This window comes from Paraburkholderia sp. GAS38 (assembly GCF_050434965.1).
Taxonomy (GTDB): Bacteria; Pseudomonadota; Gammaproteobacteria; order Burkholderiales; family Burkholderiaceae; genus Paraburkholderia; species Paraburkholderia phenazinium_A.
Genome location: NZ_JBNDJO010000012.1, coordinates 112,993 through 169,805, shown reverse-complemented (window position 1 = coordinate 169,805; position 56,813 = coordinate 112,993). Strand labels below are relative to the sequence as shown.

Annotated in this window: 55 protein-coding genes (2 of these 55 only partly in view); 42 read left to right on the top strand and 13 right to left on the bottom strand. The window is 63.9% G+C overall.

Features of this window, described 5'->3' with window-relative positions; all coding sequences use genetic code 11:
* The 4 genes from P3T42_RS25915 to P3T42_RS25900 all read left to right on the top strand — a co-directional run.
* Nucleotides 1-947 carry the 3' portion of an alpha-ketoacid dehydrogenase subunit beta gene (locus P3T42_RS25915; protein WP_429307596.1) on the top strand. 106 nt of this gene lie to the left of the window's left edge, so the window shows 947 of its 1,053 coding nt (coding positions 107-1,053); the start codon falls outside the window, past its left edge; it ends in the stop codon at nucleotides 945-947.
* A 1-nt stretch (nucleotide 948) separates the two neighbouring features.
* Nucleotides 949-2,304: a dihydrolipoamide acetyltransferase family protein gene (locus P3T42_RS25910; RefSeq protein ID WP_429307595.1), complete on the top strand. Its 1,356-nt coding sequence runs from the start codon at nucleotides 949-951 to the stop codon at nucleotides 2,302-2,304.
* Between the two features lie 2 nt (nucleotides 2,305-2,306).
* Nucleotides 2,307-3,722: a dihydrolipoyl dehydrogenase gene (gene lpdA, locus P3T42_RS25905; RefSeq protein ID WP_429307594.1), complete on the top strand. Its 1,416-nt coding sequence runs from the start codon at nucleotides 2,307-2,309 to the stop codon at nucleotides 3,720-3,722.
* Between the two features lie 140 nt (nucleotides 3,723-3,862).
* A complete protein-coding gene (locus P3T42_RS25900; RefSeq protein ID WP_429307593.1) occupies nucleotides 3,863-4,255 on the top strand; it encodes a carboxymuconolactone decarboxylase family protein in 393 nt (130 codons plus the stop codon).
* Between the two features lie 66 nt (nucleotides 4,256-4,321).
* Here the strand turns inward: P3T42_RS25900 and P3T42_RS25895 are convergent, their stop codons facing one another.
* Nucleotides 4,322-5,257 carry an HAD family hydrolase gene (locus P3T42_RS25895; RefSeq protein WP_429307592.1) on the bottom strand — a complete coding sequence of 312 codons (936 nt, stop codon included), beginning with the start codon at nucleotides 5,255-5,257 and terminating at the stop codon, nucleotides 4,322-4,324.
* Here P3T42_RS25895 and P3T42_RS25890 point away from each other — a divergent pair.
* From P3T42_RS25890 to P3T42_RS25850, 9 genes are all read left to right on the top strand, one after another.
* Nucleotides 5,238-5,480: a hypothetical protein gene (locus tag P3T42_RS25890; protein WP_429307591.1), complete on the top strand. Its 243-nt coding sequence runs from the start codon at nucleotides 5,238-5,240 to the stop codon at nucleotides 5,478-5,480. The two genes, P3T42_RS25895 and P3T42_RS25890, sit on opposite strands and share 20 nt — an antisense overlap.
* A 22-nt stretch (nucleotides 5,481-5,502) precedes the next feature.
* Nucleotides 5,503-5,718 (top strand): hypothetical protein, encoded by a 216-nt coding sequence (locus tag P3T42_RS25885; protein ID WP_429307590.1) that lies wholly within the window; start codon nucleotides 5,503-5,505, stop codon nucleotides 5,716-5,718.
* A gap of 399 nt (nucleotides 5,719-6,117) precedes the next feature.
* Nucleotides 6,118-6,906, top strand: a complete 789-nt coding sequence (locus P3T42_RS25880; protein ID WP_429307589.1) for a hypothetical protein — start codon at nucleotides 6,118-6,120, stop codon at nucleotides 6,904-6,906.
* 25 nt (nucleotides 6,907-6,931) lie between these two features.
* Nucleotides 6,932-8,347: a DUF1254 domain-containing protein gene (locus P3T42_RS25875; protein WP_429307588.1), complete on the top strand. Its 1,416-nt coding sequence runs from the start codon at nucleotides 6,932-6,934 to the stop codon at nucleotides 8,345-8,347.
* Between the two features lie 27 nt (nucleotides 8,348-8,374).
* On the top strand, nucleotides 8,375-9,847 hold the full coding sequence (locus tag P3T42_RS25870) for a DUF1254 domain-containing protein (RefSeq protein WP_429307587.1): 1,473 nt from the start codon (nucleotides 8,375-8,377) through the stop codon (nucleotides 9,845-9,847).
* Between the two features lie 64 nt (nucleotides 9,848-9,911).
* Entirely contained in the window at nucleotides 9,912-10,886 is a 975-nt protein-coding gene (locus P3T42_RS25865) for a SphA family protein (protein WP_083640695.1), read from the top strand.
* 437 nt (nucleotides 10,887-11,323) lie between these two features.
* The gene (locus tag P3T42_RS25860) at nucleotides 11,324-12,010 is read left to right on the top strand and encodes a glycosyltransferase (RefSeq protein WP_074301276.1); all 687 of its coding nucleotides are present in this window, start codon (nucleotides 11,324-11,326) and stop codon (nucleotides 12,008-12,010) included.
* A gap of 58 nt (nucleotides 12,011-12,068) precedes the next feature.
* Nucleotides 12,069-12,755, top strand: a complete 687-nt coding sequence (locus P3T42_RS25855; RefSeq protein ID WP_074301277.1) for a class I SAM-dependent methyltransferase — start codon at nucleotides 12,069-12,071, stop codon at nucleotides 12,753-12,755.
* Nucleotides 12,756-12,844: 89 nt separating this feature from the next.
* On the top strand, nucleotides 12,845-13,495 hold the full coding sequence (locus P3T42_RS25850; protein ID WP_216352740.1) for a class I SAM-dependent methyltransferase: 651 nt from the start codon (nucleotides 12,845-12,847) through the stop codon (nucleotides 13,493-13,495).
* 185 nt (nucleotides 13,496-13,680) lie between these two features.
* Here the strand turns inward: P3T42_RS25850 and P3T42_RS25845 are convergent, their stop codons facing one another.
* The 4 genes from P3T42_RS25845 to P3T42_RS25830 all read right to left on the bottom strand — a co-directional run bounded on the left by P3T42_RS25845 (nucleotide 13,681) and on the right by P3T42_RS25830 (nucleotide 20,541).
* Entirely contained in the window at nucleotides 13,681-16,920 is a 3,240-nt protein-coding gene (locus tag P3T42_RS25845) for a tetratricopeptide repeat protein (protein ID WP_083640696.1), read from the bottom strand.
* An 86-nt stretch (nucleotides 16,921-17,006) separates the two neighbouring features.
* Nucleotides 17,007-17,327, bottom strand: coding sequence for a flagellar protein FliT (fliT, locus tag P3T42_RS25840; RefSeq protein WP_074301278.1), 321 nt, complete (start codon nucleotides 17,325-17,327; stop codon nucleotides 17,007-17,009).
* A 14-nt stretch (nucleotides 17,328-17,341) separates the two neighbouring features.
* On the bottom strand, nucleotides 17,342-18,925 hold the full coding sequence (gene fliD, locus P3T42_RS25835; RefSeq protein WP_074301279.1) for a flagellar filament capping protein FliD: 1,584 nt from the start codon (nucleotides 18,923-18,925) through the stop codon (nucleotides 17,342-17,344).
* 164 nt (nucleotides 18,926-19,089) lie between these two features.
* A complete protein-coding gene (locus tag P3T42_RS25830) occupies nucleotides 19,090-20,541 on the bottom strand; it encodes a flagellin (RefSeq protein WP_429307586.1) in 1,452 nt (483 codons plus the stop codon).
* Nucleotides 20,542-20,821: 280 nt separating this feature from the next.
* Here P3T42_RS25830 and P3T42_RS25825 point away from each other — a divergent pair, with 280 nt between their 5' ends.
* Complete coding sequence (locus tag P3T42_RS25825; RefSeq protein ID WP_074301281.1) at nucleotides 20,822-21,775, top strand: aldo/keto reductase; 954 nt, start codon at nucleotides 20,822-20,824, stop codon at nucleotides 21,773-21,775.
* Between the two features lie 303 nt (nucleotides 21,776-22,078).
* Nucleotides 22,079-22,291 carry a 30S ribosomal protein S21 gene (gene rpsU / locus P3T42_RS25820; protein ID WP_074262890.1) on the top strand — a complete coding sequence of 71 codons (213 nt, stop codon included), beginning with the start codon at nucleotides 22,079-22,081 and terminating at the stop codon, nucleotides 22,289-22,291.
* 126 nt (nucleotides 22,292-22,417) lie between these two features.
* Here the strand turns inward: rpsU and P3T42_RS25815 are convergent, their stop codons facing one another.
* Both P3T42_RS25815 and P3T42_RS25810 read right to left on the bottom strand, forming a co-directional pair.
* Nucleotides 22,418-22,843, bottom strand: coding sequence for a hypothetical protein (locus P3T42_RS25815; RefSeq protein ID WP_074301814.1), 426 nt, complete (start codon nucleotides 22,841-22,843; stop codon nucleotides 22,418-22,420).
* Nucleotides 22,844-23,250: 407 nt separating this feature from the next.
* Nucleotides 23,251-23,847, bottom strand: coding sequence for a DNA-3-methyladenine glycosylase I (locus tag P3T42_RS25810; RefSeq protein ID WP_074301282.1), 597 nt, complete (start codon nucleotides 23,845-23,847; stop codon nucleotides 23,251-23,253).
* 158 nt (nucleotides 23,848-24,005) lie between these two features.
* On the opposite strand from P3T42_RS25810, the gene P3T42_RS25805 reads away from it, so the two are divergent.
* Complete coding sequence (locus P3T42_RS25805) at nucleotides 24,006-24,902, top strand: BadF/BadG/BcrA/BcrD ATPase family protein (protein ID WP_074301815.1); 897 nt, start codon at nucleotides 24,006-24,008, stop codon at nucleotides 24,900-24,902.
* A gap of 29 nt (nucleotides 24,903-24,931) precedes the next feature.
* A complete protein-coding gene (locus P3T42_RS25800; protein ID WP_074301283.1) occupies nucleotides 24,932-25,753 on the top strand; it encodes a Cof-type HAD-IIB family hydrolase in 822 nt (273 codons plus the stop codon).
* 13 nt (nucleotides 25,754-25,766) lie between these two features.
* On the opposite strand, the gene P3T42_RS25795 is transcribed toward P3T42_RS25800, so the two are convergent.
* Nucleotides 25,767-26,471, bottom strand: a complete 705-nt coding sequence (locus P3T42_RS25795) for a histidine phosphatase family protein (protein WP_074301284.1) — start codon at nucleotides 26,469-26,471, stop codon at nucleotides 25,767-25,769.
* A 177-nt stretch (nucleotides 26,472-26,648) separates the two neighbouring features.
* Nucleotides 26,649-27,392 (bottom strand): aquaporin Z, encoded by a 744-nt coding sequence (gene aqpZ / locus P3T42_RS25790; protein WP_074301285.1) that lies wholly within the window; start codon nucleotides 27,390-27,392, stop codon nucleotides 26,649-26,651.
* Nucleotides 27,393-27,687: 295 nt separating this feature from the next.
* On the opposite strand from aqpZ, the gene P3T42_RS25785 reads away from it, so the two are divergent.
* Nucleotides 27,688-27,990 (top strand): H-NS family nucleoid-associated regulatory protein, encoded by a 303-nt coding sequence (locus P3T42_RS25785; RefSeq protein ID WP_074301286.1) that lies wholly within the window; start codon nucleotides 27,688-27,690, stop codon nucleotides 27,988-27,990.
* A 221-nt stretch (nucleotides 27,991-28,211) separates the two neighbouring features.
* Here P3T42_RS25785 and P3T42_RS25780 read toward each other — a convergent pair whose 3' ends face one another.
* Entirely contained in the window at nucleotides 28,212-29,276 is a 1,065-nt protein-coding gene (locus tag P3T42_RS25780) for a glycosyltransferase family 4 protein (RefSeq protein ID WP_074301287.1), read from the bottom strand.
* Between the two features lie 731 nt (nucleotides 29,277-30,007).
* Between P3T42_RS25780 and flhD the strand changes: the two genes are divergently transcribed.
* The 20 genes from flhD to P3T42_RS25680 all read left to right on the top strand — a co-directional run bounded on the left by flhD (nucleotide 30,008) and on the right by P3T42_RS25680 (nucleotide 51,906).
* On the top strand, nucleotides 30,008-30,328 hold the full coding sequence (gene flhD, locus P3T42_RS25775) for a flagellar transcriptional regulator FlhD (RefSeq protein ID WP_074301288.1): 321 nt from the start codon (nucleotides 30,008-30,010) through the stop codon (nucleotides 30,326-30,328).
* A gap of 60 nt (nucleotides 30,329-30,388) precedes the next feature.
* Entirely contained in the window at nucleotides 30,389-30,952 is a 564-nt protein-coding gene (gene flhC / locus P3T42_RS25770; protein ID WP_074301289.1) for a flagellar transcriptional regulator FlhC, read from the top strand.
* A gap of 179 nt (nucleotides 30,953-31,131) precedes the next feature.
* The gene (gene motA, locus P3T42_RS25765) at nucleotides 31,132-31,992 is read left to right on the top strand and encodes a flagellar motor stator protein MotA (RefSeq protein WP_074301290.1); all 861 of its coding nucleotides are present in this window, start codon (nucleotides 31,132-31,134) and stop codon (nucleotides 31,990-31,992) included.
* 24 nt (nucleotides 31,993-32,016) lie between these two features.
* Nucleotides 32,017-33,024: a flagellar motor protein MotB gene (gene motB / locus P3T42_RS25760; RefSeq protein ID WP_074301291.1), complete on the top strand. Its 1,008-nt coding sequence runs from the start codon at nucleotides 32,017-32,019 to the stop codon at nucleotides 33,022-33,024.
* 79 nt (nucleotides 33,025-33,103) lie between these two features.
* Nucleotides 33,104-33,481: a response regulator gene (locus P3T42_RS25755; RefSeq protein WP_074301292.1), complete on the top strand. Its 378-nt coding sequence runs from the start codon at nucleotides 33,104-33,106 to the stop codon at nucleotides 33,479-33,481.
* A gap of 78 nt (nucleotides 33,482-33,559) precedes the next feature.
* Nucleotides 33,560-35,830: a chemotaxis protein CheA gene (cheA, locus tag P3T42_RS25750; protein WP_429307585.1), complete on the top strand. Its 2,271-nt coding sequence runs from the start codon at nucleotides 33,560-33,562 to the stop codon at nucleotides 35,828-35,830.
* A gap of 64 nt (nucleotides 35,831-35,894) precedes the next feature.
* Nucleotides 35,895-36,410: a chemotaxis protein CheW gene (gene cheW / locus P3T42_RS25745; protein WP_074301294.1), complete on the top strand. Its 516-nt coding sequence runs from the start codon at nucleotides 35,895-35,897 to the stop codon at nucleotides 36,408-36,410.
* Nucleotides 36,411-36,452: 42 nt separating this feature from the next.
* A complete protein-coding gene (locus P3T42_RS25740; protein WP_429307584.1) occupies nucleotides 36,453-38,330 on the top strand; it encodes a methyl-accepting chemotaxis protein in 1,878 nt (625 codons plus the stop codon).
* Nucleotides 38,331-38,519: 189 nt separating this feature from the next.
* Nucleotides 38,520-39,470 carry a CheR family methyltransferase gene (locus tag P3T42_RS25735; RefSeq protein ID WP_074301296.1) on the top strand — a complete coding sequence of 317 codons (951 nt, stop codon included), beginning with the start codon at nucleotides 38,520-38,522 and terminating at the stop codon, nucleotides 39,468-39,470.
* Nucleotides 39,467-40,258, top strand: coding sequence for a chemoreceptor glutamine deamidase CheD (gene cheD, locus P3T42_RS25730; RefSeq protein ID WP_074301297.1), 792 nt, complete (start codon nucleotides 39,467-39,469; stop codon nucleotides 40,256-40,258). The genes P3T42_RS25735 and cheD overlap by 4 nt, the downstream gene beginning before the upstream one ends.
* 5 nt (nucleotides 40,259-40,263) lie before the next feature.
* Nucleotides 40,264-41,358 carry a protein-glutamate methylesterase/protein-glutamine glutaminase gene (locus P3T42_RS25725; protein WP_074301298.1) on the top strand — a complete coding sequence of 365 codons (1,095 nt, stop codon included), beginning with the start codon at nucleotides 40,264-40,266 and terminating at the stop codon, nucleotides 41,356-41,358.
* Between the two features lie 112 nt (nucleotides 41,359-41,470).
* Entirely contained in the window at nucleotides 41,471-41,866 is a 396-nt protein-coding gene (gene cheY, locus P3T42_RS25720) for a chemotaxis response regulator CheY (protein WP_074301299.1), read from the top strand.
* A gap of 1 nt (nucleotide 41,867) precedes the next feature.
* Nucleotides 41,868-42,575: a protein phosphatase CheZ gene (cheZ, locus tag P3T42_RS25715; RefSeq protein WP_074301300.1), complete on the top strand. Its 708-nt coding sequence runs from the start codon at nucleotides 41,868-41,870 to the stop codon at nucleotides 42,573-42,575.
* Nucleotides 42,576-42,869: 294 nt separating this feature from the next.
* On the top strand, nucleotides 42,870-43,388 hold the full coding sequence (locus P3T42_RS25710) for a DUF2844 domain-containing protein (RefSeq protein WP_429307583.1): 519 nt from the start codon (nucleotides 42,870-42,872) through the stop codon (nucleotides 43,386-43,388).
* Between the two features lie 23 nt (nucleotides 43,389-43,411).
* Complete coding sequence (locus P3T42_RS25705; RefSeq protein ID WP_429307582.1) at nucleotides 43,412-44,683, top strand: DUF3443 domain-containing protein; 1,272 nt, start codon at nucleotides 43,412-43,414, stop codon at nucleotides 44,681-44,683.
* 140 nt (nucleotides 44,684-44,823) lie between these two features.
* Nucleotides 44,824-46,038: a flagellar biosynthesis protein FlhB gene (gene flhB / locus P3T42_RS25700; protein WP_074301303.1), complete on the top strand. Its 1,215-nt coding sequence runs from the start codon at nucleotides 44,824-44,826 to the stop codon at nucleotides 46,036-46,038.
* Complete coding sequence (gene flhA, locus P3T42_RS25695; RefSeq protein ID WP_429307581.1) at nucleotides 46,035-48,131, top strand: flagellar biosynthesis protein FlhA; 2,097 nt, start codon at nucleotides 46,035-46,037, stop codon at nucleotides 48,129-48,131. The genes flhB and flhA overlap by 4 nt, the downstream gene beginning before the upstream one ends.
* 267 nt (nucleotides 48,132-48,398) lie before the next feature.
* Nucleotides 48,399-50,282: a flagellar biosynthesis protein FlhF gene (flhF, locus tag P3T42_RS25690; protein WP_429307580.1), complete on the top strand. Its 1,884-nt coding sequence runs from the start codon at nucleotides 48,399-48,401 to the stop codon at nucleotides 50,280-50,282.
* Nucleotides 50,275-51,144, top strand: coding sequence for a MinD/ParA family ATP-binding protein (locus tag P3T42_RS25685; RefSeq protein WP_074301306.1), 870 nt, complete (start codon nucleotides 50,275-50,277; stop codon nucleotides 51,142-51,144). Before flhF ends, P3T42_RS25685 begins: the two co-directional genes overlap by 8 nt.
* Nucleotides 51,145-51,171: 27 nt before the next feature.
* A complete protein-coding gene (locus tag P3T42_RS25680) occupies nucleotides 51,172-51,906 on the top strand; it encodes an RNA polymerase sigma factor FliA (protein WP_074301307.1) in 735 nt (244 codons plus the stop codon).
* 241 nt (nucleotides 51,907-52,147) lie between these two features.
* Here the strand turns inward: P3T42_RS25680 and P3T42_RS25675 are convergent, their stop codons facing one another.
* The 3 genes from P3T42_RS25675 to flgA form a co-directional block, all read right to left on the bottom strand.
* Nucleotides 52,148-52,591 (bottom strand): flagella synthesis protein FlgN, encoded by a 444-nt coding sequence (locus P3T42_RS25675; protein ID WP_429307579.1) that lies wholly within the window; start codon nucleotides 52,589-52,591, stop codon nucleotides 52,148-52,150.
* A 76-nt stretch (nucleotides 52,592-52,667) separates the two neighbouring features.
* On the bottom strand, nucleotides 52,668-53,021 hold the full coding sequence (gene flgM / locus P3T42_RS25670) for a flagellar biosynthesis anti-sigma factor FlgM (protein ID WP_074301309.1): 354 nt from the start codon (nucleotides 53,019-53,021) through the stop codon (nucleotides 52,668-52,670).
* 143 nt (nucleotides 53,022-53,164) lie between these two features.
* On the bottom strand, nucleotides 53,165-54,676 hold the full coding sequence (gene flgA, locus P3T42_RS25665) for a flagellar basal body P-ring formation chaperone FlgA (RefSeq protein WP_429307578.1): 1,512 nt from the start codon (nucleotides 54,674-54,676) through the stop codon (nucleotides 53,165-53,167).
* A 220-nt stretch (nucleotides 54,677-54,896) separates the two neighbouring features.
* On the opposite strand from flgA, the gene flgB reads away from it, so the two are divergent.
* The 4 genes from flgB to P3T42_RS25645 form a co-directional block, all read left to right on the top strand.
* Entirely contained in the window at nucleotides 54,897-55,394 is a 498-nt protein-coding gene (gene flgB, locus P3T42_RS25660; protein ID WP_074301311.1) for a flagellar basal body rod protein FlgB, read from the top strand.
* Nucleotides 55,395-55,501: 107 nt separating this feature from the next.
* On the top strand, nucleotides 55,502-55,927 hold the full coding sequence (gene flgC, locus P3T42_RS25655; RefSeq protein ID WP_074301312.1) for a flagellar basal body rod protein FlgC: 426 nt from the start codon (nucleotides 55,502-55,504) through the stop codon (nucleotides 55,925-55,927).
* Nucleotides 55,928-55,995: 68 nt separating this feature from the next.
* Nucleotides 55,996-56,655 carry a flagellar hook assembly protein FlgD gene (locus tag P3T42_RS25650; protein WP_083640766.1) on the top strand — a complete coding sequence of 220 codons (660 nt, stop codon included), beginning with the start codon at nucleotides 55,996-55,998 and terminating at the stop codon, nucleotides 56,653-56,655.
* Between the two features lie 47 nt (nucleotides 56,656-56,702).
* Nucleotides 56,703-56,813 carry the 5' portion of a flagellar hook-basal body complex protein gene (locus tag P3T42_RS25645; protein ID WP_429307577.1) on the top strand. Its footprint extends 1,377 nt past the window's final position, so only the first 111 of its 1,488 coding nucleotides appear in the window; it begins with the start codon at nucleotides 56,703-56,705; the stop codon falls past the right edge of the window.

The following is a 56,813-nucleotide window of genomic DNA, read 5'->3' as shown; positions in this document are numbered from 1 at the left end:
ACGTCGTGGTGTTCGGTCAGGACGTGGGCTATTTCGGCGGCGTGTTTCGCTGCACCGAGGGCCTGCAGGCGAAATACGGCACCTCGCGCGTGTTCGACGCGCCGATCTCCGAAGGCGGTATTGTCGGCGCCGCAGTCGGGATGGGCGCGTACGGTCTGCGTCCGGTGTGCGAGATCCAGTTTGCCGACTACTTCTACCCGGCGTCGGACCAGATCGTGTCGGAAGGCGCGCGCTTGCGCTATCGCTCAGCGGGACAATTCATCGCACCCCTGACGATTCGCATGCCATGCGGCGGCGGCATCTACGGCGGCCAGACTCACAGTCAGAGCCCCGAGGCGATGTTCACGCAGGTCTGCGGACTGCGCACGGTGATGCCGTCGAATCCGTACGACGCCAAAGGACTCCTGATCGCCAGCATCGAGAACGACGATCCGGTGATCTTCCTCGAACCGAAGCGCCTCTATAACGGCCCGTTCGACGGCCATCACGAACGGCCGGTGACGTCATGGGCGAAGCATCCGTCGAACGCCGTGCCTGAGGGTTACTACACCGTACCGCTCGATTCGGCGGCGGTCGTGCGTCCGGGCAATGCGGTGACGGTGCTCACCTACGGGACCACCGTCCACGTGTCGCTCGCGGCGGCGGAAGAAACCGGCATCGATGCCGAAGTGATCGACCTGCGCACCCTCTGGCCGCTCGATCTCGAGACCATCGTCAAGTCGGTGCGCAAGACCCGGCGCTGCGTGGTCGTGCACGAGGCGACCCGCACCTGCGGTTACGGCGCGGAGTTGGTGTCGCTCGTGCAGGAGCATTGTTTCTATCACCTGGAAGCGCCGATCGAGCGGGTCACCGGCTGGGACACGCCGTATCCGCATGCGCAGGAATGGGCCTATTTCCCCGGCCCGCGCCGGGTTGGGGAAGCACTACGACGCGTGATGGAGGCCTGAAATGGGTGTGCATGTAATCAAAATGCCGGATATCGGTGAAGGCATTGCAGAAGTGGAACTCGGCGCCTGGCACGTGGAAGTGGGCCAGATCGTCAAGGAAGACGGGCCGCTCGCGGACGTGATGACGGACAAGGCCGCAGTCGAGATTCCGTCGCCGGTCGCGGGCAAGGTGATTGCGCTCGGCGGCAAGGTCGGGGAAGTGCTGGCGGTGGGCAGCGAGTTGATCCGGCTGGAGGTGGAGGGCGAGGGGAATCTCAAGCCAGGTGTTGGCGGACACGCGCCGGCAGTCGCAAACGAAGGGCGCGGTACGAACGGCGTTAGTGGCGGCACGAACGGCCACAACGGAACGCATGCCGCAGCGCCGGCGAATGAAGCGGCAGCAGGTGTCGCGCCGCAAGCGTCTTCAGCAGCCCATACGTCGCGCAGCTCACCCACACCCGCTGCACGTCCGCCCTCGGCAGTGCGTCAGCCCGACGAACGCCCGCTCGCCTCACCCGCCGTCCGCCAGCGCGCCTGGGACATGGGCGTCGAGCTGCGCTTCGTCCATGGCTCCGGCGAGGCCGGCCGCATCACCCATGCAGACCTCGACGCGTACGCGCAGACTCGCGGCAATGCATCCTCCCCGACGACGCAGGCCCGCTCGGGTTACGTCGAACGTCTCGACGAAACAGCGGTGCCGGTGATCGGCATGCGCCGCGCTATCGCCCGCAAGATGCAGGAGGCGAAGCGCCGCATTCCGCATTTCAGCTACGTCGAAGAGATCGACGTCACCGAACTCGAAGACCTGCGCACGCAACTGAACAAGCGCTGGGCCGAAACGCGTGGCCGCCTCACCATGCTGCCGCTGCTGATCCGCGCCATGGTGATCGCGCTGCGCGATTTCCCGCAGATCAACGCGCGCTTCGACGACGAAGCCGGCGTGGTCACGCGCTATGGCGCGGTGCACGTGGGCGTCGCGACGCAGACCGACGCGGGTCTCACTGTGCCGGTGCTGCGCCATGCCGAAGCACGCGACGTCTGGTCGATGGCGGCCGAGATCGTGCGTCTCGCCGAAGCCGTGCGCAGCGGCAAGGCGAGCCGCGATGAACTGACGGGCTCGACCATCACGATTTCCAGCCTGGGCGCGCTCGGCGGGATCGTCTCGACGCCGGTCATCAATCATCCTGAAGTGGGCATTGTGGGCGTCAACCGGATGGTCGAACGTCCCATGATCCGTCAAGGCGCCGTGGTGGCGCGGAAGATGATGAACCTGTCGTCGTCGTTCGATCATCGGGTGGTCGACGGCATGGATGCCGCCGAATTCATCCAGGCGGTTCGAGTGCTGCTGGAGCAGCCCGCCCTGCTTTTCGTGGAGTGAGCATGAGCCAGATCGAACATACCAGCCTGCTGGTCATCGGCGGCGGGCCGGGCGGCTATGTCGCCGCGATTCGCGCGGGGCAGTTGGGCATTCCCACCGTGCTGGTCGAACGCGAGCAACTGGGCGGTACGTGCCTGAACATTGGCTGCATTCCGTCCAAGGCGCTGATTCACGTCGCCGAGGAATTCGACAAAACTCTCCAGTACGCCGAAGCATCGCCGCTCGGCATTCGGGTCGGCGCGCCGGAGATCGACATCGCGCGCACGGTGGCCTGGAAAGACGGCATCGTGCAGAAGCTGACCCGCGGCGTGGGGGCGCTTCTCAAGAAGCACGGCGTCAAGGTCGTGAAGGGCGACGCGCGCGTGATCGACGGCAAGACTGTCGAAGTCACCGCAAGCGGCCAAGGGCAGGACGAGGGCGAGCGTGTGCGCATCCACTGCGAACACCTGCTGCTGGCCGCCGGCTCCGAACCCACGGCCTTACCGTCGATGCCGTTCGGCGGCAAGGTGGTGTCGTCCACCGAGGCCTTGTCGCCGAAGACGCTGCCGAAGCGGCTCGTCGTGGTGGGGGCCGGCTATATCGGGCTGGAGCTGGGCACGGTGTATCGCAAGCTCGGTGCGGAGGTGACGGTCGTCGAGGCGCAGGACCGCATCCTGCCCGCCTACGATGCCGAACTCGTCAAACCGGTGGCGGATGCGCTGGCGAAAAAGGGCGTAGGGGTGCTGCTGGGGCACAAGGTGCTGGGTCTCAGCGCGGACGGTGAGGCCGTGCGTGTACAGGACCGCGACGGCAGCGAGAAAGCGCTACCGGCCGATCAGGTGCTGGTGGCGGTTGGCCGCCGTCCTCGCACTCAGGGATGGGGGCTTGAGACTCTCCAGCTCGACCGCAACGGTGCCGCGTTGCGTGTCGACGATCAATGCCGCACGTCGATGCGCGACGTGTGGGCGATCGGCGATCTGGCCGGCGAACCGATGCTTGCCCACCGGGCGATGGCGCAAGGCGAGATGGTCGCGGAAATCATTGCGGGCAAAGAGCGCCGCTTTGTGCCCGCGGCGATCCCGGCGGTGTGCTTCACCGATCCCGAGATCGTGACGGCTGGGATGTCGCCAATCGAAGCCGAAGTCGCGGACCTCGACTGCGTGAGCGCGTCGTTCCCGTTCGCCGCAAACGGCCGCGCGATGACGCTCGAGGCAACCGACGGCTTCGTTCGCGTCGTGGCGCGTCGCGACAATCATCTGATCGTCGGTTGGCAGGCGGTGGGTCGCGGAGTGTCGGAACTGGCCGCGGCGTTTTCGCAGTCCATGGAGATGGGCGCGCGTCTGGAGGACATCGCCGGGACCATTCACGCGCATCCGACCTTGGGCGAAGCGGTCCAGGAAGCGGCGCTGCGTGCACTGGGTCACGCGCTGCACATCTGAGCGGGTTTGCGACCCCAGGTGGCTAGAGGCATCCGGGCTGGGCGTGGCAAACTCCCGGCCCGGCCCCGCTCCATCGTCCATGTCGGGCAGGGAATCCTGTAGTCTGAAGGCCTGCCAACCTGATAGCGGACCACGAACCCATGAGCAGCCTGAAGCCCATCGAATACACGGACGCCGCACCGGAAGTCAAAGCGGTGTACGACGACATCAAGAGCACGCGCGGCGTCCCCGACGTCAACAACTTCTGGAAGTTCATCGCCCAACACCCGCCGACCCTGGCGCGCACATGGGACAGTCTCAAGGACGTGATGTCGCCCGGCGCGCTCGACCCGCTCGTCAAGGAACTGCTGTATGTGGCGGTGAGCGTGACCAACAACTGCGGCTACTGTGTCGCGAGCCATACGGCCGCTGCCCGGCGCGCGGGCATGACCGATGAGATGTTCGGCGAACTGATGGCGGTGGTCGGGATGGCTAACGAGACCAACCGCCTGGCAGTGGGATACCGCGTGCCGATCGATCCGGCATTCGAGTAAGGCACGCTCGCCGAGACGAGACGAGACGAGACGCGCGGCCGCTTCCATGCCGCTGCGCCGCGCGGTTTATTTCCCCGCCGCCGCAGCGCCGTCCGTTTCGCCCTTGAACACCGTGCGCCAATCGTCCTTCATGTCGACGATCAGCCAGCCCTTCACGTTCGCCTCTTCCAGTCCCTTATCCAGCTTGCCGCTGCGGGCGGTGCGGTCGTACGCATACTCGCGCTGCGCGTCGGTGTGATGCACGAGGGCGGCAAAGCGCGGGCCGTCACCGGAGGTGGTCCATTCGAGCATCGGCAGGTCGTCGTCCGAACTGCCGAACGCCATCAGCGGCCGCCGGCCGATCACCGCCTGGATGGTTTGCGGCTTTAGCGTGCCTTCGTTGATCGTATCGATCTGCGCGGTCCGGGTAAGCGAGGCCGCGCCGTTCACCAGCCCATACTGATACCGGACCGTGCTGCCGATCACTTCATCAGGCGGCACGCCGTACATGCGCTGCGAAATCGTGCGCATGAATTCGACGCTCTCGGGCGCCACGATGTAGGTCTTGAAACCATTGGCGCGCAGATAGGCGAGCAGGTCGACCATCGGCTGATACGCGAGACTCGTGTACGGCCGGTTGAAGCGCGGGTCGCTCGCCGTGTCGAACCAGTCGTGCACGATCGACGCGAAGCTGTCCGTCGTCAGGCCGGCATGGGTCGCGGCGAGCAGTTTCATGGCGCCCGCATCGCCGCTGCTGGCGACGCCCTTCAGATTGCCGCGCAGGATGGAGCGGAACGGCTCCTGGCGTTTCCATTCCGGATGATGCGGCGCCAGCGTCTTCACCCGTTGCAGCGTGAAGACGAGTTGCACGGAGGCGGGCTGCTCGACCCACAGCGTGCCGTCCAGATTGAATACCGCAATCCGTTCGGCGCGCGGCACGAAGTCTTTCGATTCCGGCGTCGTGACGCGGGTGACGAAGTCGATAATCGAGCGCTCCGCCGGCGTGTCGTTCCACGACGCCATGGTTGAATTGCCGGACGGCGCGCGGGCCGGGCGGGCGGCCTGCGCCGAGCCCGCATGGGGTGTGCTTGTGCAGGCGCAGAGAACGACTACGGTCAACCCGGTCCAGCATCTGCGCATCCAGCCAATCATGAAAGCCTCGTTAGTGTGTGATGTGGTGCGGCCCGTCGTGCGCCGCCATTTCGATTCGCGCTTACTAGATATCACATTCGGCGCATTTGTTTAACGGTTTGCGATGCGGATGGGAGATGACGGGCATCCGCCGCGGCGTCCGGTTCGCATGTGGTTCGCATTGTGGTTCGTATTGCGGCGCCGGGATGCGCTGCGGGACCATCGCGCATCCACTCTGCGCCACGCAGCTCCGCGCTAACCACTCGCAATTGTTTATTTATCTGCATCAATTCGATAAAAAAACCATCGGCATTTCAAAAACAGATTTATCCGACAGAATGTCCGTTCAATAAGCATCGAAAAATCGGCTTTTCTGTCGTGTTACAAATTTATCTCTGTGATTTCAGAAAACGTTTGCTAGTATTTTGCAAGGATGACAGTGATTCACCGCGACCTTTAACTGCCGTACAGACATAGTCCTGTGCGGCGTCCTGTCCTATACGAGGAGCGTCCATGCCAGCCCCGGGGTTCTGCCGTCGAACTCCATAACAGCGCACTTCATACCCGGCGCCAATTGAGCCATCAATATTCGCGTTTCAGGATTTCCCCGCCACATTCGGTGATGGCGGGCAGTATGAATTCGCACCAGTATTAATCAACTGACCGCGTTATTAAACGATCTTCTGTTTGCGCTGTGCAAAGGAATGCGCTCGCCTATTAATAACGCCAGAACCTGGGAAATCTACATGGCCATGAAGCGATCCCTTGGAGCGAGTGTGGTGGTGTGCGCGGCGGTGTTCTCGTCAGCCGCTTATGCGCAGGCTTCGGCAGACGATGCCAACAAGAGCAATAACCCGCTGAATCTGGCGCCGTCGTTCAACCTCCAGGATTACTACACTCCGAGCCTGTTCGGCGTCAGCGGTCATACGAACGACCTGCTGCTGCGGCCGACCGTTCCGGTGGGGCCCATCGGCCCGATCGGCGTGCCGCAGATTTTCCGCGCCACCGTGCCGATCAGCACCCGCCCGGACCCGAGCGGCGGCTACAACACGGGGCTCGGCGACATCAACCTGTTCGACATCTTCCTGCTCTCGCAGTCGGAGGTGCAGATCGGCGTCGGCCCGTTGATCACCATGCCCACTGCCACCGACCCAAGTCTCGGCACCGGCAAATGGCAGGGCGGTCTGGCGGCGGTGGCTGTCAACGCTACCCCGGCGCATCTGCTCGGCGCGCTGGTGCAGTGGCAGCACTCGTTTGCCGGCCAAAGCGAGCGGCCGACCACCCAGTCGCTCACGGCCCAGCCGTTCGCCATCTTCAATCTGCCCGGCGGCTGGTACATCCGCTCCACCGGTATCTGGACCTTTGACCTGCAGCACGGCACCTACTACATCCCCGTCGGGCTCGGCGGGGGCAAGGCGTGGAAGAGCGGCTCGACCATCTACAACGCGTTCATCGAACCGCAGTATTCGGTCGCCCACTCGGGCGCCGGCGTACCGCAAGTCACCATTTTTGCCGGTCTGAACATGACGTTCGGCAAGTGACGAATCTAACCCGAGAGACCACCCTATGAATCTTTCTACGCTCCTGCGCCTTGGCGGGATATCACTAGGACTCACGCTCGCGGTGCTGCCGCAACAGTACGCCGGCGCCCAGGCGAGTACGCCGGCGGCCACGGTAAGCGCCGCGCCGGACGAGGCCCGCGTCATCGCCAAAGACGCGTACATCTACGCCTATCCGATGCTGTTCAACTACAAGACGCTGTATGAGCAGGCGGAGGATCCCGGCTCGAAGTCGTACGTAGGCGGCTTCGGCAAATTCCGCAACTACTCGCATCCCTACGGTCCCGAGAACAAGGATATCGTCACGCCCAACAACGACACGCCGTACTCGTGGGCCTGGCTCGATCTGCGTCGCGAGCCGTGGGTGCTGACCGTGCCGGCGGTGAAGAACGACCGCTACTACGTGTTCCAGTGGATCGATCTGTTCACGTACAACTTCGCCTACGTCGGCTCGCGGACTACCGGCAACGGCGCGGGCCACTACCTGTTTGCCGGTCCCAACTGGCACGGCGATACGCCGAAGGGCATCGACAAGGTATTCCGCTCCGAGACCGACATCATCCTCACGCTGGGGCGCACCGCGCTCAGCGGCCCGTCCGATGTGAAGGACGTAGAGGCAATCCAGAAGCAGTACCGGCTCACGCCGCTGTCCGCGTTTGAACACAGCAGCGCGCCGCCGCCGGTCGCCAAGGTCGCGTTCCCGAAGTGGGACGAAGCGAAGGCCACCTCGATCGATTTCATCGCGTACCTGAACTTTCTGCTGCAGTTCACGCAGCCCACGGCGCCCTCCGAAACGGAGCTGATGCAGCGCTTCGCGAAGATCGGCATTGCGCCGGGTGCGGTCTTCGATCCCGCCGCGCTGCCGGCGGCGACGCGCGAGGCCATCGAACAGGGCGTCGCGGACGGCAAAGCGGCGCTTGCCGACGCGGAGAAGCACACCACCAGTTCTTACGACCTGTTCGGCAGCCGCCAGGATCTGAACGGCGATTACATGAAACGGGCAGTCGCCGCCGCGATGGGGATCTACGGCAACACCAAGGAAGAAGCGGTGTACGTCGGCACGCGAATCAACGCGGACCACGAGCAACTGGTGGGCTCGCAACCCTACGTCATCCACTTCGACAAGAAAGACCTGCCGCCCGCGAAGTTCTTCTGGTCGATGACGATGTACGACCTGCCGGCCCGTCATCTGGTGGCGAATCCGATCCATCGCTACTCGATCGGCGACCGCACCAAGGGTATCAAGTACGGCGCCGACGGCTCGCTCGATATCTACGTTCAGCACAACTCACCTGGCGCCGACAAGGAATCCAACTGGCTGCCCGCTCCGGAAGGCGCCTACGACGTGATTGCGCGCATTTACGGCCCGGACGCTTCGGTCTTCAACGGCAGTTGGACCTTCCCGGCGCCGCAAAAGCGATGACCTCCAATGGACGAGTCGGAGCCCGACATGAATAAGAAAACCGCAACGTGGGTCACGGCCGCTGTGCTCGCATCCCTCGCGAGCCCGATTCTGGCGAGGGCGCCCACGGCCCAGGTGGGCACAGCGACAGCGCAATCGATACCCGGCCCGGTGCCTGGCTACGCCGTCTCCGAAGCGTACGCCCGGCTGGTGGCGCGCCAGACCTATTTCTGGGCGTGGCCGATGGTCAACGTCTACAACCGCTTGCTGGCGATGAGGCAGGTGCCGCAGCCGGGCCTGAACGGCGGCATCGTGCCGGTGGCGCCGCCCAATCATCTCTCGATGCTGCACGACTATATCGAGCCGCAGGAGCGTTTCGTGGCGTGCCCGAACCAGGACGTGGTGTACGGCTCGGCCATCTTCGATCTGAACCAGACGCCAGTGGTCGTGCAGGTGCCGGATTTCGGCAGCCGCTTCTGGGTCTACCAGGCCGTCGATCTGCGCACCGACGGGTTCGCCAGTCTCGGCAAGCTCTACGGAACCAGGCCGGGCTTCTATCTGTTCGTCGGGCCGGACTGGCATGGCCAGGTGCCGAAGGGCATTCGCCAGGTGTTCCGCTCGGCCACGGCGGTGGGCAGTTTCATTCCGCGCGTGTTCATGGACGACACGCCGGAAGACCGGGCGGCCGTGCAAACGGTCATTGGCAAGATTGGCCTGTATCCGTTGTCCGAGTTCGACGGCAAGGTGAAGGTGACCGACTGGTCGAAGCTGCCGAGTTTCGGCTCGGGTGAAACCAGCGCCGCCGAAATCAAATGGGTGGACCCCGACAAGTTCTGGGACGAGCTGCCTGCGGTGCTCGATCAGACGCCACCGCAGCCCGGCGAAGAGGCGCTGTACGCCCAGGCTCGCGCGCTGCTGGCCGCCGCGCAGAAAGATACTGCGATCAAGGCCGCCATCGTGGACGAGGCGGCGCAAACCGATGCCCATCTGGTCACGCCGCTGTTCGACTTCAACACGTTCGGCAAACCGTTGCCGGCTCACTGGAACACCATCAGCAACGGCGCGGAATTCGGCACCGACTACTTCACGCGTACGGCGGTGGCGAAGTCCAACATTTTCGTCAACAAGCCGAACGAGACGAAGTACTTCTATGCCGACGCCGACGCTTCGGGCCAGCGTCTCAACGGCGCGCAGCGCTATACGGTGACCTTTCCGAAGGGACAGTTGCCGCCGGTCAAGGGTTTCTGGTCCTTGACCCTGTACAACGCGCATCACTTCTTTTCGCCGAACGAGCAGAAGCGCTATTCGCTCGGCACCAAGAACAAGACGCTGAAGTACAACGACGACGGCTCGCTGACGCTCTATGTGCAGAGCGCGGCGCCCGACGCCGACAAGGCCGACAACTGGTTGCCGGCGCCGGCCAACGAAGATTTTTCGCTCTACGTGCGGGCTTACTGGCCGGAACAACCTGCGCTGGACGGCACGTGGACACCGCCGCCGGTCGTGCGGGACACACGGTAGTGGATAGCAAGGCGTATAACCTTCCTCGCCGCAACGGGCGAGGAATCAATTGGTGAGGATCGCTATGAATGAACTTCGCAGCTTGTTCCGAGGCCATTCCGTCGCGGCCCGGCTTTCCGCCGGCGCGTTCGTCGCGGCCACCGGCATGGCGCTCTCGCCGCATGCGCTGGCGACGGAAGGTGGCGTGGGGCGCCCGATTACCGGCATGCAGATCGCCCCGTATGCGGGCATTGTGCCGCCCACCGACGACTGGATCGTGTCGATCACCTCGATTTACTACGAGGGCTCGCTCGGCGCGAGCAAGACGCTGCCGATTGCCGGGAAAGTCACGGCGGGTCTCGATTACCACATCTCGTACAACATCGTGAACGCAATCAAGACATGGGGTATCACAGCGGGCGGCTGGAATTTTGCGTCGTCGTTTGGCGTGCCGCTGCAGTACACCGACGTGTCTTCGTTTCATGGCCGCCTGCCGGACGACCACGCCACGCAGTTCGCCGATATCTTCTTCACGCCGGTGGTGGCCGGCTACCACCTGACCAAGACCGACCATATCGCGTTGAGCGTGCAGATCTACGCGCCGACCGGCGCCTACAACACGGACCGCCTCGCCAATGCCGGACAGAACACGTGGACCTTCACGCCGACCTTCGCCTACACGAAGCTGCTGCCGAAGCAGAACATCGAACTGTCGCTGAACTACGGCGTCGAGTTCTACACCGCCAACAACCAGACGCAGTATCACAACGCGCCGCTCAGCGTGCTCGATCTGCTGGCGCTCAAACGCTTTGGCGAGGGTTGGGGCGCGGGTGTGGTGGGCGGCTATATCCAGCAACTCGGCCATGACAGCGGCGGTCTCGCGGACATTGTGGGCGGTGCTCAAGGGCACGCGGTGGGGATTGGTCCGATCGTCACGTGGAACGGCAAGATCAGCAAGACGCCGGTAGGCGCGACGTTGCGTTGGGTGAATGAATTCAACGTCAGCAACCGGCCGAAGGGGAATGCGGTCGAGTTGTCGGTCAATGCGACGTTCCAGTAATGGGACCTGGGGCATTGTTACGTCATCTGAAGGGAGCGCGGCGATGGACTGGACCGCAAGCGGCACGCGTGACGATGGGAATTGACGTCGCGCACGGGCCAGGGCAGAACGCGTTCTATGTGCAGGTGGGGAGTGCCTGGCGGTGACGGAGTCGGCACGATAAGGGACGCCCGGAGGGGTAAGCAGGGCAATGTGTCGCCCAGTGGGCGATCGCTGCGACCGGCGAATGCGAACCGAATAACGGTCATTTATCGAGCTTGATCGGCAAATTGAATACCGGCCACGCCGGTAGCATGACGCAATCACGATGTTCGTCCGTGGCTGCTCGAGTCTGAGCTTAAGAGCCCGAGGGAACTTCGTTGACTGCCATTTGGACCTCAGGCCAGCGCGGACTCCTCAGCAGACGAGGAATTTGTGCATCTAGTACTTATGTCGTCATGAAGCCAATTCGAATCGTTTGCGGCACACGCGCTTCACGCGACGAGTTTCTGCAAAAGACCGCCTTGGGGCGGTCGCTTTCCCTGGTCCGGTTCCAGCCCCAACCCCAGATTCTTCTGTTTCCAGAGAACAAGGCGGGCCTTTCGACCATCTACAACATCGCCATCGAACGATCAAAGGCGGATCCCGCCATCCTCATTTTCGTTCACGACGACGTCCACTTTTGCGATTTCTTCTGGCCTGGCACCATCCGCGAAGCGGTTCAGAGCTTCGATGTGGTTGGCCTCGCGGGCAACCGGCGACGTGTACCCGCTCAGCCTGGCTGGGCGTTCGTCGATCCGCAGTTCACTTGGGACAAGCCGGAGCATCTCAGCGGGGTGGTGGGGCACGGCAAGGGTTTTCCATGCGACACGATCTCGGTCTTCGGCGCGTCCGGCCAGGAGTGCAAGCTGCTTGACGGCCTGTTGCTTGCCGGTGATAGCGCCCGCCTAAACGAGGCAGGCATCAAGTTTGACGAACAATTCGCATTCCATTTCTACGATATGGACTTCTGCCGCCAGGCTGAACAAAAGGGATTGAAGATGGGGACGTGGCCGCTCAGCGTCGTCCACGAAAGTGGCGGGGCGTTCGGCTCGCCCGCCTGGCAGGAGGCTTATCAGCGGTACTTGCGAAAGTACACAAGCTAATCCCTGTGCGCGGCTCGCACTCTGAGCGGACCGTCTCACGATCAACGGTAGGACAGATATGGAACAGACCCCGATTCATCAGGCGCATAACCCTGATCTGCTGAAGCTTATGCCGACCAACGCGCGCAGAGTGGTCGAGGTAGGTTGCAGTTCCGGCGCACTCGCGCGCGAGTACAAGAGGCTCAACCCCAACGTTCACTATATCGGCATCGAACTGGTTCCGGCATACGCCGAGGCCGCACGTGCCCACTGCGATGAGGTCATGGCGTTCGACATTGAGGCGGTCGACGAGTATGTGCTGCGCTCCGAACTTGCAGCTGATTGCTGGGTATTTGGTGACGTTCTCGAGCACCTGAAAGACCCGTGGCTGCTCCTTCGGAAAATTCGGGCGGCGATGGGCGATACGGGTCACATTGTGACGTGCATTCCGAACATGCAGCATTGGAGCGTTCAGGCGCGCCTGAGTTGCGGCGATGTCCGCTATGAAGATTCGGGCCTGTTCGACCGAACCCACTTACGCTGGTTTTCGCGCGTGACCATGCTCGAAATGTTCACTCAGTCCGGTTTCCGCGTCGAGGATGGCATGGCGCGCATCTTTGACGAGCCACAACGCGAGACCTTTTTGCCGATTATCAAGGCGATGGCGACCGCGGCCCAGGCGGACGTCAACGCGGCGGTGCAGGACGCGCTCCCGTTGCAGTATGTGCTGCGTGCGGTACCCGACGTTGCGGCGCGAGCGGCCTGAGGCGAACTGCGACAACGAGCGGAGCCTGCTGAATCACGGAATCATCAATCACCTCAATTTTGCAGTCCAAAACAGATCAAGGAGAAGGCGTGAATCTTTACGCGGATTTTTTGCAAAACCAGATGAAGGTCGTGCATAAGTGGAAGCACTACTTCCCGGTTTATGAGCGGCACTTTCAGAACTGGGTCAACAAGACGGTGACCGTGCTGGAAATCGGCTGCGGCCGCGGTGGTTCGCTGCAAATGTGGAAGCGATACTTCGGCCCGCACGCGACGATCGTCGGGATCGATATCGAGCCGCGCTGCAAGAACTACGAAGAAGACCAGATCTCGGTCCGTATCGGCGGCCAGCAGGATCCGGCGTTTCTTCAGAGCGTACTGGACGAGTTCGGGCCACCGGATATCGTGATCGACGACGGCAGCCACGTGATGAGCCATATCGCTGCGACGTTCCGTTACCTATATCTGAAGCTGCCCAAGAACGGCGTGTATCTGGTCGAGGACCTGCATACGGCGTATTGGCCGGAGTATGAAGGTGGCTTCGCGCGCGAGGGCTCCTTCATTGAGATGGCCAAATGCCTTATCGATGAACTGAACGCCGACCATACGCTGGGTGTTGTGCCGGTCAGCGAGTTCTCGAAGACAACGACGTCGATGCACTTCTACGACAGCATGGTCGTTTTCGAACGCGGCGTGCACACCCGTAAATTTGCCCCGATGACCGGGACCGATCCGGTCTAGCCTACGCGTTCCTCAGGGCTACGGCGCCGCTTCGTTCGCGGCAACACCTATGCAAATGGCCGGCCCTAGGGCCGGCCATTTGCATTCAGGTTCATTCAATCAGCGGCGTTCGTGCATCTGCACATCAGCTTAAATCGCCTGTTGCCGCGGTTTAAGCCGATGGGTTTTTCACTCTGGCAGCGCGCTTACGCCGATACTTCTTCGGCTACCTCGGGCACCTCGAACGATTCTGCCGGCAGGCCTTCGCACCAGCGGCGCCACATTGTCCGCAGCGCCCGTGTGACGCTGTCGGCGACGACATCGGCACGGAACATCGGCGAGCGTTCGCAGCGCGCGCGCATGTTTGCACGCAGCGCAGCGAGAGATTGCAGGTCGGTTGCGAGATGCGCTGCCCTGCGCACGTAATCGTCTGGGTCGTGAGCTACAAACGCTTCGAGCCCGACATGGGACATGGCCGTCAGGCCGCTTCGGCCCGGCACCGTTTGCCCAGGCAGCGTCAGCGTCGGCACACCCATCCAGAGCGAATGGAGCGCGGTTGTGAGCCCGGAAAAGGGGAAGCTGTCGAGGCAAAAGTCGACGTGGTGATGTGTCTGAAGATAAACCGGCACGCTGGAGCGGGCGTGGAAGTCGAGTCGTTCGCGGACGATGCCTTCCTCGGCAAACCATTCCACCAGTTCGCCGAGGCTGCCGTCGCGCGGCATCGCACCGATCACCATGCGTGAATTGGGGACTTCGCGCAGCACGCGAGCCCACAGGGCAATCACATCGCGGCGCAGCTTGTCCATCCGGTTGAAGCTGCCGAAAGTGATGTAACCGTTACGCAACGCGGGCAGCCCATTGACCGGCGGGCACAGTTTGTCCGCTTCGAAGGGAGCGACGGCCGGAAGATAGGCGATCTTCTCGGTGAACTGGCTGCTGAACTGTCCGGACGGCACCCAATGGCGATCAGCGAGAAAGTAGTCGACGGCATCAAGGCCGGTTGTGCCCGGGTAGCCGATCCAGGTTGCCTGCACGGGGGCCGGTTTGCGAGCCAGGGTGAGCAACCGGTTGTGGGCCGTGTGGCCGGCCAGATCGACCAGGATATCTATGCCGTCGGCACGAACCATCTCGGCGATCTGCTCGTCAGGCACGCCCACCACGGTGCGCCATTGGCCGAACAGTTCACGCAATCGCTCGCTCGTCGAATCGTAGAGGTAGGTGTTTGAGTAGGCGTGAAGTGAGAGATTCGGGTCGACCGAGAGGTGCGTCAGAACGGGCTCGAGAAAGCTTGCGACCGCGTGCCGGCAGAAGTCTCCGGAAATGAAGCCGATCCGCAGTTTTCGGTCCGGATCGCGGCTGTTGGTGTGCGGCGGCCAGTTCGGCTTGAGTGGAGTTTCGAAGCGCTCGGCGAAACGCCGGGATTCCGCAAATACCTCTGCAGGCGGGCTTTCCTCGCTGTGCGTCATGCAGAACACGAGGTTGTTGTAGGCCATTTCGAAATTTTCGTCGATTTCCAAGGCGCGGCGGAACATTGCGATGCCTTCCAGCAGGCGGCCTTGCTGCATCAGTGTGACACCCAGCGTGCAAGGAGCATACGAGGAATTGGGGTCAAGTTCCATCGCGCGACGGCCGGTCTGTTCGGCTTCGTCTAGCCGGCCCGTTGCCTGCAGGATGATACTTAGAATCCGGAAACCTTCTGCGCGGTTGGGGCTTAGTTCGAGCAGGCGACGGCATGCAACCTCCGCTTCGGCATGGCGCCCCTTCGACTCGAGGACGCTCGCCATGATCTGCAACACGTCGATGTCGTTCGGCCAGATGCGCTGGGCGCTCGGCAGATGCTCGAGCGCTTCGTCGTACCGCCCGAGGCGGTGAAGTGCAACGACCAGGACTTTCCAGCCGAAGCCCTGATCCGGGAAGTCTTGCGTCATTTCGCGAGCACTGACTATCGCTTCTTCGACGCGCCCGTTGTTGAACAGTGCGCCGAGGGCGTTGATCTGCGCCTGGTCGAGCTTGGCGGTAACAGCGCCGCGCCGCGCTGCTTTGGGGGCTGAATCCGTGGACTTTTCCGGTTGCGTCGGGTTCGGACTGGGCGCTTGAGGCAGTTCCGTGCGTGCGACCTTGTTGGTCGGTTGGGTGGACACTACCGTCATGATACCGATCAGCTTCTCGATGGCGGGGCCGGCCAGGCCGCGCTGTTGCGCCATTTCCAGCGCGATCCACGCCGCTTTTAACTGACCCGATTGAAGCAGGGCGTCGATGTAATTGGCCCAGTACTGAAGCTGGTTCGGATCGCTGCCCAAGGCACGCTCAAGATAGGGAATGGCTGCGTCAGGCTGGAGGATACGGATGCCGATTACGCCCAGCTTGTGGTTGGCGTCCGGATGTTCCGGGTAGACACCGAGCACCGCCTGATAGAGCTTGCCGGCTTCGCGAAAATCGCCGCGTTCGTCCAGTGCCAGCGCGTCGCGCATCGCCTCGGCCGCGCCCAGATGCCGCCGTAATTCAGCGTCTTGGGGCAGCAAGTTCGTGGCCTGCTCTAGCGGTACGAGTGCGCCCGCCAGATCGCCGCGTCGCAGATAAGCATGAACGAGGATCACCCAGCCGTAGGCGTGGTCCGGAAACGTCTCCGTCATCTGGCGCGCCAGGGCCTCTGCGCTATCGTGCAGACCTTTCGCAGACAGCGTTTCCACGGTTGCGACGAATTCGTCTGCGAGGGCCGAAAGCTCCCCGGCGCCTGGCTCGTCCTGGGGCGTGACGGCCGGAATTGAGTCGGCCGGAATCGAGTCGGGTGCCGTAAGCGGGCTGACTGGTGCAAGCGACAAGCCCTGCTGGAGGCCCTGCTCATGGACACGTTGGGCTTCGTCGAGTTGCCCGGCCAGCACCAGTGCTTCGATGTAGACCGCCCAATACTCGGCCCGTTCGGGTGACGACGCCACGGCTGCCTTAAGAAACGGCAGTCCTTCCGAGATCTCTCGCGTCTGCAGCGTGAGAATCCCGAGGTTGTGATTGGCGTCGGGGTGCTCCGGCTCGCTCAACAGAATGGCGCGATAGAGCTGTTCCGCTTCTGGAAACCGTTGCGCCTGATGATGGCTCACAGCATGGTGCAGATCGGCATCGGTAGTCATGTATTCCCTTGTGTGCTTGGACGAAGAGCGTAGAGGCGAACCGCTCGTCATCAACGACAGCACCTTGCGTCGTCGGCGAGGCCAAGTTCCAGGCGCAGTGCGGCACGAGCGCCGCGCACGTGGCCTGCACGCGCCCAACCTTGGGGACGCACTGCCAGGCCGTGCGGCCGGGCTGAACACGGACGCACTACGCTGCAAATAGTCTAGCGACTCGCGCTTCAGGCGATTCGGGGAGTAAAGGCCGGATTCCCATGCTGTTCGGCCGTCGGCGGGGCGTGCGGGGGCCGCGCGGGCAAAAAAAAGCCCGCGGGAAGCGGGCATGAGTCGAACGAGCACGCCTCTATTTCAGCGTGTTGTTTTTGTATGAAGCGGTACGCGGCGGCTTGCGTGCGGCAAGCCGGAGAAGCCTAGAACCGCGCGACGCGGTGGTATTGGCTGGCTGCCTTGGTGCGTTCCATCGCGGCGCGATATTCCGTTTCCAGTTCGTCCCGCGATTGCCGCGCGTCGGCCAAAGTCGTGTGGTCGACAGTCTGAATACGGCGGATCAACTCGAGTGCGGCGGGTTCCTGCTTCGCGGTAATCGACATCAGGAGCGGCGAGCGCTCCTCTGCGATGTCCGCAGCGCGTTGCCAGTCGGCGAGGCGGGCGGCCTGTTCGATCGCTTTCGTCAACTCGTACACCTGCTCGACGAGCTGGGTCTGATTGATTGCGCCACGTTCTTGAGTCATGTCCGCCTTCCTTGTCAGGATGAAGATCCGCCGTTGGCCAGCGCGCCTGCGCTATTGGCACCACCGAACAGTTGCGTCAGATATTGCGAGTTGCTGTTGGTCGTTGCCATCAGCGAATTCAGCGCGGTGAACTCGTTGTTGTACTGCGAGGTCAACTGTGCCGTATACGCGGTCAGCGCAGTCGACTGCGTCGTCACGCTCTGCAGGTCCGACGTGAGCTGGTTGGTGCGGATGTCAATGATGCCGCCGGTTTGCGTGAACGCGTTGATAGCCGTGTTCATTTGCTGCGCAACGCCGTTGGTCGAATTGAACAGCGCGCCGACTTCCGACGGGTTGCTCTGTACCGCGGTGGTGAGCGTGGTCGTGTCGACCGACAACTGGCCGTTCGATTGCAGCGTAATGCCGAGCGAGGAGAGCGTTGCCGTGATCCCGTCGCTGGTAACGCTGCCGCTTACCAGGTTGCCGAGTGTGGTCTGGATCTGGTTGAGCATCGAGTCGCCCAGCAACGGACCGCCTTGCGAGCCGGCCGACGCGCTCGAATTGAACGACGACAGGCTGCTCATCGTGCTCACGACGGCGTTGTAGTCCGACACGAAGGTCTCGATGTCGTTGACCTGAGTCGTGGTGTCCGGTGCGATCGTCAGTTGCTGGGTCGCGCTCGTGGTGGAGCCGGCGGCCGGGATCGCCGCGGCGGTCAGATTCAACGTTACGCCGGGCAGCACGGTCGTGACCGTGTTGCTGCCGGTGTCTGCGGGGGTGCCGTTCAGCGTGAACTGGGCATCCTGGGCCGCCGTGCTCTGAGTCCATGCAATGGTGCCGCTCGACGCGATGCTCGAAGCGGCGCCCGCGGGGCTGCCTGCCGTCGAGGTGACGCCGAGGCTCGAGAGCCCATTGTCGCCCGCGAGGTTGCTGACGTTCACGCTGATCGTATTGGCCGCGCCCGTGGTGGTCGAGCTGAGTACCAAATGCTGCCCGTCGGAGCCGCTGACGACAGTGGCCGAGACGCCGGGGTTGCTGCTCGAACTGTTGATCGCCGCGGCGATGCCGCTCAGCGAGTTGTTCGACGAAGTCACGGCAAGCTGCATCGACTTGCCGCCCACCGAGATGGTCAGGTTGCCGGTGCCGAGTCCTGCGGCCTGCGTCGTGCTGAAGGCACCTGAGGAAATGCTCTGCGCCTGCGCGATCTGAGTCACTTTGATCGAATACGAGCCCGCCACCGCGCCGGTTCCGGCGCTGGCGGTGATGCCCGTGCCGCTCAGGGTCGCGCTGAAAGTGGACTGCAGCTGGCCGTTAAAGAGCGGCGCGAGTCCGACCTGCAGCGACGACAGCGCGGCCGACAGCGAGCCGATCGCGGAAATCTGGGTGTTGTCGTTGGTTGCTTCGGCGGTCAGTGCAGCGGTTTGACCGGCGACCTTCGCATTGACGAGCGCGGTCACGATGGACTGAACGTCCAGCGTCGAGTTGCCGGTCGAGCCGGCGATCAGCGACTGTCCCGCTTCCTGCAGCGCGGATTGGGCTGCGGCTTCCGCGGCGGCTGCCGCTGCGGACGAGGAGATAGTGGACGTGGTGCCCGACGTCGTACCGGAAATCGTTGACATGAAAAAAGCTCCATACGTGGTCGCGACCACGCGACGGGTGTCTTCTTAAGGGGCTGGTCTTGCAATGCACTACGGGAGGACGAGCCTCCCGGTAATTCTTTAATGCGCGGATGAGCTGTTCGCGCTGCCTGTGGGCTCATCCGCGCATGACGCCGAACTCTAGCTTATTGCAGCAGCTTCAGAACTTGCTGCGGGTTCGAGTTAGCTTGTGCCAGCACCGAGATACCAGCTTGTTGCAGCACCTGCGCCTTGCTCAGGTTAGCGGTTTCCTGTGCGAAGTCCGCGTCCGTGATTTGCGACTGTGCGCTCGACAGGTCGGTCGACTCATCTTGCTGCGACGTTGCAATACCCGTCATCCGGTTTTGCGCTGCGCCGAGCGTTGCCTGGATGTTGCTGATCGTTGCGAGTGCGTTGGTGATCGTTTCGATCGCCAGGTTTGCACCAGCCGTCGTGCTGACGTTCACGTTCGCCACCGAAGTCGGAACGTTGTTCGTGTTGACGGTTGCCAGAACCGAACCTGCCGGTTGACCTGCAGCCGTCGAACCGATCGTCGTTTGCGCGCCGGCAAACGTGACGCCGGTCGTCGAGTTGCTCGTGAACAGGTTGCTTGCAGCCGTCGTCGACAACTGGTTGCCGTTCTGGTCGACGTATTCGAAGCCGCCCGTGCCGTTCGATTCAACCGTGATCGACGTGATCGCGTTCGGCGTACCTGCCGTTGCTGCTGAACCGTTGGTCGAGTTCAGGTCGAGACCCGAGTACACGCCCAGCACCGTGCCGGCTGCTGCTGCCGAACCGCCACCCGTTGTGAAGTCGGCGTTGATGGCCGTCGTTTCGTTCGCCGTCAGCAGACCGTTATTGGCGCCCGTTGCCAGCGAGATCGTCGAGATGCCGCTTGCGGAGCCGGCAACCGAGAACAGGTTGCTGACAGCCGTCGTCGACAGAGCCTGGTTGTTCTGGTCGGTGAAGGTGAAGCCGCCCGTGCCGTTCGACAGGATGTTGATCTGGGTGATCGCGCCCGTGCCGCCCGACGAGTTAGCCGTACCGGTCGCGGTCAGGTCGAGGCCCGTCAGCGTGCCGATCGTGTTGCCTGCTGCCACCGGGCCGCTGCCCAGCGATGCTGCCGACACGCCTTGGCTCAGGTTCAGGTTGATCGTCTGACCGACGTTCGCGCCAACTTGAACCGTGACGTTGCCAGCCGAGCCGTCCAGCAGGTTGATACCGTTGTAGCTGGTTTGCGATGCGAGACGGTTCACTTCAGCAACTTGCTGGGCAACTTCCTGTTGCAGCGCTTGCTGGTTGCTTGCGGACAGCGTACCGCCGGCGGCTTCGTCAGCCAGCGAACGGATGGTTTGCAGCGATTGCGTGATTTGCGACAGACCCGTGCTGGCCGTTTGGACCATCGACACGCCGTCGTTCGCGTTCGACACGCCTTGGTTCAGGCCGTTGATGGCCGTTTGCAGCGTCGTCGAAATTGCCAGGCCAGCTGCATCGTCTGCTGCGCTGTTGATACGCTTGCCCGAGGACAGGCGGGTAATAGCTTGCGACAGTGCGCTACCCGAAGCATTCAGGTTTTCCTGCGCGGTCAGCGACGAGATATTACTGTTGATGCTGAGCATGAAAATCTCCCAAGAGGCTGTTGCCCTAAAGTTACTGCCACGTTGACATGGGCGGTGCACTCGTTCTTTGCTGGCCGCCTCTGAGCAGGATGTCGGCGCAGGAAAAAAAAACTTGAGGGACTTTGTTCAATTCGGACCCAATTGTTTTACGGCGAATTACGCCGTCGGCCGGTCGGAGGCCGCCGTGCGACGCCGGTTGGCCGAGTGTCGGGGTGCGACGCAGAGCTTGAAAAGTCGGCGTATTCTTTTTCTCTCTCTAGTCGAAAACCTTGGAGAAATCATGCAGAAGAGAAGGATCGGCAATTCAAAATTGCAGGTTGCGCCGCTCATGTTCGGCGGCAACGTGTTTGGCTGGACCGCCGACGAAGCGACTTCGTTTGCCATACTCGATGCGTTCGTGGACGCCGGCCTCGACTTTATCGATACCGCGGATGTGTATTCCGCCTGGGTGCCGGGCAACCAGGGCGGCGAGTCGGAAACGATCCTCGGCAAGTGGCTTCGCCGCAGCGGCAAGCGCGACCAGATCGTGCTGGCGACCAAGGTGGCGAAGCATCCGCAGCGTAAGGGGCTGTCCGCCGGCAACATCCAGGCGGCCGTCGAGGATTCGCTGCGGCGTCTGCAAACCGACTACATCGACGTGTATTTTTCCCACGAAGATGCGCTCGATACGCCGCTCGCCGAAACGCTCGGCGCCTATCAGCGGCTGATCGAGGCGGGCAAGGTGAGGGTGGTCGGCGCGTCCAACTATAGCGGCGCGCGTATCCGCGAGGCACTGGCGGTGTCGCGCCAGCACGGGCTGCCCGAATATCAGATTATTCAACCCGAATACAATCTCTACGACCGCGAGGCTTACGAAACCGACCTCGAACCGGTTGTGCTGGCCGAGCACCTGAGTTCGGTCGTGTACTACAGCCTTGCAAGTGGCTTTCTATCGGGCAAGTACCGTTCGACGGCCGATCTGGCGAAGAGTGCGCGCGGCAGCCGGGTCGAGAAATACCTGAACGAGCGCGGCACGCGGATCCTCACGGCGCTCGATACCGTGGCGGACCAGCACGGCAGCACGCCGGCCGCCGTGGCGCTGGCGTGGCTGATCGCCCGGCCTAGCGTGACGGCGCCGATCGCCAGCGCGACCTCGGTGCAACAACTGGAGAGTCTCACCGCGGCTGTCCACCTGATGCTGACCGGCGCCGACATGCGCCTGCTGGATGACGCAAGTGCCTGGCGGAATGGCTAAAATGGTGGTAGGCACGGTATTTTCCTGATATCATCGGGAGTGAATTGAGATCTTTGCCTGTTTCGTCTGCTCTTGGGTAGACGAAGCGGCAACAGACGCGGCGTTTGGCGATGTGCGTCTGCCCGCGTTAAGCGGTGAACTCCCCACCTCTCTTTTCCGGCCTCCGTGGCCGCTTGCCTCTCGCTTCGTGCATGGTTTCGTTTTCCTGTTATTGGCCATGAAATCGAAGCGACCGGAGGACCGGCGCGTGAGCGGTATGCCGCCGCGCAATTACCCGTATCCAGCGATTTAGTTAGGAATTACATGACGACGATTCTTCTGAAGGAAAACGAGCCGTTCGAAGTGGCGATCCGCCGCTTTCGTCGCGCAATCGAAAAGAACGGCCTGATCGCAGAACTGCGTGAACGCCAATCGTACGAAAAGCCGACGACGGCCCGTAAGCGCAAGAAAGCGGCTGCTGTGAAGCGCCTGCACAAGCGCCTGCGCAGCCAACAGCTGCCGAAAAAGCTGCACTAAGCACGCTTTTCAAGCACAGCCGAACGGCGGTGTGAGCTTCGTAAGAAGCCACATCGCCGTTTTGCTTTGTGCGCTTATTTTGCCTTGTGCGTTTGCTTTGTAGGGTGCGATGCCGCCCGGCCGCCCTCAGGCGGCGTTCTTCAACTGGGCGGTGGACAAGCCGAACTGACGAGCAATCGACACCAGCCGCTCGTGCCATTCCCACGTGCCGAAGACATCGTGCACGTTTTGCAGGCAACTAAGCAGCTCGACGGTGGCGGGGTCGAAGATATTGATGTGTGCCCGCAGCAGCGCCTTTTTCAGCGCGACGATGCCGACATCCATATAGGCGGGCACTTCCGCCGGCGTCTTGCCGATATAGCGAACCGGAATGCCTTCCATCGCTGTCATGTAATCGCGCGGCTTGATGAAGCTGCCGACCGGGCAGCCACCGCAGTAACCCCGATAGGCGCCGCCGCCGCGCGGCAGAAGCGCGGCGCGCCCTTGCCCGTCCAGATGGCTGGCGGCCCGGTCGAATATCTCCTGATGAGTCAGGAAGTCTGGATTTTTCATCGTTGTTCTCCCCTGCGTCTGCGCGCAGCGGTCAATCATGGGTGGTTCGAGCGACGTGGCCGCCCTTCAATTGTTATAACGACTGAATCAGGTAAAAACGTAGCGGTGTAGCGCACATAGGCGCAATTTTGACATGAAGGAGCGAGATGCGGGTTCCGGGCACTTCCTGCAAAGGCAAGCTGGGTAAGGCTCCGGCCTGGTGACAGGGCCGCGCTCGGGACTTTCCCGCAGACGCTGAGTTTCGTGCCCGAAGTGTGGCGAAAACCACACGGGATTGGGCCAGGCGTCGAGGCGTCCTCAAGCGGCGCTCGGCTGACCTCTGGGTCCGCTCCTGGGTCGCCTTCGGTGCCTCTCGAGATGTCCTCAGGACACCCTCGGTTTGCGGGCAGTTCAGCCTCGGTCCGCCCTCAGCCCGCCTTCCGGTTGCGCCCCTTCTTACCGAGCGCCGCGCAGCGGGCGCGGCAGTCGCAATCCGTTTGATGGTCGTTGACCATGCCGACCGCTTGCATGAACGCGTAGCAGATGGTCGTGCCGACGAACTTGCAGCCGTAGCGCTTGAGTTCCTTGCTGAGGGCGTCCGAGATTTCGGTCGAGGCCGGCGCATGCTGGTACGAGGCCCATTCGTTCTGGATCGGCGTCTGATCGACGAAGGACCAGATGAAATTGGCCAGCGAGCCGTGTTCCGCCTGGATCTGCTGCACCGCGCGCGCGTTGGTGATGGCCGCCTCAATCTTGCCGCGATGGCGCACGATGGATTCGTCGAGCACCAGCGCATCTACATGCTTCGGCGTGAAGCGGGCCACCTTGTCGATCTCGAAGTCCGCGAACCCCCGACGATAGCCGCTGCGCTTGTTCAGGATCGTGGACCACGACAGTCCGGCCTGCGCGCCCTCCAGCACCAGCATTTCGAAGAGGTGCCGATCGTCGCGTGAAGGCACGCCCCATTCGGTGTCGTGGTAGTGTGCGAGCGCTTCGCTCGTTGCCCAGTTGCATCGCTGTGTCACGTTCCGGCTCCTGCTTGGTCATGTGTCGAAATCCCGGTTTGTCCGGGCTCTGCCAGCATATCGGAACGCTCTCGCGCTGCAACTAGGCCGTTCGGCCAGTTGCCGGATCGAAATGGACCTGCCACGCTATGCGGCAACTCTTCACTGATAGTCATTCGATGAACACAGATCTCTTTCTCATCGGCGTCGACGGCGGCGGCAGCGGCACGCGCGTGGTGCTCGGCGACGCGCACGGCCGCGAACTGGCGCAGGCGGCAAGCGGGCCGTCTGGCCTCGGACTCGGTATCGAGCGCGCCTGGCAGTCCATCCAGGCGGGTTGCGCCGAAGCGTTCAACCGGGCCGGCGTCGCGCCGCAATGGGAGCAGTGCGTGCTCGGTTGCGGGCTCGCCGGGGCCAACAATCGCGACTGGCTCGCCGCGTTTCGGGCGCAGGCGCCAAAGCTGGCCGGGCTTGCCGTGGAGAGCGACGCCTACACGACATTACTAGGCGCGCACGGTGGCGCACATGGCGTGATCGTGACGCTCGGCACCGGCAGCATCGCCGCAGCGGCGGACGGCGAGGGCGAATGCCGCATCGCCAGCGGTTTCGGCTTCCCTTCGGGGGACGAGGCAAGCGGCGCGTGGCTCGGCTTGCGTGCCATCGTCCACGCGCAGCAGGCGCTCGACGGCCGCGTCCCGCTGGACGAGTTCGCGCAGGCGTTGCTCGAACGGGTGGGGGCGCACGACCGCGACAGCCTGATCGTCTGGCTGTGTACGACCAATCAGACCGCTTACGCGAGCCTCGCGCCGGTGGTGCTTGCTCACGCGGGCCATCCGTTCGTCGCGCGCCTGCTGGCCGAAGCGGGCGAGGAAATCGGCAAGATGATTGCGGCGCTGGATCCGTCCGGCACGTTGCCGGTTGCCCTGTGCGGCGGACTCGGCGCACCGCTGCGCGCTTACGTGCCGCAGCGTTATGAGGTGCGCTTGCGTGCGCCGCTGGCCGACTCCGCGCACGGCGGTTTGCAACTGGCGCAGCGCGAAGCGGCGACGAAAGCCTTGAAAGCGACGCTAAAATAGACCCCTTTACGCCGCCGGCCGCCCACACCATGTACAAAGTCATCGCCACCGATCTCGACGGCACCCTGCTCAACGGCGACCATCAGCTCGATCCGTTCACCGTCGCCACGGTGCGTCGGCTGGAGGCGGAGGGTCTGCACTTCGTCATCGCGACGGGCCGCCACTACCGCGACGTGGCGGGCATTCGCGACCTGCTGGGCATCCGTCCGTACCTGATCACGTCGAACGGTGCGCGCGTGCACGCCCCGGACGACACGAGAATCTACGCGGACGATCTTCCGCCCGCCGCCGTCCATCGCCTCGTGCAGCCGGAGATTGTCGGGGCGCACGGCCGGGTGATCGTCAACCTGTTCGCCGATCAGGAATGGCTGATCGACCGCGAAGCGCCGGAATTATTGCGCCTGCATCAGGATTCGGGCTTTGGCTACGCAGTGACCGATTTGCAGCGGCACGACGGCGCCGGTATCGCCAAGGCCCTGTATATCGGCGAGACCGCCGACCTCGCGGCGGTCGCGGCAAATCTGCAACGCGAGTTCGGCGACGCGCTGTACGTCACCTACTCGCTGCCGGATTGTCTTGAAGTCATGACATCGAATGTGTCGAAGGGCCGCGCGCTGAAGTTTGTGCTCGAGCGCCTCGGCGTGGATGCCGCCCGCTGCGTCGCGTTCGGCGACAACATGAACGACATCGACCTGCTGGAAACCGCCGGCCATCCGTTCATGATGAACAACGCCAATCCGGACCTCATCACGCGTCTGCCGAATGTGCCGCGCATCGGCAACAACTTCGACGCGGGCGTCGCGCATCATCTGCGCAAATTATTCGCCCTGAACGACGAAGTGGCGTCGTAAGGCGCCGCTGATGTCAGGGCGCCGCGCCTGATGCGGCCGCCGGCGGCAGCGCGGCGCACGGGCAATCCGTGGATCGTCCGTTCAACCCCTCCACGCTATGCTGGAACGTCGCGTGCGGCGTGCCGTCTTGCCAGTCGAGCTTGACGATATAGATGCTGTCGAAGTCGTCGCTGTGCCACTTCGGGACATCGCTGGCGTTGCCGCCATGGGCGCTCACGATCTGCCGCACCAGCTTCTCGATCAGCTTGTGCTCCCACGCCACCACCACCAGCTTGTTGCGATACGCGGGGTCGACCAGCGCAGCGCCCAGTTTGTCGATCTGCGCAAAGCCATAAGGCGTTTGCACAGGTAGCTGGAATTGAATCGCGGTGGGCTCGATGGTTGCCAGCGGGCGGACGTAGTAGTACGGGTGTCCGCTGTCGTCCTTCTGCTGGCCCGGGTCGGGCGCGAAGATCGCATCGGGTTTGCCGAACTTGGCTGCAATGACCGCAGGCAGCGCCAGCGAGCGGTTGAGGCCCTGGCAATCGAGCTGGCCGAAGCCCTGCGCCGGCTTTTCGCCGTGACGGACGAACACCAGTGTTTCAACGGGATGTCCGGCCACTGGCGTGTCGGCCACAGGAGCGCCGGCCGCATGCGCCGTGGCGGGCAGCAGCGCCGCACCGCACGAAGCGGCGAGCCAGAGTGCGGCGCCAGACAGGAATCGGCGGGAACGGGTCATCGGGAGCCTCTTTGCGAGCCGTATGAAAGTCGGACGATTCTAGCAGTGCCCCTCTGGTTTGCTGCGGATCGGTCGCAGGACCGGTGGCGGCAAAAGCAAAGCGGGCGCTGTAGCGCCCGCTTTGCCGATTAGCCCACCAATGCGTCAGCCACTACGCATAGCGTCAGCTACTACGCATCAATCGGCCAGCGCCGCGCGCGAGTTGCCGGTTGCGCGATTTTCCGCGATGGCCGGGTACAGGAAGCCGGCAATGACCGCGCCGAGGATGGGCGCCACCCAGAACAGCCAGAGCTGGTCCACCGCCGCGCCGCCGACGAACAGTGCCGGTCCCGTCGACCGCGCTGGATTGACCGAGGTGTTGGTGACCGGAATCGAGATCAGGTGGATCAGCGTCAGGCACAGGCCGATGGCGATGGGCGCGAAGCCGGCCGGCGCGCGCTTGTCGGTCGAGCCCAGAATCACGAACAGGAAGACGGCGGTCATCACCACTTCGCAGACGAACGCGGCCATCAGCGAGTAGTGGCCCGGCGAGCGGTCGCCGTAGCCGTTGCTGGCGAAGCCGCTTGCCACCAGGTCGAAGCCCGGCTTGCCGGTGGCGATCAGGGACAGCACCAGCGCGCCGAGCACCGCGCCCACCACCTGCGCGACGATATACGGCACGAGGTCGCGCGCCGGGAACCGGCCGGCCACGGTCAAGCCGACGCTCACCGCCGGATTCAGGTGGCAGCCCGAAATGTGGCCGATGGCATACGCCATGGTCAGCACCGTCAGGCCGAACGCGAACGAAACGCCCACGAAGCCGATCCCCAGCCCGTGTACCGGGCCGGCGAAATTAGCGGCGAGGACGGCGCTGCCGCAGCCCCCGAGGACAAGCCAGAAGGTGCCGAACAACTCGGCAGCGAGGCGCTTTGACAACTGCATGATATGGAATCCTAAAAAGTTTGACTTGCTGGCAGCGGCACAGGGTTATTCAGGTGCACACCTCCGAGCGCGAAATTTTAGGCAAATATCGTCGAATCAGGTGTCAAGAATTGTCAATGTGGTGGTTTGTGGCCGGGATTATTTCGCGGTAAAGCACAGACTGATTTAACAATTCACGCGGCATTAATAAATTATCAGACGATTTCGTGAATTGTGAGTATTAGTGTCCATTGCGAAATTCGCTAATTGCGGCTAGTCTCCGTGACAATGCGTTCTACAAAAAGGGAGAAGTGAAATGTCGCAATATGCAGAGCTTAAGGCGCAGATCGCCAGATTGCAGGCGCAGGCGGACGAAGCGCGGCGTACCGAACTCGGCAATGTGATCGAGGAGATTCGCGGCAAGATCGCCGAATACGGCTTGACGGCCCAGGACCTGGGCTTTGCCGTCGCGGCGCGGCGCGGCCGCCCGCCCAAGAAGGCGCCGCTGCCGCCGCGGTACCAGGATCCGAAGTCGGGCAACACGTGGAGTGGGCGCGGCAAGCCGCCCAAGTGGATTGCCGGCAAGAATCGCGAGCGCTTTCTGATCGAGCAGGTTTAGTCGCAATAGATCATTTTCGCTGTGAAAGCTTCCTGAAGGTTAATGACGCCCGGGAGGCTATTCGTTGCGCAATATGTATCAGATTTGTGGCGGAATTTACCGGTTAAAAAAGCCGCCTTTCAAAGGCGGCTTTTAGAAGATGCGGGGCTTATCGACGCGTTTGCGCTCGCGCAAACGATTCACATAGGGTTTTTCCGCGCAATCCAACGCCCGGAGACGCTTCAACCCACTGCGACACGGCGCAACAGCGGGCGGCGTTCCGCTTCGATAAGCGCGGTATAGCCGTCCAGATAGTTTTGCGCCATGGTCTTCGCGCTAAAGCGGCGCTCGAACTGGGCGCGGATATCCGTACGCGACAACTCGTCCAGCCGTTGCAGGGCGGCCACGGCGCCTTGCACGTCTTCCACGACAAAGCCCGTCACGCCGTGATCGATCACCTCGGGTACCGAGCCGCGGTTAAAGGCGATCACGGGCGTGCCGCACGCCATCGATTCGATCATCACTAGCCCGAACGGTTCGGACCAGTCGATCGGAAAGAGCAGCGCCTTGGCGCCCGACAGGAACTCCGGCTTCTGCGCTTCGTTGATCTCGCCGACGAATTCGACGTGCGCCTGCGACAGCAGCGGCTCGATCTCCGTCTTGAAGTATTCCTGGTCGACCTTGTCCACCTTGGCGGCGATCTTCAGCGGCAAACCGCTTTGTGCAGCGATCTTGATAGCTGTATCGACGCGCTTCTCCGGACAGATACGGCCGAGGAACGCCAGATATTCGGGCTTCTTGTGCGGCTGCGGCGTGAGCAGTTGCGCCGGCAGGCCGTGATAAATCGTGTTGAGCCAGTTCGCCTGTTTGAGCGGCAGGCGCTGCGAATCGGAGATCGACACCACCGGCGCTTGCGAGAAGGTGTCGAAGATCGGCTGCAGCTCGGGCAGGTCCAGACGGCCGTGCAGCGTCGTGACGAACGGCGTGTCGAGCGTCGAGAACAGCGGGAACGGCAGATAGTCGAGGTGGAAGTGCAGCACGTCGAATTCGTGAGCGATGCTGCGCACCCGCTCCATCAGCAGGACGTGCGGCGCCATGGCGTCGCGCACCGTCGGGTCGAGGCGCAGCGCGCGCGGCCAGGCCGCTTCGAGCTTGGCGGAGGTGACCGAATCGCCGCTCGCAAACAGTGTCACATCGTGGCCGAGCTCGACCAGCGCTTCGGTCAGGTAGGACACGACACGTTCGGTGCCGCCGTAGAACTTCGGCGGAACAGCTTCGTATAAAGGCGCGATTTGTGCGATTCGCATACGTACTCTCCTTTGTAGACCGGGGTGAGCGCCTGGCGCTTTACTCCGGTCCCGTGCAACATGGTTGCGGTCATAACGGCTTCGCACAGCGGCGCCCGGATCGAGCGAGGGGCGAATGCCTTGCGGACGGTCGGGCGCGGTCAGCCCGCCGCCCAGAGGCAACCCGTCATTGCATCGGGTTATCCCTTAAGGCCATTATCGGGATCGGCCGACGCAATTCGAGTTGTTTTTCAAACACTTAATGTTGTTACAGCGCGAAACATGCTGCGTTACAGGTCGCGAAGCCTTCTCTACAGCGGTTTTCCGGGATCGCAGGTCGGCAGCATGACACCCCTCAGCAAGGCATGTGCCGCAGCCGGGTGGGATCGCGTCTGGCGGCTCGCAATGCGTTGCGCATAACGAGCGCGTGTTGCCGCAGTGTGAAAAGCATCTATAATCCGGCCTCACCGGTGACGGTGCGTGAAACGCACTGGATTCGCGCACCGGTCGTGCCCCCAAATCCCGCCTGAGCTTTCAACCCTCTTTCAGACCGCTGCTTTGTAGGAAAAATTCCTACATCATTTATGGATGAATCCGTCATCCAGATGGGGTGTCTGTCCGATTTCCGTTCGCTTTCCCTTTGGACACAATGCTGGCAAGACCATAAACGGGCCGTTCGGGCGGATGTAGTGCGCGCGATCGAGCAAACGTTTCCGTAACGGCCTGACCAGCCAGATCGACTCGGGGGAATCATGAGCACCACAAGTGACATGCTCAATGAGATAAGGGAAGTGAATCTTTCTTATCTCCTGCTCGCTCAGCGTCTGCTGCGTGAAGACAAACCTATGGGCATGTTCCGCATGGGCATTTCGGATCAGTTGGCCGACGTCATTGCCAATCTGTCTCTGGCGCAGACCGTCAAGCTGGCCGCATCCAGCCAGGTGCTATGCCGCTTCCGCTTCGATGACCACGCTGTCCTGTCCACGCTTGCGGACAAGGGCAAGACCAGCGCCATTTCTCAGGCGCATTCCGCGATCCTGATGGCTAGCCAGCCCGTCGAGCAGATCGGCTGATGCCGGTACTCCACGGCAGCAATGCCAACCAGCACGACCAGGATGCGGGAAGCCAAGCGGATGGCCACTAAAAGCGTAATTCTCGAAGTCAGGGAAATCACCCTGGCGATCGAACTGATCGAACTCGGCGCGCGCCTGCAATTGCTCGAGGCCGAGACGAGCCTGTCGCGCGACCGGCTGATCAAGCTGTACAAGGAATTGAAGGGGGTCTCGCCGCCCAAGGGCATGCTGCCGTTCTCGACGGACTGGTTCATGACCTGGCAGCCGAATTTCCATTCCTCGCTGTTCTACAACATCTACCGCTTCATGGCCGACCACGGCGGCTGCGAGACGATCCAGTCGATCGTCAAGAGCTACCGGCTCTACCAGGAACACGTCAAGCTGCACGACGACGAACCGGTGCTCAGCCTGACCCGGGCGTGGACCCTCGTGCGCTTTTTCGACTCCGGCATGCTGCAGATGACGCCGTGCTGCCGCTGCGGCGGCCACTTCGTCGCGCATGCGCACGACCCGCAGCACGCCTTTGTCTGCGGACTGTGCCAGCCGCCCTCCCGCGCCGGTAAGACAAAGAAAGTTGCCGAAGCGAAGGTGCGCGCGAGCCAGCTCGCCGAACTGGAGCTTTGAGCCGCGGGGCGGGCACGCCCGCCCCGCTTGCAGCGCAGCCCGGCGCCCCGGCTGGGCCTCTACCGCGCGCCTGTGGTTTACACCGGCTCTCCAACTTGCTTTTCCACCAAAGTTTTCCGCTCCGTTGCCGTAAACCAGTTTAACGACGGTCTCCGTCGCTTCCTTGTGAGGGCTCGGCTGTGCTGATTTTCGTGGGAACACTCGTGACGCTGTTGTCCGTTTTCGGCGGTTATGCGCTGGAAGGCGGTCATTTGGGCGCGCTGCTTCAGCCAGTCGAATTGCTGATGATCGGGGGCGCCGGCGTCGGCGCGTTCGTTCTCGGCAACGGGATGAAAACCATCAAGGCGACGCTGGGCGTGCTTCCGACCCTGTTCAAGGGGTCTAAATACAACAAGGATGTCTACATGGAGCTGATGGCGCTCCTGTACGTCCTGCTGGCCAAGGCGCGCAAGGAAGGCACGCTGACGCTCGAAGCCGACATCGACGATCCGTCGAAGAGCCCGATCTTCACCCAGTATCCGAAGATCCTCGCCGACAAACACATCATCGAGTTTCTGACCGACTACCTGCGTCTGATGGTCGGCGGCAACATGAACGCTTTCGAAATCGAAAGCCTGATGGACGAGGAAATCGAAACCCATCACACCGAGGGCGAAGCCCCGGCGCATGCGCTCGCCAAGGTCGGCGACGCGATGCCGGCGTTCGGCATCGTGGCGGCGGTGATGGGCGTGGTGCATACCATGGCCTCCGCCGACAAGCCGCCTGCGGTGCTCGGCGAGATGATCGCCCAGGCGCTGGTCGGCACCTTCCTCGGCATTCTGCTTTCGTATGGTCTGATCGGGCCGCTCTCGAGCGTCGCGGAACAGCGCGTCGCCGAGTCGACCAAGATGTTCCAGTGCATCAAGGTGACGATCCTCGCGAGCCTGAATGGCTACGCGCCGGCGATCGCCGTCGAATTCGGCCGCAAGGTGCTCTTCTCGACTGAACGCCCGTCGTTCAGCGAGCTGGAAGAGCACGTGCGCCGGGTGAAAGCCAAGTAACCGCACAGGCCAGGGACCGGACCGATGAGCAAGGACAAAGACCGCGCGATTGTCGTCAAGCGCGCCGCGCCGAAGAAGGCGGGCCATCACGGCGGAGCGTGGAAGCTCGCCTACGCGGACTTCATGACCGCGATGATGGCGTTCTTCCTGCTGATGTGGCTGCTCAGCTCGGCGACCACGGTGCAGTTGCGCGGCATTGCCGACTACTTCAACCAGCCGCTGAAGATCACGCTGTGGGGCGGCGACCGCAGCGCCGAGGATTCGAGCATCCTGAAGGGCGGCGGACGCGATATCTCGACGGATCAGCAGGGCATCACGCGCCAGAGCGACGGTTCGATGAATCGCGCCGAGCGCACCGCCGCGCACAACGACGAAGACGCCGTGAAGCAGATGCAAGGCGAGCTCGAGCGCCAGGAACAGGTCCGCCTGCACGACCTGCAGATCAAGCTGATGGCCGCGATCGAAGCGAACCCGGTCCTGCGCCAGTTCAAGCAGCAGATCCGCATCGATTCGACCTTGACGGGGCTGCGCATCGAGATCGTGGACTCGCAGAAGCGGCCCATGTTCGACACCGCCAGCGACGAGGTCCAGCCGTACATGCGCGACATCCTGCGCGAAATCGGCCACACGCTGAACGACGTGCCGAACCGCATCATCGTGCAAGGCCACACCGACGCCGTGCAGTACGCCGGCGGCGAAAAGGGTTACAGCAACTGGGAGCTGTCGGCAGACCGCGCGAACGCGTCGCGCCGCGAGCTGATTGCGGGCGGCATGGACGAATCGAAGGTGATGCGCGTGATCGGCATGGCGTCGTCGCAGAACCTGAACAAGACCGATCCGCTCGACCCGGAGAACCGTCGTATCAGCATTCTCGTCCTGAACAAGAAGTCGGAGGACGCGATGATGCACGACGATTCGACCACGACGACCTTGTCGGACGACGCAGCGGGCTCGGCACAACAGCCGCTGCTGCAGCAAATTGCGCAACCGGTGACGGTTGCTCCAAAGGCGCCCGGCGTGGCGCCGAAGTGAAGGACATGATCGCCCGGCCCGCGCAGCCGCTCACGCGGCGCGCAGCCGGGCGATCCATAGTGAGCGCAGCGAGGTTTTAATGATCAGGCACATTCTGGCAATCGACGACTCGGCAGCGATGCGGCAGATTCTCTCCGCGACGCTGACGACAGCCGGCTATCAGGTGACGCTCGCGGCCGACGGCGAAGAGGGTCTGGAGAATGCGCTGGCGACGCCATTCGACCTCGTGCTGACGGACCAGCATATGCCGGGCAAGACCGGTCTCGATCTGATCGCGGCGCTGCGCGGCAACCCGGCCTATCAGGTGACGCCAATCCTCGTCCTCACGACGGAATCCGGCGAACCCTTCAAGGCGGCGGCGCGAGCGGCGGGGGCGACGGGCTGGATCGAAAAGCCGCTCGACCCCGACATGCTGACCGAACTGGTCGCAGCGCTGGCCGAGTCAGGTAACGCCTGAGCTCATCCACCATTTACAGAAGCATAGAAGCGGCACGGCAGCCAAAGCCTAGACAGGATCTCTCGCGGTGACCCAGGCATGACACTCGACATCACTCAGTTCTATCAGACGTTCTTCGACGAAGCGGACGAACTGCTCGCGCAGATGGAGCAGTTGCTGCTCAATCTGGACATCGGCCATCCCGATCCGGAAGACCTCGCGGCCATTTTCCGCGCGGCCCACTCGATCAAGGGCGGTGCGGCGACGTTCGGTTTCACCGCGCTGACCGAAACGACCCACATTCTCGAATCGCTGCTCGATCGCGCGCGCAATAACGAACTCGTGCTGCGCAAGGACATGATCGACACGTTCCTCGAAACCAAGGACGTACTGTCCGGCCAGCTCGCGGACTACCGCGCGAGCGCCGAGCCGGATGCGGCCGTGGCGAAGGCGATTTGCGCCAAGCTCGACCAGCTCTATAAGGAAAGCCTGGGACAACCGGCTGCCGCCACAGCGGCTCCGGTCGAAGCCAGCGCACCGGCGCCGGCCGCGTCCGCCGCCGACGAAGGACATCCGCCCGAACACGTCGTGCAGCAGGCTGTCGAGGCTGCCGGCGAACTGGCGGGCAACGAACCGGCACAGACCGGCGCAGCAACAAGCGGGACCGCCGGCGCAGAGGGCGGCCCGCATCTGAAAATCACGCTACGGGGTGTAGGTGAGAAGGACCAGGAACTGCTGGCCGAAGAGCTCGGCAACCTGGGGCATATCGTTGGGCAGGTCAAGGCAGGCGGCGATCTGACGCTGTGGCTGCAGACCGATGTCACGTCCGACGACATTATCGCCGTGTGCTGTTTCGTGATCGACGACAGTCAGATCCTGATCGGCCGCGGCACCGCACCGGCGGATGAATCGCAGCAAGGCGAACCTGGAACGCCTGCCGCTGCGGAGCATGCTCCGGCGCCTGCACCGGCACCGGCCCCCGCGCCGGTTGCCGCGCCGCAGGCAAGCGTTGCAGCACCGTCGCACGAACTGTTCAGCGCGCCGGCGGCTACGCCGGCGCCGCCGCCCGCTCCCGCGCCCACGGCCGTTGCACCGGCGCCGGCGCCCGCCGCGGCGCCGGCCGCGGCCGCGGCCGGCGGCGAGAACGACCGCAAGGCGCGCCCGGCTGCGGCCGGTGCGGCCGAAGGCAGTTCGATCCGCGTCGGCGTCGAGAAGGTCGATCAGCTGATCAACCTCGTCGGCGAACTGGTGATCACGCAGGCCATGCTGGCCGAGACCACCAGCACCTTCGATCCGGCCTTGCACGACCGCCTCTTCAACGGCATGGCGCAACTGGAACGCAATGCCCGCGATCTGCAGGAAGCGGTGATGTCGATCCGCATGATGCCGATGGATTACGTCTTCAGCCGCTTCCCGCGTCTGGTGCGCGATCTGGCGGCGAAGCTCGGCAAGGAGGTCGAACTGGTCACCTTCGGTCAGGCGACCGAACTCGACAAGAGCCTCATCGAGCGGATCATCGACCCGCTCACCCACCTCGTGCGCAACTCGCTCGATCACGGTATCGAAACCGTGGAAGCGCGCCGCGCCGCAGGCAAGGATTCGACCGGCCAGCTGGTGCTGTCGGCAGCGCATCACGGCGGCAACATCGTCATCGAAGTGAGCGACGACGGCGCCGGTCTGCGCCGCGACAAGATTCTCGCGAAGGCGGCCAAGCAGGGCATGCAGGTCAGCGAAAGCATGACCGACGACGAGGTCTGGAACCTGATCTTCCTGCCGGGCTTCTCGACCGCCGAGCAGGTGACCGACGTGTCGGGCCGCGGCGTCGGCATGGATGTGGTGAAGCGCAACATCCAGTCGATGGGCGGCCACGTCGAAATCAGCTCGCAGGCAGGCAAGGGCAGCACCACGCGCATCGTCTTGCCGCTCACGCTGGCGATTCTCGACGGCATGTCGGTGAAGGTCGGCAACGAAATCTTCATTCTGCCACTGAACTTCGTGATGGAGTCGCTGCAGCCGCAAGCCGAAGACATCTACACGGTGGCCAACGGCGAGCGGGTGGTGCGGGTGCGCGGCGAATACCTGCCGCTCGTCGCGCTGCATGAAGTGTTCTCGGTGGAGGACGCCAAGTCGGAACCGACCCAGGGCATCGTCACCATCATGCAGACCGAAGGACGGCGCTTCGCCATGCTGATCGACGAACTGGTCGGCCAGCAGCAGGTGGTCGTGAAGAATCTGGAAACGAATTACCGCAAGGTGCACGGCATTTCCGCCGCGACCATCCTCGGCGACGGCAGTGTCGCGCTGATCGTGGACGTGGCGGCGCTGAACCGCGAGACGCGCAATGCGCACGGCGCAATGAGCCTCGCTTAAGCCGCGCGCAAGCTCGGGCAACTTTTTACTTAACTTATTTCATCCCAACCGTTTGGGGGCTAACGTGGCAGAAGTCCAATCCATCAATTCGAGCGTCGGCCGCCGCGATGCGCTGCAGGCAGATGCCGGCGGTCAGGAATTTCTCGTCTTCACGCTCGGCGCGGAAGAGTACGGCATCGACATTCTCAAGGTGCAGGAAATCCGCGGCTACGACAGCGTGACGCGCATCGCCAACGCACCGGATTTCATCAAGGGCGTGATCAATCTGCGCGGCATCATCGTGCCGATCGTGGACATGCGCATCAAGTTTCATCTGGGCCGGGTCGAGTACGACCACCAGACCGTCGTGATCATCCTGAACGTCGCGCATCGCGTGGTCGGCATGGTGGTGGACGGCGTGTCGGACGTGCTGACGCTGCAGATGGACCAGATCATGCCGGCGCCGGAATTCGGCGCCACGCTCACCACCGAGTACCTGACGGGTCTCGGCACGGTCGACGGCCGCATGCTGATCCTGATGGACATCGAAAAGCTGATGACCAGCCGCGAAATGGCGCTGATCGAGTCGCTCGGCGGCTAAAGCCGCCAGCGTGCACATGACGGGACAACAGGGAGCATCAAGATGCTAAGCAGGTGGTCGATTCGTACATCGTTGACCATGGTCGGGATCGTGCTGGCCGCGCTGACGATCGTGGTCGGCGCACTCGGCCTCACCGCGCTCAATCGTGCCAGCCAGTCGCTCGACGGGATTGCACGCGGCGATCTGGTGGCCATTCATGCGCTCGACGATGCGTCGGCGTACCTGTTGCGCTCGCGCGTCGCCATCGACCGGTACAACACGCTGATCGCCGCCGGCAAGGCCGACGAAGCGAAGACGGTGCTGGACCGGGGGCAGGAACTGCTCGGCAAGGGTAACGAGAGCTGGCAGACGTTTGTGGATGCGCCGAAGGCCGGCATCGACCAGGCTCTGCTCGACGATCTGTTGGCGCGCCGCGCGACGGTGATGAACGACGGCGTCAATCCGGAATTCGCGGCGCTGCACGCGGGCGACTCAGCCGCTTTTCACGCGATTGCCGACACTAAGATTAGCCCGCTCTTCATTGCCTACGACACGTCCGCTTCGGCGGTGGTGAAGGCCTTGCAGCAGCGCGCGGCCGATCAGCAGACGGCGGCGCAGTCGAACGTCACGCTGATGACCTCGCTGATCGTCGCGGTGGGCGTGTTCGCGCTGGTGATGGTGGTGCTGATCCGCTTCGCGCTGCGCGGCCTGATCGTGCAGCCGCTCAACGACGCCACCGAATGCTTCGAGCGGATCGCCGCAGGCGACCTGACGCATCCGGTGAACGTGTTCAGCACCAACGAAATCGGCCGCCTGTTCCGCAGCATCAAACAGATGCAGGACAGCCTCTCGACGATGGTGAAAGCGGTCCACACCAGCACCGAATCGATCGACACCGGCGCACGCGAGATCTCGATGGGCAACACCGATCTGTCGCAGCGTACCGAGCAGCAGGCCGCTTCGCTGCAGCAGACCGCCTCGAGCATGGAGCAACTGACCGGCACCGTGCGGCAGAACGCCGAGAACGCGCGCCAGGCGAGCCAGCTCGCGGTCAACGCGTCGGACATCGCCACGCGCGGCGGCGACGTGGTGGGCCAGGTCGTGCATACGATGCAGGACATCGCCACAAGCTCGAACAAGGTGGTGGACATCATCGGCGTGATCGAAGGCATCGCGTTCCAGACCAACATCCTCGCGCTGAATGCGGCGGTGGAAGCGGCGCGCGCCGGCGAACAGGGCCGCGGCTTTGCGGTGGTGGCCGGCGAAGTGCGCAGTCTCGCGCAGCGCAGCGCCAGTGCGGCGAAGGAAATCAAGGAGCTGATCGGCGACTCGGTGGACAAGGTGCAAAGCGGCTCGGTGCTGGTGGGCCGGGCAGGCACGACGATGGAAGAGATCGTCCAGGCCGTGCGCCGCGTGACCGACATCATGGGTGAGATCAGCGCGGCCTCGGAAGAGCAGTCGACCGGCATCGAACAGGTCAACCGCGCCGTGGTGCAGATGGACGAAGTCACGCAGCAGAATGCGGCGCTCGTCGAAGAAGCGGCCGCCGCGGCGGCTTCGCTCGAAGAGCAGACGCGTCAGTTGCAAACGGTGGTGGGCGGCTGGCGCGTGGAAGGCGGTCAACGTGCGGCTCCGGTTTCGGCTTCCGCTACGCGCGGCAGCACGTCTGCGGCGCGCAGCAAGAGCGTGTCGCGTGCATCCACTGCGGCGCCGAAGGCAGCAGCTACGCCGGCAAATTCAGCGGCCCATGCAGCGGCTCAACCCGCGGCCCATGCAGCAGCACCGGCTGCGCCGAAACAGGACGCAGCACGTACGGCCGCGCCGGCGCGCACCGAACCGGCGCTCAAACCCAGATCGTCGGCCGGCGCCGAACCGACCGTGCGCCCGGCTGCGGCAGGCGCAGCGGCGGTCGGCTCGGACGCGGACTGGGAAACGTTTTAAGGAATGGCAAGCAGATATGCAGGCTTTCGGCACCTCGCCCCGCCATGGGCGATTCATTGAAGGACGCTCACAAGGCGTGCTTCGTGCCGTCGGCCGGTTGGACACCGAGCTGGAAAAAATCGCGGGCGGGCGCGACCCCGCGATGCAAGTCCCTGCTGGGGACGCTTCGTATCGCAAGCAGGAAACCTCATGATGGCAACGCGCGCACAGCTTCGCCCCGACAAGGTGGAACCGGCCAAGGCCGGCGACCAGGGGCGTGATTTCGAATTCACTTCGGCGGACTTCGCTCGCATACGCGAGCTGATCCATCGCGGTGCCGGCATCTCGCTGTCGGACCACAAGCGCGACATGGCCTACAGCCGGCTCGCGCGGCGCCTGCGTGCACGCGGCCTCGACAGCTTCCGCGAATACCTCGACCTGCTCGAGTCGGAAAACGATCCGGCCGAGTGGGAGGCCTTCACCAACGCGCTGACCACCAACCTGACCGCGTTCTTTCGCGAGGCGCACCACTTCCCGATTCTCGCGGAGTTCGTCGCGAAACGGCCGGCGCCGGTCTCGGTGTGGTGCTCGGCGGCGTCAACCGGCGAAGAGCCGTATTCGATCGCGATGACGCTGATCGAAGCGCTCGGCGACAGCGCCGCGCGCCAGGCCACCGTGCTTGCCACCGACATCGACACCCAGGTGCTCGCCAAAGGCGAGGCCGGCATGTACCAGTTCGACCAGGTCAAGCATCTGTCGCAGGAGCGGCTCAAGCGCTTTTTCCTGAAGGGCACCGGCGCGCATGCGGGGATGGTGAAAGTGCGTCCCGAAGTGCGCGCCATGATCCGCTTCCAGCAACTGAATCTGACCGATCGCGATTACGCGTTGCGCTCGCAGTTCGACGCGATTTTCTGCCGCAACGTGATGATCTATTTCGACAAGCCGACCCAGGCGCAGGTGTTGTCGCGCTTCGATCCGCTGATGAAGCCGGGCGGCCTGCTGTTTGCCGGCCACTCGGAGAACTTCACTTACGTCACGCAGTCGTTCCGCCTGCGTGGCCAGACCGTCTACGAACTGACTCGCGACGGCGGCGGCGCACGCGCCCCGCAACGCAGCCAGACCCAACCGGCCCATTCGTCGACTAGCGGGGTGAGCGTATGAGCAGCGCTCTGCCGATTGCCACCAATCTGTATTTCGACAACCACTTCAAGCGCCCCGGCGTGAAGCTGTTGCCGAACGAGTTCTATACGACGAACGAAGACATGGTGCTGGTCACCGTGCTCGGTTCGTGCGTGGCGGCCTGCATTCAGGACCGCACGGCGGGCATCGGCGGCATGAATCACTTCATGCTGCCCGACGACGGCGCCGACGTCGGCCAGGCGGCCTCGGACTCGATGCGCTACGGCGCCTACGCGATGGAAGTGCTGATCAACGAGCTCATCAAGGCGGGCGGCCGGCGCGAACGCTTCGAGGCCAAGGTGTTCGGCGGCGCGGCGGTGCTGGCGGGCATGACGACGATGAACATCGGCGACCGCAACTCCGAATTCGTGCGCCGTTATCTGGCGCTGGAAAAAATCCGCATCACCGCCGAGGACCTGCAGGGCGGCCATCCGCGCAAGGTGGCCTTCATGCCGCGCACCGGCCAGGTGATGGTGAAAAAGTTGCGTCTGCAGCAGGAAGCAGGCGTGGCCGAGCGCGAACAGGCGCTCGCACGGCAAACCTCCGAACAGCGGGCCGAACGGCTCGCGCGGGCCCGGGAACGGGTCGAGCTGTTCGCCGCGCCGGCTACCCAGGCCGGGCGGCCACGTGTCGAACTGTTTGGCGCAGGCTCGACCGCGAATGCAGGATCAGGGACGAGCGCCGCTGCTGCCAAGCCGCGCATCGAGCTATTTGGCGCGAGCCCGCGCCCGATTAATTCAAACAACGCCAGAACCGCAGAGGAGGCGTGAGAGCTGTGCAAAAGATCAAAGTGTTGTGCGTCGACGATTCGGCGCTGATCCGCAGCCTGATGACTGAAATCATCAATGGCCAGCCGGACATGACCGTCGTAGCAACCGCGCCCGACCCGCTCGTCGCGCGCGAACTCATCAAGCAGCACAACCCGGACGTGTTGACGCTCGACGTTGAAATGCCGCGCATGGACGGCCTCGACTTCCTCGAGAAGCTGATGCGCCTGCGGCCGATGCCGGTGGTGATGGTGTCCTCGCTGACCGAGCGCGGCAACGAAATTACGCTGCGTGCGCTGGAACTGGGCGCGGTCGACTTCGTGACCAAGCCGAAGGTCGGGATTCGCGACGGCATGCTCGACTACTCCGAGAAGCTCGCCGACAAGGTTCGCGCCGCTGCGCGCGCCCGCGTGCGCCAGGCCGCACCGGTGCAGCACGCCGCGGCGGCCGGCCAGGCGGCGGGCCATGCCGCCACGCCGGCGCCGAACTTCAACAATCCGCTGCTGAGTACGGAAAAGCTGATCATCGTCGGCGCCTCGACGGGCGGCACCGAAGCGATCCGCGAAGTGCTGGTGCCGCTGCCGCCCGACGCGCCCGCCGTGCTGATCGCGCAGCATATGCCGCCGGGTTTTACGAAATCTTTCGCGCAACGCCTTAATGGCTTGTGCAGAATTACCGTTAAAGAGGCTGAGCACGGCGAACGTGTGCTGCCGGGACACGCTTATATCGCCCCTGGCCACGCTCACCTGTTGCTGGCACGTAGCGGCGCGAACTATATTGCACACCTGTCCGACGACCCGCCGGTGAACCGGCATCGTCCGTCCGTCGACGTGCTGTTCCGTTCGGCTGCGCAGCATGCCGGCAAGAACGCAGTGGGCGTGATCCTCACGGGGATGGGCCGCGATGGTGCGGCTGGACTGCTGGAGATGAAAAAAGCAGGCGCGTATACGCTTGCGCAGGACGAAGCGAGCTGCATCGTGTTCGGCATGCCGCGCGAGGCCATCGCACTGGGCGCTGCCGACGAGATCGCCTCGTTGCCCGAGATGAGCCGGCGTGTCATGGCGCGCCTCTCGTCGATGGGCGAACGCGTACAGCGGGTATGATGCGCGGGCCTGAACGCAAGCGTCTTACCTGGGACCGCAGTAAGCGCCAAGGGCGCTCGCTCCGGTCGACACCGCACCACCTGGGATAAGGGTTAAGGGAAAGGGAATTGAAATGGATAAGGGAATGAAGATTCTGGTCGTAGATGACTTTCCGACAATGCGTCGGATCGTGCGCAATCTGTTGAAGGAACTGGGCTACTCGAACGTCGACGAGGCGGAAGATGGCGCAGCGGGTCTGGCGCGTCTGCGCAGCGGCAAGTACGACTTCGTGATTTCCGACTGGAACATGCCGAACCTCGACGGTCTGGCCATGCTGAAGGAAATCCGCGCCGACGCAAGCCTCACGCACCTGCCGGTGCTGATGGTGACGGCCGAATCGAAGAAGGAAAACATCATCGCGGCGGCGCAGGCCGGCGCGAGCGGTTACGTGGTCAAGCCGTTCACCGCGGTCACCCTCGACGAGAAGCTGAACAAGATTCTCGAGAAGATGGCGAAAACCGGGAGCTGACGTGAACCAGCCCACCAACGCGGCAGCCGCCGACGCGCACGACGGCGGCGACCTCGCCAGCGACCGCATCCTTGCCCGCATCGGGCAACTGACGCGCACACTGCGCGACTCGATGCGCGAACTGGGGATCGACAAGCACGTCGAGCGCGCCGCGGAAGCGGTGCCCGACGCGCGCGACCGTCTCAAGTACATCGCCAACATGACCGAGCAGGCCGCCGAAAAGGTGCTGAGCTCGATCGAGGTCGCCAAGCCGATGCAGGAACAACTGCAGCAGGACGCGGCGGTGCTCGATGCGCGTTGGGAGCAATGGTATGCGGCGCCGATCGAACGCGAGGAAGTGCGCGCGTTGATGAACGACACGCGCACCTTCCTGCGCGGCGTGCCCGAGGTGACCACGGCGACCAACGCCCAGTTGCTCGAGATCATGCTGGCCCAGGACTTTCAGGATCTGACCGGTCAGGTCATCAAGAAGATTACGGAAGTCGTCTATCTGATCGAGCAGCAACTGCTCGGCGTGCTGATCGAGAACATCGCGCTCGAACGGCGCGAGCAGTTCGCGGCGACCGCGGCGGCGCTGGCCGCTGAGCCGTCGTCCACCGGCAGCCCGGAAGGCCTGCTGAACGGGCCGCAGATCAACCCCGAAGGCAAGGCCGACGTGATGCAGGATCAGGGCGAGGTCGACGATCTGCTGGCGAGCCTCGGCTTCTAGGCAGACCCTGGTTCGGCTCCGCGGTTGCGCCGGCGGCTAGGCCTAAGGCCCGGCTCGCCGGCGGGCCGGCGGGCCTCAGGGCGTGGCGTACCGCAACGCGGCCGCTGCGCCCGGTAAGACTCTGTAAGCATGGAAAGGTGTGACCTGAGCGCCCGGCAGCGCGGGCACACCGGCAAAATACCCCCGAAGAAACCTTCATGCGTGCCGTCACCGCAGTGCCGTATGATCTTGCTTAAATGCGGGCGCTCGTGCGGTGCATGGGCCGTCGCGCAGTCGATCGGGAGGAGTCAGGCCATGCTGAGTCGTGTAAGCCGCACTGTCTTCATGACAGCGCTCGGATTGTGCTGTGCCGTATCCGCCGTTCAGTCCGCCTATGCGGCGCTGGGCGGCGCGCCCATGACGCCGCCCGCCGGCGCCTCTGTCAATTCTCAAACCGTTTCGTCTGCCGCCGTCGCGCATGCCGCGTCGGGCACCGCGTCCGCGGCCGGCATCGCCTCGTCCTATACCGTGCGCACGACGACGTTCGGCAGCGGCACCGTCGTGCGGGAATACCTCGCGCCGGACGGCAGCGTGTTCGGCCTCGCGTGGAACGGGCCGCAAATGCCCAACCTGAACGATCTGCTCGGAACGTATTTCCCGCAGTATCTGGCCGGCGTGCAGGCCGCCCGCGCGGTGCGCGGCGGGCACGGGCCGGTCGCGGTCGACCAGGACACTCTGGTGGTCCACTCCGGCGGCCATATGGGCGCCTTCGCGGGTCAGGCGTGGCTGCCGCAGGCGTTGCCTGCCGGCGTCAGCGGTTCCGATATCCAGTGACAGTGACGGACGGGAGACGAGCCATGCAATTTGCAGCGAAGCTCAAAGGATGGGCGCAGGTGGCGGCCACGGTCGCCCTGGTGTCGCTGGTCGCCGCGTGCGGCGGCGGGGGCGGCAGCAGCGACAGTTCCAGTTCCAATTCGTCGAGTTCGAGTAACAGCGGGTTGCCGGCAAGTCCGACCGCGCAGCCGGTCTCGGCAAACGCATCGAACACCGCGGCGATCACGGTGGGAACGGGCGTGGCGAACGTCATCAACATTCCAACCGTGACCGTGACGGTTTGCGTGCCCGGCACGACGACCTGCCAGAGCATTCCCAACGTGCAGGTGGATACCGGCTCGTATGGGCTGCGGATTGTCAGCAGCGTGTTGAGTGTTGGCCTGCCGCTGGCCGCCATCCCCAGTGGCGGGTCCGGCACGCTGGTGGAATGCACGAATTTCGCCGATGGCTACTCATGGGGCTCGGTGCGCACGGCGACGGTACAGATTGCCGGCGAGACCGCGACCAGCATTCCGGTCCAGGTCCTCGGCGACGTGAACTTCAGCGTGCCGAGCGGGTGCGCGAGCGGCGCCGAAGAGAACACCGCCAGCGCGATCGGCGCCAACGGCATTCTCGGCATCGGCGTGGCGCCGTACGACTGCGGCACAGCCTGCGCGAGCTCGACGACATTCCAGCAGTACAGCAATTATTACGCGTGCTCCGGCTCGAGCTGCGCGGCCACGCAGGTGCCGACCGGCGACCAGGTGGCGAATCCGGTGGCCCACTTCGCCACCGACAAGAACGGCGTGATCGTGGAGATGTCGCCGGTCTCGAACAACGGCAGCGGGTCGGCTACCGGCACGCTGGTGTTCGGCATCGGCACGCAGTCGAACAATACGCTCGCGGCCTCGCAGACCTTCACGACCGATGCCTACGGAGACCTGGTCAACAGTACCTTCAACGGCAGCAAGCTGACCGCATTCTTCGATTCCGGCTCGAACGCGTACTTCTTTGCCGACAGTAGCCTGGCGGTGTGCTCCAGCACCTACAGCGGCTTCTACTGCCCGAGCTCGGGGCAGACGCGTTCGGTGAACATAGTCGGGCTCAACGGCGCATCCACTACGGCCAACCTCGGGATCCTCAGCGCGGCCACGCTGTTCAGCAACGGCAACAATTACGCGTTCAACGATCTCGCCGGTCAGGTCGGCGTGGGCAACAGCTTCGATATCGGCTTGCCGTTCTTTTACGGCCGCTACATGTACTTTGGCATCGACCAGACGGCGAACGGCGGCCAGACGCCTTACGTCGGCTATTGAGCGAGGGGAGGCCTCGCGGCCTCCATCGCTCGAAATACCCCCGTTTCCCTGTCCTTATCCGCCGATCATGGCTTGAGTTCTCCGTGAATAATCGCTCTCACTAGAAATAGGCATGGTGCCTTGACCGACTGGAGAGCTGCGTGGCAGGGGATAGCGACCTCGAAAAAACCGAATCCGCCACTCCCCGGCGCCTCGAAAAGGCGCGGGAAGAGGGGCAGATCGTACGTTCGCGGGAGCTGACGACGTTCGCCTTGCTGTCGGCCGGCTTCTATGGCGTCTGGGCCATGTCGGGTTCGATTGGCGATCATCTGGGGTCGATGTTGCGCGGCGCCCTGATGTTCAATCACGCGAGCGTCTTCGAAACGCGCCGGATGTTGATTGGCGCGGGCGCCGCGGGCCGTGAAGGCTTCTATGTGCTGATACCGATCCTCGCCATGACCGGCCTCGCGGCGCTGCTGTCGCCGCTCGCGCTGGGCGGCTGGCATGTGTCGGCCAAGTCTCTCGAGCCCAACTTCAGCCGGCTCGATCCGATCGCCGGCCTCGGCAAGATGTTTTCGATCAACGGGCCGATCCAGCTCGGCATGTCGCTCGCCAAGACCCTTGTAGTCGGCATGATCGGCGGGGTATCGATCTGGAATCGTCACGATGAGATCCTCGCGCTTGCGACCCAGCCGCTCACGGTGGCGTTCGCCAATGCGGCGCATCTGATCGCGGTCTGCTGCGGCATCACGGTCGCGGGCATGTTCGTGATCGCGGGACTCGACGTCCCGTATCAGATCTGGAATTACAACAAGAAGCTCCGCATGACGAAGGAAGAAGTGAAGCAGGAGCACAAGGAAAGCGAAGGCGATCCCAAGCTGAAGGCTCGCATCCGTGCGCAGCAGCGCGCGGTTGCACGGCGCCGGATGATGGTCAACGTGCCGAAGGCGGACGTGGTGGTGACCAACCCGACTCACTTCGCGGTCGCCCTGCGGTATAGCGACGGCGAGATGCGGGCGCCGAGAGTCGTGGCCAAGGGGGTGAACCTGGTCGCCTTGCGGATTCGCGAGATTGCTGCGGAGAACAACGTGCCGCTGCTCGAAGCGCCGCCGCTCGCGCGAGCGCTGTATCACAACGTCGAGCTCGACCGCGAAATTCCCGGCCAGTTGTACGGCGCGGTCGCGGAAGTGCTCGCCTGGGTTTATCAATTGCGCCGCTTCAAGGCCGAAGGCGGGGTGGCGCCGGTCGCGCCGACCGAATTCGACGTCCCCGCCGATCTGGACAAGGGACCGGTATCCGACGAGGACGCGAGCGAAGAAGCCGCCGACGCCCTGAACGACGGTAACGACAACAAGGCACCTGGAGCCTCCGCATGAACGCACGCGCCGGTTTCCTGTCCCGACGGCCGGACTCGCTGAGCAACACCAACCTGCGCGCACTCGCGGGGCCGGTGCTGATCGTGATGATCCTCGGCATGATGATCCTGCCGTTGCCGCCGTTCCTGCTGGATCTGCTGTTCACCTTCAACATCGCGCTTTCCGTGATGGTGCTGCTGGTCAGCATGTACACGATGAAGCCGCTCGACTTCGCGGCCTTCCCGAGCGTGCTGCTGTTCTCGACGCTGTTGCGCCTGTCGCTGAACGTCGCCTCCACGCGGGTGGTGCTGCTCGAAGGCCACACCGGGCCGGATGCGGCAGGGCAGGTGATCGAGTCGTTCGGGCACTTCCTGGTGGGCGGCAACTTCGCCGTCGGTATCGTGGTGTTCATCATCCTGATGGTGATCAACTTCATGGTGATCACCAAGGGTGCGGGCCGGATCGCCGAAGTGTCCGCGCGCTTCACGCTCGACGCGATGCCGGGCAAGCAGATGGCGATCGACGCCGACCTGAACGCCGGCCTCATCAACGAAGAGCAGGCCCGCAAGCGGCGCCTCGAAGTCGGCCAGGAAGCCGAGTTCTACGGTTCGATGGACGGCGCGAGCAAGTTCGTGCGCGGCGATGCGATCGCCGGCCTGCTGATCATGGTGATCAACATCATCGGCGGGCTGATCGTCGGCGTGGTCCAGCACAACATGGATTTCGCCGCGGCCGGCAAGGTCTACACGCTGCTCACCATCGGCGACGGGCTGGTGGCGCAGATCCCGTCGCTGGTGATCTCGACGGCCGCCGGTGTGATCGTGTCGCGCGTCGCGACCAACGAAGACATCGGCACGCAGTTGACCGGGCAGTTGTTCACGAACCCGCGCGTGCTGGTCATCACGGGTTGCATTCTCGTACTGATGGGCCTGATTCCGGGCATGCCGCACTTTGCCTTCCTGCTGCTGGGCGGCGGCCTGATCCAGATGGGCCGGATGATGAAGAAGCGCGCGACCGACCTGAAGACCGCGTCGGCCCAGGTCGACGTCGTGCCGGCGGCGCTCACGCCGGCCGAGAACACCGAGGCCAGCTGGGACGACGTGACGATGATCGACACGCTCGGTCTCGAAGTCGGCTACCGCTTGATTCCGCTCGTCGACAAGAATTCGGACGGCGAACTGCTCAAGCGCATCAAGAGCATCCGCAAGAAGTTCGCCCAGGAAATCGGCTTCCTGCCGCCGGTGATCCATATCCGCGACAACCTCGAATTGCGGCCCAACGGTTACCGGATCGCCTTGAAGGGCGTCGAGGTCGGCGTCGGCGAGGCTTATCCGGGCCAGTGGCTCGCCATCAACCCGGGTCAGGTCAGCGCGGCGCTGCCGGGCACGCCGACCCAGGATCCGGCGTTCGGCCTGCCGGCCATCTGGATCGATACCAATCTGCGCGAGCAGGCCCAGGTGTACGGCTACACGGTGGTCGATTCGAGCACGGTGGTCGCGACGCACCTGAACCATCTGGTCGTCACGCATGCCTCCGAACTGCTCGGCCGCCGCGAGATCCAGGCGCTGATCGAGCGGATGCAGAAGGACACGCCGTCGCTGGTCGACGATCTGATTCCGAAGGCGCTCTCGCTCACCACGCTGCAGAAGGTGCTGCAGAACCTGCTGGAAGAAGGTGTGCCGATCCGCGACATGCGCACGATTCTCGAAGCGCTGGCCGAACATACGCCGAAGGTCAGCGATCCGCACGAGCTGACCGCGGTGGTGCGTCTTGCGCTGGGGCGCGCGATTACCCAGCAGTGGTTCCCCGGCATCGGCGACATGCAGGTGATGGGCCTCGATTCGAACCTCGAGCGCGTGCTCTCGCAGGCGCTGTCGACGGGCGCGAACCCCGGCCTCGAACCGGGCCTCGCTCATACGCTGATGACCGAGACGCAAAAGGCCATGACGCGGCAACAGAACCTGGGGCTCTCGCCTGTGCTGCTGGTGCAGCACGCGCTGCGGCCGATGCTCGCGCGTTTCCTGCGGCGCAGTTTGCCGCAACTGAAAGTGCTGTCGTATGCGGAAGTGCCCGACACGCGCAACGTCAAGGTGGTGAATCTGATCGGCGGGTAGGGCGTGTCCGTCTCAGCCCGCAACGGAACCGGCGCTCCATGCGCCGGTTTTCGTTTGCGCCTTACCGATGGTTTTTCATCCCGTCCGCAAGATCCCGCCATGCGGGTTTACCGCCTGCGCGGAGCGGCGCCGGTCCCCTGTCCATCAAGCGAATTGCCCACCTTTCCCGGCCTTTATCAACCGATCGTCGCTCGACATCTTTCGCAATAATTGATCTCAATGGGAAGCGGTATGTTGCCGGTCCGTTAACCTCATCGGGGGTCCAGCTTGAACATTCGTAAATTTGTCGGTGCTACCAGTCGCGACGCGCTGCGCCTCGTTCGCGAGGCTCTGGGCCCCGACGCGGTCGTGCTGTCGAACCGCACGATCGAAGACGGCACCGTCGAGATCGTCGCGCTCGCCGATAGCGACCTGGCAGCGATCACCCCGAAGTCGCGCGACGGCGCGAGCGCAGCCGCGCCCGCCCTGGCCGCCCCCGCGCGGGCCCCGATGATGCAGGCCAATCCGTACGCGAGCGGCATGCCGGACGTGTTTTCGTCGGTGTTCGGCGCGAGCCCGGAAGCCGGCACCGAGAGCATGTCGGCCAGCAACACGCCGGCGGCAAGCGCACACGCCGCACCGGCCAGCGCAGCCGCGGAACAGCCGGCCGGCGCGCTGCCGCAAACCGGCACGCCGGCGCCGCTGAACTCGCAAGCCGCCCACGCCTCGCAGATCGCTCCCGCGCCGCAAGCTGCCCCGTCTGCACAGGCCTCGCCGATCCCGCAGGTGCCGCGTAGCAGCGACGACATTCGCGCCGACGTCCTGAAGGCCGCAGGCGTGCCGCCGGCGCCGGTCGCCCCGGTTGCTCCCCGCACGATGGCCGAATCGAACCCGTGGCTGATCGATCACGCTCGCAACATCGCCGGCAAGCAGCAGGGCGCCTACAGCGCCCGTCCTTCGTCGATGACGCCGGCTGCGGCGATGGCGAAGGGCCTCGGCGCACCGGTCGAGATCCAGGTCGGTGCGCGCACGTCGTTCGGCACCGCCGACACGCCCGACTGGGCCCGCGAAGCCGCGCAACTCGCGGCCCGCCGCGCCGCCCAGAAGATGAGCCCGGCGGACGATGCGCGCGCAGCCGGCAATAGCGCCGCCAGCGTCACGGAAACCATCAAGGCGCGCATGGAGCAGGTCGTCAACGAAACGGTGATGAGCGAGCTCTCCTCGATGCGCGGCATGATGGAGGAACACTTCGCCGGCCTCCTGTGGGCCGACCGCCAGCGCCGCAGCCCGACGCGCGCCTCGCTCACCAAACACCTGTTCGCTGCGGGCTTCTCCGCGCAACTGGTGCAGATGATGGTCGACAACCTGCCGGCCGAAGTCGACAACATGGAAGGCGGAATGGACTGGGTGCGTAATGTGCTCGAGTCGAACCTGCCGGTGATGGAAAACGAAGACGCGCTGATGGAGCGCGGCGGTGTGTTCGCCCTGATGGGCCCGACGGGCGTCGGCAAGACCACCACCACGGCCAAGCTCGCCGCCCGTTGCGTGATGCGCTTCGGCGCCAGCAAGGTGGCGCTCCTGACCACCGACAGCTACCGGATCGGCGGCCACGAGCAACTGCGCATCTTCGGCAAGATCCTCGGCGTCTCGGTACACGCGGTGAAGGACGGCGCCGACCTGCAACTGGCGCTCGCCGAGCTGCGCAACAAGCACATCGTGCTGATCGACACGATCGGCATGAGCCAGCGCGACCGCCTCGTGTCCGACCAGATCGCCATGCTGTGCCGCGCCGGTCAACCGGTGCAGCGCCTCCTGCTGCTCAACGCGACCAGCCACGGCGACACGCTCAACGAAGTCGTGCAGGCCTACCAGCGCGCGCCGGATCAACAGCCGCTCGCCGGCTGCATCCTCACCAAGCTCGACGAAGCGACCAACCTGGGCGGCGTGCTCGACACGGTGATCCGCTACAAGCTGCCGGTGCACTACGTCTCGACCGGGCAGAAGGTGCCCGAGAACCTGTACGTCGCCACCAGGAAATTCCTCATCAAAAGCGCCTTCTGTATTCCGCGCGACAGTTCGCCGTTCGTGCCGCACGACGACGATATTCCGGCCTTGCTTTCGGCGCTCTCCGCGCGCTCGACGGCCGAACTGCACGAGGTACGTTTTGGATAAAGTCGTTTCCGATCAGGCAGAAGGACTGCGGCGCCTGCTGGCGCGCAGCGGATCACGGGTCGTGGCGGTGACGGGCGGCTCGACCAGCGTGGGTTGCACCACGACGGTCGTCAACCTGGCGGCGGCACTGGCCGAACAGGGCAAGGATGTACTGGTGATCGACGAGTGTCTCGGCGATCACTCGGTGAGCGCGATGCTCGGCGGCATGCGCGGCGCGGGCAACTTCGCGGCGGTAGTGCGCGGCGAGATGCCGCTCGACGCGGCGGTGGCGCGCCACCCACTCGGTTTTGCCGTGCTGAGCGCCCCGCGCGGCAATCGTGAAGGCTACAGCGCGGCGCAATTGAGCGTGGTGCTGGAAGGTCCCGCGGACGTCGTGCTGATCGACGCGCAACTCGACCGGCTGGGCCAGCTCTCCGCGCTCGCCATGCAGGCGCATGACCTGATGATCGTGACGCGGATGGCCGCGCAGGCGATCACCGACGCCTACGCCTGCATGAAGCGTCTGCATTACGCACACGGCATCGGTCAGTTCCGCGTGCTGGTGAATCACGTGCAAAGCGTCACCGACGCGCACACCGCATTTGAAAACCTCGCGGGGGTGGCGGGGCGTTATCTGACCGTGTCGCTGGACGACGCCGGCTGTATCGCCGCCGATCCGCGCATGGCCCGGGCGCTCGAACTGTCGCGCTGCGTCGTCGACGCGTTTCCGTCGACACCTGCTGCGCGCGATTACCGGCACCTCGCCGCCGAATTGCAGTACTGGCCGATGCGGCCAGCGATGTCGTCACGTCACCACTGGGTAGCGCAGACGACAGTAACAGCGGCGCAACACGCCGACCAACCGTCTGCGCAGCCCGCCTGAAGGGGCGGTGCGGACAAGGGGAGCACGATGTACAACGCTCAGGGAAAGATTTCCCAAGCCGAGGTTCTGACGAAGTACGCGCCGCTGGTGCGGCGGCTCGGCTTGCAGCTAGTCGCGAAAATGCCGGCGAGCGTCGATCTCGACGATCTGATTCAGGCCGGCATGATCGGGCTGCTGGATGCTGCGAGCCGGTACAAGGAAGACCAGGGCGCGCAGTTCGAGACCTATGCGAGCCAGCGGATTCGCGGCGCGATGCTGGACGAGCTGCGCAGCAACGACTGGTTGCCGCGCAGCCTGCGCCGCACCTCGCGTGAGGTGGAGACAGCCGTGCATCAGGTCGAACAGACGCTGGGCCGCTCGGCGAGCGAGACCGAAATTGCCGGCCATCTGAAGATGCCGCTCGACGAATATCAGTCGATGCTGCAGGACCTGCATGGCAGCCAGTTGATCTATTACGAAGACTTCGACCGTTCCGCCGACGACGAGCCGTTCCTCGACCGCTACTGCGTCGATCACTCGGACCCGCTCTCCGCGCTGCTCGACGAAAGCCTGCGTGCGGCGCTGGTCGATGCGATCGAGCGTCTGCCGGATCGCGAGAAGCTGTTGATGTCGCTGTACTACGAGCGCGGCATGAACCTGCGCGAGATCGGCGCGGTGATGGAAGTCAGCGAGTCGCGGGTTTGCCAGTTGCACAGCCAGGCGGTGGCGCGCCTGCGCACGCGTCTGCGCGAGATGGCGTGGGCGAAGGCCGAGGCTGAATAATGCGGGTGATCTGCCGACGGTTCGCCGTCGCAGACGCAGGTCGAATCAAAGCGATTGAACGCGATTGAACCGCGCGAATGAGCGCAAATGATGCCGTCCTCGTGACGGCATTTTTTTGCGGCGGAGCGCGAAGCAGGAAGGAAACAGCAGAGCGGCGCACGACACACCGTGCGCGCGGAGAAGGTGCGGATAAAGCGCTATGCAAGCGGGGCGGAAGCCATGCCACCGCCCAGGCGCAAACTCAGAGTGCGCCGAACCCCGGCACGCGTCCATCCGGCCCGTAGAGCGAAGGTTTCGGCGGACGAACCTGCAGCACGTCGAGGGCGCGCTGGTTGTATTCCATGCGGGTACGGATCAGCACGCCATTGGTCTTGTTGGAGCGATGCGCGCGCTCCACGGACTGCTGCAGCAAGGTCCATTGCGCGGCGAGCTTCGGGTCGCGGCCGGCGGCGAGTTCGATGCCGCTCCAGCCACCCGGAAAGCCCATTTCGGCGAGCTGGGCGTCGCGCAGCTTCTCCAGCGTCGCCAGCTTGCCAACCAGTTCGGTTTTCTTTTCGACGATCGGCCGCAGCATCTCGGCCGGATCCACCTGGGTCAACGCCTTCTGTTCGACGACCAGCACCGAGGCGAATTCTTCGATGGTGGTGTACTCGTCGATGACGGTGGCAAGCAGCGCGTCTTTCATCACAACTCGCTTTCACAGCGGCCCGCACGTGCTGTGCGGGTCAGGGTTTCAAGGTGTCGCCTGACGGCGTCCAGCCTTAATTGCCGGTCGCCGGGGCTCTCGTTTGCAGCAGGCTGCGCGTGGTTTCGAGCACGCCGTCAGCAATCTTGCCCGGATCGATGGTCAGCGTGCCATTCTGGATGGCCGCCTTGATCGATTCGACGTGAGCGGTGTCGATGTCCGCCGAACCCGATGCTGCCAGGTTGCGCAGGTCGGACGACAGGCCCGACAGGCTCACATTCGCGTCGCCCCCCGAACCGGTGGCGGCTTGCGCGGTGGATGCCGCGCCTTGGGCGGTGGTAGCCGCCGGAGTCAGACTGTCCTGCTGCGTACGCGTCGCGCCGTTAGTCAGGCTGTCTGGCTGGGTGTTGGTGGTGGAATCGATTTTCACGATTGGCTTCCTGAACGATTTGATTCTTATAACGGCACTCAAGAATCCAAACTTTAGCGCAATCGGTGTATCCCTTTGTAACGGCGCTGCCGGCCAGACTGTCCTGTGAATCCCCCGGTCGCCCTCCCGGTTTCAGGTCCGGATCACATCTGGATCTGAACCGTTGAACTGTCCTTGACGATTCCCATGAGGATCTGCCCACTGGACGTCCTCACCTTGACCGGCTGACCCGGCGTCGCATTGCTCAGGGCGTTGCCTTCCGACGAAATCGAAAAGCCGTCGCCCTGCGCCACCACCCGCACCATCGACCCCGCCGTCACCGAGGCCGCACTCTTCAACATGTCCTGACGCAGCGGCAGGCCTGCGCCCACCCGCATCAACGTGACCGAACCGATCGCCTGCGACGGCGCGGTGATGATCGACATCGGCAGCATTGTCAGATCGCCGTCGCGGCTGACCATGTCGGCTTCCGAGACCACCTCGCCGGGCATCATGGCGCGCGCGGCGACGTAGTAAGTGGCATGCACCGAGACCTTGGCCTGCAGCCAGACGGTCCACGGATGCCCGCTCGTGCAGCGCACGCCCACCGTCGTGCGGCCCCACAGGCGCGCACCGTTCGGCATGAAAGGCTGCAGCGTGGCGCAGGCCGCGAGGCCGCGCGGGAAGGCCGGCGCGACGCTCAGTTCGACCTTGCCGGGCAGACCGTTCACCTGCTGCTGGAGGAAATCCATTGCCGCGGCGTGGATCAGCTCGCCGTCTTCCTGGCCTGCCGGCACCGGCTGGGCGGCCTGAACCGGTTGGGATGCCTGAGCGATCTGTGCGGCTTGTGCGGTTTGAGCCACCTGAGCGGGCTGAACCGCCGGGCTGAACACGGGATGGGCCGCCGCTTGCGCCGCCTGGGCGCGCTGCAGGGCGCGCACCGCCTGTTCGCGTTGCGCCGCCTCGGCCAAGGCCTGCGTGCGGTTTTGTGCCGGCACCAAGGTTTGAACCGGTGCGGCGGCGACACGCGGCGCCGGATTGCGGACCGGCGCACTGGCGCCGAGTTCGGGCGGCTCACCGCGCGAAGCCAGGCTGTCGATTTCGACATCGCTCGCGGGTGCCGCGGTCGGCGCGACAGCCGGCGCCGCATTGACCGGCCGCACGGACGCGGCATAGGGGCGCTGCGGCGCCGCGCTCACGATCACCGGCACGACCTGGCTGGCGGCGAGCGCCGGACTCAGATTGACGCGGGTGAGGTTGGGGTTGTTCGCGGGACTGCCTTGCGGCGCGGCCACCATGACGGGGGTGTTGGGCGCGGCATCCTCGCCGGATCCGGGAATCACGATTGCGCCACTGGCGTTCGCCAGCGCGGTGAAGCGGTCGCGGACCGGCGGCGTGCCCGATGGCGCCACGGCCGGCGCGTACTGAGCGGCCTGCGCGCCCGGCGTCCGTGCGCTGCTGTTGCCGCTGGAGGTGGTCGCCATCGCCGTCATTCGGGCGAGGTCGGCGGGGTTCTGTTCGCCGGGACCGGGAATCACGATCGGACCGCCGGCCTGCTGGGCCAGCGCCACGCTCGCGAACGAGGCACCCGTCACGGCGCACACCAGCCAGGCGGCAGTGCGTCGCGCAACGATGCGGCGCAGTCGCTGCGGCACATCGCGAGTGGATCGGGCCATCGTGAATCTCCAGCATGAGGCAAGGGTACGAATTGCATTCTAGTGACGCCGCTTATCGGGCAAGCGTTGAATAGAGGCGACCTTCCCCGGTTATTCCGACGATTGCCGCTTGCACGGCGCGCCTAAGATGCATCTCATGCAAAAAGGCCTTTTGGGGCGCCGCAGCTTGTGTGCACGTTGAAGCGCACGTCAGACGCGGGAACGTTATCCGGAGATTTCAATGCTCGACAAACTCGATGCCGAACTCGCCTTTGGTCGTCAGGCGCTCGATGTCCGCTCGTATCGGCAGGAATTGCTGTCGTCGAATATCGCGAACGCCGACACGCCCAACTACAAGGCGCGCGATGTCGATTTCGCGTCGACCCTTGCGGGGGCGCTGAGAAAGAACGACGGCACCCTCGCCGGCACCGGCGCCTCGAACGGCTCGACGCTGGCGATGACGAAGTCCGCCGATGTCACGACCGGCATGACGATGGCCGCCGACGAGCCGGGCCACATGGCCGGCAAGGCGAGCCTGATCCCCACCGGCGGCCCGAGCGACGACTACGGTCAACTGCAGTACCGCATTCCGGTGCAACCGTCGCTCGACGGCAACACGGTGGACCTCGACGCCGAGCGCGTGCAGTTCGCCGATAACTCGCTGCATTTCGAATCGGCCATGACGGAAGTGTCAGGCCAGATCAAAACGATGCTGTCGGCGATCACGTCCGGCTCCTGACGGAGTCCTGACGCGGCGACCCGCACACACTGGATGTAACCGCTAAAAACCACGCCCACGGGAAACAACCAAGCCGGAACCTGCCGGCAGGAGAGGTCAGAGAAGCCATGCCATCCCTGATGAATATATTCACTGTCGCCGGTTCGGCCATGTCGGCCGAATCGCAGCGGCTCAACGTGACGGCGTCGAACCTGGCGAACGCCGACAGTACGACAGGCCCCGACGGCAAGCCGTATAAGGCCAAGCAGGTCGTGTTCGCGGTCAACCCGCTCGGCGGTGCGCGCTCCGCGTCCGGCCAGCAGGTGGGCGGCGTGCAGGTGACCGGCGTGGTGGACGATCCGACGCCGATGAAGCAGACCTACGACCCGGGCAACCCCGCGGCCGACGCGAACGGCTACGTCACGATGCCGAACGTCGACCCGGTGGAAGAAATGGTCAACATGATCTCGGCGTCGCGCGCGTACCAGGCGAACGTCGAAACCCTGAACACGGCAAAGCAGTTGATGCTGAAAACTCTCACGATCGGAACCTGAGGAGTACTTCCTTGACCACCACAATCGGCAACAGCGGGACGACGGTCTCGCAGACGCTGCTCGATACGATGAACGGCACCAACTCGGCGACCAGCGCGTCGAGCAGCACGGCGTCCAGTTCAGCGAACGCGGGTTCGTCGCTACAGAACACCTTTTTGCAACTGCTCGTCACGCAGTTGCAGAACCAGGATCCGACCAACCCGATGGACAGCTCGCAGATGACCTCGCAGCTCGCGCAGATCAATACGGTCACGGGCATCAGCCAGTTGAACACGTCGCTGACGTCGCTGGCGACGCAGCTCAACGCGGGCCAGACCTCGCAGGCTGCGCTGCTGATCGGTTCGAGCGTGCTTGCCCCGGGCAATTCGATCACGGTGGCAAGCGGCAAGACCAACGCGTTCGGCGTGCAACTGGCCGCCGCTGCGTCCGACATGAAGATCAACGTCGTCAACTCGGCAGGCCAGATCGTCAACACGATCGATCTGGGCGCGCAGCCGGCGGGCACCGTGCCGGTTTCCTGGACGCCGGTCGACTCGACGGGCGCCGCGCTGCCGGCAGGGACCTACACGATCACCGCGACCGGCACCGTGAACGGCGCCGCGGGCACGGCCACCACGCTGACCCCGGGCACGGTGGAGAGCGTCGTGCAAGGGACCGGCGGTGCACCGAGCCTCGTGCTGTCGAACGGCAATACGGTTGCCCTGACCTCGGTCGCGGCAGTCCTCTAAGCAATCAGTTCAACCGAATTTAGACATTTCCCGGAACGGAGACCGTCATGGGTTATCAGCAAGGTTTGAGCGGCCTGTCGGCTGCATCGAGTGATCTCGACGTGATTGGCAACAACATCGCCAACGCGGACACGATCGGTTTCAAGAGCGGCACTGCC

Coding starts and splice junctions, on each gene's coding strand:
- P3T42_RS25735 (WP_074301296.1), top strand. CDS start 38,520: ATGATGGCAACGCGCGCACAGCTTCGCCCCGACAAGGTGGAACCGGCC.
- P3T42_RS25880 (WP_429307589.1), top strand. CDS start 6,118: ATGAAGCGATCCCTTGGAGCGAGTGTGGTGGTGTGCGCGGCGGTGTTC.
- P3T42_RS25895 (WP_429307592.1), bottom strand. CDS start 5,257: ATGGCGTCGTGGAACGACACGCCGGCGGAGCGCTCGATTATCGACTTC.
- P3T42_RS25675 (WP_429307579.1), bottom strand. CDS start 52,591: ATGAAAGACGCGCTGCTTGCCACCGTCATCGACGAGTACACCACCATC.
- P3T42_RS25800 (WP_074301283.1), top strand. CDS start 24,932: ATGTACAAAGTCATCGCCACCGATCTCGACGGCACCCTGCTCAACGGC.
- cheD (WP_074301297.1), top strand. CDS start 39,467: ATGAGCAGCGCTCTGCCGATTGCCACCAATCTGTATTTCGACAACCAC.
- P3T42_RS25900 (WP_429307593.1), top strand. CDS start 3,863: ATGAGCAGCCTGAAGCCCATCGAATACACGGACGCCGCACCGGAAGTC.
- lpdA (WP_429307594.1), top strand. CDS start 2,307: ATGAGCCAGATCGAACATACCAGCCTGCTGGTCATCGGCGGCGGGCCG.
- P3T42_RS25780 (WP_074301287.1), bottom strand. CDS start 29,276: ATGCGAATCGCACAAATCGCGCCTTTATACGAAGCTGTTCCGCCGAAG.
- flhA (WP_429307581.1), top strand. CDS start 46,035: ATGAACGCACGCGCCGGTTTCCTGTCCCGACGGCCGGACTCGCTGAGC.
- P3T42_RS25650 (WP_083640766.1), top strand. CDS start 55,996: ATGAACGGCACCAACTCGGCGACCAGCGCGTCGAGCAGCACGGCGTCC.
- fliD (WP_074301279.1), bottom strand. CDS start 18,925: ATGTCAACGATTTCCGGTACGACGTCGGGCACCACGTCCACTATCTCC.
- P3T42_RS25755 (WP_074301292.1), top strand. CDS start 33,104: ATGATCAGGCACATTCTGGCAATCGACGACTCGGCAGCGATGCGGCAG.
- flhD (WP_074301288.1), top strand. CDS start 30,008: ATGAGCACCACAAGTGACATGCTCAATGAGATAAGGGAAGTGAATCTT.
- flgC (WP_074301312.1), top strand. CDS start 55,502: ATGCCATCCCTGATGAATATATTCACTGTCGCCGGTTCGGCCATGTCG.
- fliT (WP_074301278.1), bottom strand. CDS start 17,327: ATGACTCAAGAACGTGGCGCAATCAATCAGACCCAGCTCGTCGAGCAG.
- P3T42_RS25815 (WP_074301814.1), bottom strand. CDS start 22,843: ATGAAAAATCCAGACTTCCTGACTCATCAGGAGATATTCGACCGGGCC.
- P3T42_RS25865 (WP_083640695.1), top strand. CDS start 9,912: ATGAATGAACTTCGCAGCTTGTTCCGAGGCCATTCCGTCGCGGCCCGG.
- P3T42_RS25860 (WP_074301276.1), top strand. CDS start 11,324: ATGAAGCCAATTCGAATCGTTTGCGGCACACGCGCTTCACGCGACGAG.
- P3T42_RS25825 (WP_074301281.1), top strand. CDS start 20,822: ATGCAGAAGAGAAGGATCGGCAATTCAAAATTGCAGGTTGCGCCGCTC.
- P3T42_RS25885 (WP_429307590.1), top strand. CDS start 5,503: ATGACGGGCATCCGCCGCGGCGTCCGGTTCGCATGTGGTTCGCATTGT.
- P3T42_RS25795 (WP_074301284.1), bottom strand. CDS start 26,471: ATGACCCGTTCCCGCCGATTCCTGTCTGGCGCCGCACTCTGGCTCGCC.
- P3T42_RS25710 (WP_429307583.1), top strand. CDS start 42,870: ATGCTGAGTCGTGTAAGCCGCACTGTCTTCATGACAGCGCTCGGATTG.
- P3T42_RS25875 (WP_429307588.1), top strand. CDS start 6,932: ATGAATCTTTCTACGCTCCTGCGCCTTGGCGGGATATCACTAGGACTC.
- motB (WP_074301291.1), top strand. CDS start 32,017: ATGAGCAAGGACAAAGACCGCGCGATTGTCGTCAAGCGCGCCGCGCCG.
- P3T42_RS25740 (WP_429307584.1), top strand. CDS start 36,453: ATGCTAAGCAGGTGGTCGATTCGTACATCGTTGACCATGGTCGGGATC.
- P3T42_RS25870 (WP_429307587.1), top strand. CDS start 8,375: ATGAATAAGAAAACCGCAACGTGGGTCACGGCCGCTGTGCTCGCATCC.
- P3T42_RS25845 (WP_083640696.1), bottom strand. CDS start 16,920: ATGCCCGCTTCCCGCGGGCTTTTTTTTGCCCGCGCGGCCCCCGCACGC.
- P3T42_RS25705 (WP_429307582.1), top strand. CDS start 43,412: ATGCAATTTGCAGCGAAGCTCAAAGGATGGGCGCAGGTGGCGGCCACG.
- P3T42_RS25785 (WP_074301286.1), top strand. CDS start 27,688: ATGTCGCAATATGCAGAGCTTAAGGCGCAGATCGCCAGATTGCAGGCG.
- cheA (WP_429307585.1), top strand. CDS start 33,560: ATGACACTCGACATCACTCAGTTCTATCAGACGTTCTTCGACGAAGCG.
- P3T42_RS25805 (WP_074301815.1), top strand. CDS start 24,006: ATGAACACAGATCTCTTTCTCATCGGCGTCGACGGCGGCGGCAGCGGC.
- rpsU (WP_074262890.1), top strand. CDS start 22,079: ATGACGACGATTCTTCTGAAGGAAAACGAGCCGTTCGAAGTGGCGATC.
- flgA (WP_429307578.1), bottom strand. CDS start 54,676: ATGGCCCGATCCACTCGCGATGTGCCGCAGCGACTGCGCCGCATCGTT.
- P3T42_RS25855 (WP_074301277.1), top strand. CDS start 12,069: ATGGAACAGACCCCGATTCATCAGGCGCATAACCCTGATCTGCTGAAG.
- P3T42_RS25680 (WP_074301307.1), top strand. CDS start 51,172: ATGTACAACGCTCAGGGAAAGATTTCCCAAGCCGAGGTTCTGACGAAG.
- P3T42_RS25830 (WP_429307586.1), bottom strand. CDS start 20,541: ATGCTCAGCATCAACAGTAATATCTCGTCGCTGACCGCGCAGGAAAAC.
- flgB (WP_074301311.1), top strand. CDS start 54,897: ATGCTCGACAAACTCGATGCCGAACTCGCCTTTGGTCGTCAGGCGCTC.
- cheY (WP_074301299.1), top strand. CDS start 41,471: ATGGATAAGGGAATGAAGATTCTGGTCGTAGATGACTTTCCGACAATG.
- aqpZ (WP_074301285.1), bottom strand. CDS start 27,392: ATGCAGTTGTCAAAGCGCCTCGCTGCCGAGTTGTTCGGCACCTTCTGG.
- P3T42_RS25910 (WP_429307595.1), top strand. CDS start 949: ATGGGTGTGCATGTAATCAAAATGCCGGATATCGGTGAAGGCATTGCA.
- flhC (WP_074301289.1), top strand. CDS start 30,389: ATGGCCACTAAAAGCGTAATTCTCGAAGTCAGGGAAATCACCCTGGCG.